The 57,671-nt window shown below is 62.6% G+C and carries 43 protein-coding genes and 2 tRNA genes (1 of these 45 running past the window's edge); 28 read left to right on the plus strand and 17 right to left on the minus strand.

Going from position 1 to position 57,671, the window contains the following annotated elements; all coding sequences use genetic code 11:
• Positions 1 to 89: 89 nt before the first annotated feature.
• Positions 90 to 533 carry a type II 3-dehydroquinate dehydratase gene (gene aroQ, locus L338_RS07200; RefSeq protein WP_022697696.1) on the minus strand — a complete coding sequence of 148 codons (444 nt, stop codon included), beginning with the start codon at positions 531 to 533 and terminating at the stop codon, positions 90 to 92.
• A 74-nt stretch (positions 534 to 607) separates the two neighbouring features.
• Here aroQ and thiS point away from each other — a divergent pair, with 74 nt between their 5' ends.
• Positions 608 to 808 carry a sulfur carrier protein ThiS gene (thiS, locus tag L338_RS07205; protein WP_022697697.1) on the plus strand — a complete coding sequence of 67 codons (201 nt, stop codon included), beginning with the start codon at positions 608 to 610 and terminating at the stop codon, positions 806 to 808.
• Positions 809 to 811: 3 nt separating this feature from the next.
• Positions 812 to 1,609, plus strand: a complete 798-nt coding sequence (locus tag L338_RS07210; RefSeq protein WP_022697698.1) for a thiazole synthase — start codon at positions 812 to 814, stop codon at positions 1,607 to 1,609.
• On the opposite strand, the gene L338_RS07215 is transcribed toward L338_RS07210, so the two are convergent.
• The 3 genes from L338_RS07215 to L338_RS07225 all read right to left on the minus strand — a co-directional run bounded on the left by L338_RS07215 (position 1,610) and on the right by L338_RS07225 (position 6,361).
• Entirely contained in the window at positions 1,610 to 2,353 is a 744-nt protein-coding gene (locus tag L338_RS07215) for a DsbA family protein (RefSeq protein WP_022697699.1), read from the minus strand.
• A 66-nt stretch (positions 2,354 to 2,419) separates the two neighbouring features.
• Complete coding sequence (locus L338_RS07220) at positions 2,420 to 3,769, minus strand: M48 family metalloprotease (protein WP_022697700.1); 1,350 nt, start codon at positions 3,767 to 3,769, stop codon at positions 2,420 to 2,422.
• An 81-nt stretch (positions 3,770 to 3,850) separates the two neighbouring features.
• Positions 3,851 to 6,361, minus strand: coding sequence for an Rne/Rng family ribonuclease (locus tag L338_RS07225; protein WP_022697701.1), 2,511 nt, complete (start codon positions 6,359 to 6,361; stop codon positions 3,851 to 3,853).
• A 444-nt stretch (positions 6,362 to 6,805) separates the two neighbouring features.
• Here L338_RS07225 and L338_RS07230 point away from each other — a divergent pair, with 444 nt between their 5' ends.
• The 3 genes from L338_RS07230 to prfB all read left to right on the plus strand — a co-directional run bounded on the left by L338_RS07230 (position 6,806) and on the right by prfB (position 11,846).
• Positions 6,806 to 8,017, plus strand: coding sequence for an N-acetylmuramoyl-L-alanine amidase (locus L338_RS07230; protein WP_022697702.1), 1,212 nt, complete (start codon positions 6,806 to 6,808; stop codon positions 8,015 to 8,017).
• Positions 8,018 to 8,115: 98 nt separating this feature from the next.
• On the plus strand, positions 8,116 to 10,644 hold the full coding sequence (locus tag L338_RS07235; RefSeq protein ID WP_022697703.1) for a penicillin-binding protein 1A: 2,529 nt from the start codon (positions 8,116 to 8,118) through the stop codon (positions 10,642 to 10,644).
• A 73-nt stretch (positions 10,645 to 10,717) separates the two neighbouring features.
• Positions 10,718 to 11,846, plus strand: a protein-coding gene (prfB, locus tag L338_RS07240) for a peptide chain release factor 2 (RefSeq protein ID WP_152485842.1) whose coding sequence is annotated in 2 segments (ribosomal slippage) — positions 10,718 to 10,786 and positions 10,788 to 11,846 — 1,128 coding nt in all. Because the reading frame shifts where the segments join, the coding sequence is not laid out codon by codon here.
• Positions 11,847 to 11,888: 42 nt separating this feature from the next.
• Here prfB and L338_RS07245 read toward each other — a convergent pair.
• The 3 genes from L338_RS07245 to bcp all read right to left on the minus strand — a co-directional run bounded on the left by L338_RS07245 (position 11,889) and on the right by bcp (position 14,301).
• Positions 11,889 to 12,464 carry a bactofilin family protein gene (locus tag L338_RS07245; protein ID WP_022697705.1) on the minus strand — a complete coding sequence of 192 codons (576 nt, stop codon included), beginning with the start codon at positions 12,462 to 12,464 and terminating at the stop codon, positions 11,889 to 11,891.
• Entirely contained in the window at positions 12,448 to 13,662 is a 1,215-nt protein-coding gene (locus tag L338_RS07250) for a M23 family metallopeptidase (RefSeq protein ID WP_022697706.1), read from the minus strand. Before L338_RS07250 ends, L338_RS07245 begins: the two co-directional genes overlap by 17 nt.
• Positions 13,663 to 13,827: 165 nt before the next feature.
• Positions 13,828 to 14,301, minus strand: coding sequence for a thioredoxin-dependent thiol peroxidase (bcp, locus tag L338_RS07255; RefSeq protein WP_022697707.1), 474 nt, complete (start codon positions 14,299 to 14,301; stop codon positions 13,828 to 13,830).
• Positions 14,302 to 14,372: 71 nt separating this feature from the next.
• Here bcp and L338_RS07260 point away from each other — a divergent pair, with 71 nt between their 5' ends.
• Entirely contained in the window at positions 14,373 to 17,777 is a 3,405-nt protein-coding gene (locus tag L338_RS07260; RefSeq protein WP_081639524.1) for a DUF3971 domain-containing protein, read from the plus strand.
• On the opposite strand, the gene tyrS is transcribed toward L338_RS07260, so the two are convergent.
• Positions 17,774 to 19,009, minus strand: a complete 1,236-nt coding sequence (gene tyrS / locus L338_RS07265; RefSeq protein ID WP_022697709.1) for a tyrosine--tRNA ligase — start codon at positions 19,007 to 19,009, stop codon at positions 17,774 to 17,776. The genes L338_RS07260 and tyrS overlap by 4 nt on opposite strands.
• Before the next feature lie 44 nt (positions 19,010 to 19,053).
• Between tyrS and L338_RS07270 the strand changes: the two genes are divergently transcribed.
• Complete coding sequence (locus L338_RS07270) at positions 19,054 to 20,184, plus strand: anhydro-N-acetylmuramic acid kinase (protein WP_022697710.1); 1,131 nt, start codon at positions 19,054 to 19,056, stop codon at positions 20,182 to 20,184.
• Here the strand turns inward: L338_RS07270 and L338_RS07275 are convergent.
• Positions 20,181 to 20,867 carry an alpha/beta hydrolase gene (locus L338_RS07275; protein ID WP_022697711.1) on the minus strand — a complete coding sequence of 229 codons (687 nt, stop codon included), beginning with the start codon at positions 20,865 to 20,867 and terminating at the stop codon, positions 20,181 to 20,183. The two genes, L338_RS07270 and L338_RS07275, sit on opposite strands and share 4 nt — an antisense overlap.
• Positions 20,868 to 21,024: 157 nt before the next feature.
• On the opposite strand from L338_RS07275, the gene L338_RS07280 reads away from it, so the two are divergent.
• From L338_RS07280 to L338_RS07320, 9 genes are read left to right on the plus strand one after another with little or no spacing between them, the layout of a single operon-like run.
• Positions 21,025 to 21,459, plus strand: coding sequence for an Rrf2 family transcriptional regulator (locus L338_RS07280; protein WP_022697712.1), 435 nt, complete (start codon positions 21,025 to 21,027; stop codon positions 21,457 to 21,459).
• Positions 21,456 to 22,586 (plus strand): cysteine desulfurase family protein, encoded by a 1,131-nt coding sequence (locus tag L338_RS07285; RefSeq protein WP_022697713.1) that lies wholly within the window; start codon positions 21,456 to 21,458, stop codon positions 22,584 to 22,586. Before L338_RS07280 ends, L338_RS07285 begins: the two co-directional genes overlap by 4 nt.
• Positions 22,587 to 22,611: 25 nt before the next feature.
• Positions 22,612 to 24,084, plus strand: a complete 1,473-nt coding sequence (sufB, locus tag L338_RS07290; RefSeq protein ID WP_022697714.1) for a Fe-S cluster assembly protein SufB — start codon at positions 22,612 to 22,614, stop codon at positions 24,082 to 24,084.
• 39 nt (positions 24,085 to 24,123) lie between these two features.
• On the plus strand, positions 24,124 to 24,873 hold the full coding sequence (gene sufC, locus L338_RS07295; protein ID WP_027068363.1) for a Fe-S cluster assembly ATPase SufC: 750 nt from the start codon (positions 24,124 to 24,126) through the stop codon (positions 24,871 to 24,873).
• On the plus strand, positions 24,870 to 26,096 hold the full coding sequence (gene sufD / locus L338_RS07300) for a Fe-S cluster assembly protein SufD (RefSeq protein ID WP_022697716.1): 1,227 nt from the start codon (positions 24,870 to 24,872) through the stop codon (positions 26,094 to 26,096). Before sufC ends, sufD begins: the two co-directional genes overlap by 4 nt.
• Before the next feature lie 5 nt (positions 26,097 to 26,101).
• Positions 26,102 to 27,337 carry a cysteine desulfurase gene (locus L338_RS07305; RefSeq protein WP_033310834.1) on the plus strand — a complete coding sequence of 412 codons (1,236 nt, stop codon included), beginning with the start codon at positions 26,102 to 26,104 and terminating at the stop codon, positions 27,335 to 27,337.
• A gap of 5 nt (positions 27,338 to 27,342) precedes the next feature.
• Positions 27,343 to 27,774 (plus strand): SUF system Fe-S cluster assembly protein, encoded by a 432-nt coding sequence (locus tag L338_RS07310; RefSeq protein ID WP_022697718.1) that lies wholly within the window; start codon positions 27,343 to 27,345, stop codon positions 27,772 to 27,774.
• Between the two features lie 2 nt (positions 27,775 to 27,776).
• Positions 27,777 to 28,127, plus strand: coding sequence for a HesB/IscA family protein (locus L338_RS07315; RefSeq protein ID WP_022697719.1), 351 nt, complete (start codon positions 27,777 to 27,779; stop codon positions 28,125 to 28,127).
• A 19-nt stretch (positions 28,128 to 28,146) separates the two neighbouring features.
• Entirely contained in the window at positions 28,147 to 28,755 is a 609-nt protein-coding gene (locus L338_RS07320; protein ID WP_022697720.1) for a glutathione S-transferase N-terminal domain-containing protein, read from the plus strand.
• A 23-nt stretch (positions 28,756 to 28,778) separates the two neighbouring features.
• Here the strand turns inward: L338_RS07320 and L338_RS07325 are convergent, their stop codons facing one another.
• From L338_RS07325 to L338_RS07360, 8 genes are all read right to left on the minus strand, one after another.
• Positions 28,779 to 29,831 (minus strand): GGDEF domain-containing protein, encoded by a 1,053-nt coding sequence (locus L338_RS07325; RefSeq protein ID WP_027068365.1) that lies wholly within the window; start codon positions 29,829 to 29,831, stop codon positions 28,779 to 28,781.
• An 82-nt stretch (positions 29,832 to 29,913) separates the two neighbouring features.
• On the minus strand, positions 29,914 to 31,395 hold the full coding sequence (locus L338_RS07330) for a DEAD/DEAH box helicase (protein WP_022697722.1): 1,482 nt from the start codon (positions 31,393 to 31,395) through the stop codon (positions 29,914 to 29,916).
• Between the two features lie 138 nt (positions 31,396 to 31,533).
• Positions 31,534 to 32,808, minus strand: coding sequence for an amidohydrolase family protein (locus tag L338_RS07335; protein WP_022697723.1), 1,275 nt, complete (start codon positions 32,806 to 32,808; stop codon positions 31,534 to 31,536).
• Entirely contained in the window at positions 32,808 to 34,364 is a 1,557-nt protein-coding gene (locus L338_RS07340; protein ID WP_022697724.1) for an amidohydrolase, read from the minus strand. The genes L338_RS07335 and L338_RS07340 overlap by 1 nt, the downstream gene beginning before the upstream one ends.
• Positions 34,365 to 34,433: 69 nt before the next feature.
• On the minus strand, positions 34,434 to 36,425 hold the full coding sequence (gene parE / locus L338_RS07345) for a DNA topoisomerase IV subunit B (protein ID WP_022697725.1): 1,992 nt from the start codon (positions 36,423 to 36,425) through the stop codon (positions 34,434 to 34,436).
• A 67-nt stretch (positions 36,426 to 36,492) separates the two neighbouring features.
• Entirely contained in the window at positions 36,493 to 39,675 is a 3,183-nt protein-coding gene (locus L338_RS07350; RefSeq protein WP_022697726.1) for an autotransporter outer membrane beta-barrel domain-containing protein, read from the minus strand.
• A gap of 69 nt (positions 39,676 to 39,744) precedes the next feature.
• A complete protein-coding gene (gene glnA, locus L338_RS07355) occupies positions 39,745 to 41,148 on the minus strand; it encodes a type I glutamate--ammonia ligase (RefSeq protein WP_022697727.1) in 1,404 nt (467 codons plus the stop codon).
• 140 nt (positions 41,149 to 41,288) lie between these two features.
• Positions 41,289 to 41,627, minus strand: a complete 339-nt coding sequence (locus L338_RS07360; protein ID WP_022697728.1) for a P-II family nitrogen regulator — start codon at positions 41,625 to 41,627, stop codon at positions 41,289 to 41,291.
• 14 nt (positions 41,628 to 41,641) lie between these two features.
• Between L338_RS07360 and L338_RS07365 the strand changes: the two genes are divergently transcribed.
• From L338_RS07365 to L338_RS07420, 12 genes are all read left to right on the plus strand, one after another.
• Positions 41,642 to 43,114 carry a bifunctional ADP-dependent NAD(P)H-hydrate dehydratase/NAD(P)H-hydrate epimerase gene (locus L338_RS07365; RefSeq protein ID WP_022697729.1) on the plus strand — a complete coding sequence of 491 codons (1,473 nt, stop codon included), beginning with the start codon at positions 41,642 to 41,644 and terminating at the stop codon, positions 43,112 to 43,114.
• Positions 43,115 to 43,223: 109 nt separating this feature from the next.
• Positions 43,224 to 45,500, plus strand: a complete 2,277-nt coding sequence (locus tag L338_RS07370; RefSeq protein ID WP_022697730.1) for an NADP-dependent malic enzyme — start codon at positions 43,224 to 43,226, stop codon at positions 45,498 to 45,500.
• Positions 45,497 to 46,891 (plus strand): MATE family efflux transporter, encoded by a 1,395-nt coding sequence (locus L338_RS07375; protein WP_022697731.1) that lies wholly within the window; start codon positions 45,497 to 45,499, stop codon positions 46,889 to 46,891. The genes L338_RS07370 and L338_RS07375 overlap by 4 nt, the downstream gene beginning before the upstream one ends.
• A 55-nt stretch (positions 46,892 to 46,946) precedes the next feature.
• Positions 46,947 to 47,031, plus strand: a tRNA-Leu gene (locus L338_RS07380).
• Between the two features lie 110 nt (positions 47,032 to 47,141).
• Complete coding sequence (gene tig / locus L338_RS07385; RefSeq protein WP_027068368.1) at positions 47,142 to 48,701, plus strand: trigger factor; 1,560 nt, start codon at positions 47,142 to 47,144, stop codon at positions 48,699 to 48,701.
• 97 nt (positions 48,702 to 48,798) lie between these two features.
• Entirely contained in the window at positions 48,799 to 49,425 is a 627-nt protein-coding gene (locus tag L338_RS07390) for an ATP-dependent Clp protease proteolytic subunit (RefSeq protein WP_022697732.1), read from the plus strand.
• Between the two features lie 192 nt (positions 49,426 to 49,617).
• A complete protein-coding gene (clpX, locus tag L338_RS07395) occupies positions 49,618 to 50,916 on the plus strand; it encodes an ATP-dependent Clp protease ATP-binding subunit ClpX (protein WP_022697733.1) in 1,299 nt (432 codons plus the stop codon).
• A gap of 20 nt (positions 50,917 to 50,936) precedes the next feature.
• Positions 50,937 to 52,424, plus strand: coding sequence for a methyltransferase domain-containing protein (locus L338_RS16470; RefSeq protein WP_022697734.1), 1,488 nt, complete (start codon positions 50,937 to 50,939; stop codon positions 52,422 to 52,424).
• 180 nt (positions 52,425 to 52,604) lie between these two features.
• Entirely contained in the window at positions 52,605 to 55,010 is a 2,406-nt protein-coding gene (gene lon, locus L338_RS07405; RefSeq protein WP_027068369.1) for an endopeptidase La, read from the plus strand.
• Between the two features lie 177 nt (positions 55,011 to 55,187).
• Positions 55,188 to 56,369, plus strand: a complete 1,182-nt coding sequence (gene pheA / locus L338_RS07410) for a prephenate dehydratase (RefSeq protein WP_022697736.1) — start codon at positions 55,188 to 55,190, stop codon at positions 56,367 to 56,369.
• A gap of 12 nt (positions 56,370 to 56,381) precedes the next feature.
• Positions 56,382 to 56,457 (plus strand) — tRNA-Val (locus tag L338_RS07415).
• Between the two features lie 81 nt (positions 56,458 to 56,538).
• On the plus strand, positions 56,539 to 57,671 hold the 5' portion of the coding sequence (locus L338_RS07420; RefSeq protein ID WP_241762243.1) for a M28 family metallopeptidase. Its footprint extends 187 nt past the window's final position; the window shows 1,133 of its 1,320 coding nt (coding positions 1–1,133); it begins with the start codon at positions 56,539 to 56,541; its stop codon lies off the right edge, out of view.

Raw genomic sequence — 57,671 nt, forward strand, 5'->3', positions numbered from 1 at the left:
AGGATTTCAGCCAGTTCACGCACGATTTGCGGATCGATCGGCTTTTTGGCGGTATCGTCAGAAGACATCGATAATCCCGTTATTGCGGGTCAAGTTTTTGCCGCTTCTGCAAGCGCGGCGTCTAACCCTAACAAATAGCTTAGCTGTCCAAAGCCGCTAATTGTTCCCTTCGCGGCGCTGGAAACGTAACTGTGAGCCCGGAACGCCTCACGGGCGGCGGGTTGTGAAAGATGAACTTCGATGACCGGCGCGTCTATAGCCTTCACCGCATCATGAAGCGCCACGGAGGTATGGCCCAGACCTGCGGGATTTAAAACCACCGCGTCGGCGCGTTCGCCAGCCTCTTGCAGCCAGTCTATCAGTTCGCCTTCATGATTGGTCTGGCGGAATTCCAGTGTCGCGCCCATGTCCTTTACATGCGTTTCGCAAGCGGAGCGCAGATCATCCAGCGTGCCGGAGCCGTAAAACTCCGGTTCGCGCTGCCCCAGCAGGTTCAAATTGGGGCCATTGAGGATGTAGACAAGAACGGTCATCGGGCCGCCTTACAATGTGACTCGCACCGCTTTTATCCGGGGCGGGCCGCGGCGCCAACACGGAGCGGGATGTAATGCAGATCATGCTGAACGGCGACAGCTCTGACGTGCCGGACGGGCTTAACGTTGAGGGACTCCTTGCGCACTTGGAAATTCCGCTGCGCAAGGTAGCGGTTGAACGCAATCTGGAGATCGTTCCGAAGTCGCGTTACGCTGATACGTTGCTCCAGGCGGAGGACCGTATCGAGATTGTTCACTTCATCGGCGGAGGCTGAGCCATGCCTGACGACGGCAAATCCATTTCGGAAGCGGATACGCTGCGTGTTGCAGGGCGGGAGTTCAATTCGCGCCTGATCATCGGAACCGGGAAGTATGAAAGCTACGCCCAGAACGCCGACGCGCTGCGCGCATCGGGCGCGGAGATCATCACGGTCGCCGTGCGCCGGGTAAACCTGACCAATCCGGACGAGCCGATGCTGGTCGATCATATCAGCCCGGACGATTACACATTCCTGCCCAACACGGCCGGTTGCTTCACGGGCGAGGACGCGGTGCGCACGCTGCGCCTGGCGCGCGAAGCCGGCGGCTGGGATTTGGTGAAGCTGGAAGTGCTTTCCGACCCCAAGCACCTCTACCCGGACATGGCGGAAACGTTGCGCGCGGCTGAGATGCTGATCAAGGACGGCTTCCAGGTGATGGTCTATTGTTCCGACGACCCGGTTTACGCGAAGAAGCTCGAAGAGATTGGCTGTTGCGCGATCATGCCACTGGGCGCGCCGATCGGATCGGGGCTCGGCATCCAGAACCCGGTCAATATCAGGCTGATCGTGGAAGAGGCGAAGGTGCCTGTAATCGTGGATGCGGGCGTGGGCACGGCCTCCGACGCGGCCATCGCCATGGAACTGGGCTGTGACGGCGTTCTGATGAACACCGCCATCGCCGAGGCGAAAGAGCCCGTGCGCATGGCGCGCGCCATGAAGCACGCGGTCATTGCGGGGCGGGAAGCCTATCTGGCCGGACGCATGCCCAAAAAGAAATACGCGGATCCGTCCAGCCCGCTGGCCGGCCTGATCTGATCAGCTGCCGGACAGCTGGGATTCCAGCGCGTCTTCCAGCATCTCGATATTGGCGCCCGGGACCACCTGATCACCGATGACATAGAAGGGCGTGCCTTCAACGCCGATCTCGGCGGCCAGCACCATCGTGTCATTGATCAGATCGTCGACGTCCATGGACTCCATGTCGGCGCGCATCTGCTCGACATTGACGCCAACGGATTCGGCGATTTCATCGATCCGCTCACTGGTCAGGCGGTCGGTCGCGCCCATGAGCGCGAAATGGAAAGCGGCGTATTTGTCCTGTTCGCGGGCGGCGTGGCTGGCCTTCATCGCCTCGACGGAGGTGCCGGTGGAGGATTCGCGAACCGGGAAATCACGAAAGACCACTTTGACGCGGTCATCATGGGCCTCCAGCGTTTCCTGAACCCAGCCGGCGGACAGGCGGCAGTAGGAGCAGTTATAATCGAAGAACTCGACGATCGTGACTTCCGGCGTTTCGGCGCCAAGCGTCGGGGCGCGGTCATCCAGCAGCCGGTCCTTGTTGGCCACGGCGGCCTTGCGAACGTCTTCCATCGCCTTGGCGTTCTCGCGGCGCTGAAGCTCGATTAGCGCGTCGCGAATGATTTCCGGATTTTCGAGGATATATTGCCGGACAACTTCCTGAACTTCGTCCTTGCTGGCCGGCGCGGATTGCTCGGCCTGTGAGCCGCAGGCGGCCACGAACCAGGCCGAAACGGCGAGTACGGCGATACGCTTCATCATTGCAGTAGCTTTCCGGGTATCTGTTTTCATTGGGACGCCGCAATCAAAGCGGCGGATAGTGACGGCTCAGCGCCGGCGTTGTTCAGCCGCCGCGCGCAGCATCGGTTCGCTGACCGACAGGATATCGCTGGCCCGGCGCCAGTCCAGCGTGCCAGTTTCCAGCCCTTCCTTGGCGCGGTGAGCAAACATGGCGGCGCGGCGCAAATCGCCCGAGGCAAAGGATTGCTCGGCGACCGCCAGCTGCGCCAGACTGGTCTTTCCCTGCGCGTTATAGGCCAGCGAAAGCTGGTACCAGGCGTAGCTGTTATCGTGTTCGGCGCGCAGCGACTTCTTGAGCAGGCCGATGGCTTCCTCGATCTCGTCATCTTCGCCGTGCCGGATAAGCGACTGCGCCAGTCCGACCTCGAGAAGCGGCTGATCTGGCTCCAGCTCCACGGATTTACGGTAGGGCTCAATGGCCAGATCCGCCTTTCCGCTCTCGAAATACATTTGCCCCTTCAGCTCGTGAAAGTAGGGATAGTCGGGATCAGACTGGATCAGGGAATCGACTTCCTCCACAGCCTTGTCCAGCGCGCCTGAGCGGTAGAGCGCAACAGCCCGGGCATAGCGCGCGGGCATGGAGTCATCATCGCGCTTATAGACGCGGAAAACGCGCTGCGGCGTTTCAAGAAACCCGTAAATCTTGCCCTGAACCAGTTGCAGTCGCGCGATCTCTTCCGGGCTGTCGCGATAGTCGCGGAAGTCGGATTCGCTGATCTTCTTGCGCAGCGCCGCGATCCGCGCGGAGGAGAGGGGATGAGTGCGGAAATAGGGGGACTGCTGGCGTTCGGCCAGCACTTCCTCATGACGGAACCGCTCGAAAAACCCGACTATGCCTTCCGGTGAGATGCCGGCGGTTTCCATGAACTCAATGGCGGCCTGGTCGGCGTTTGATTCCTGCACCCTTGTATGAGTCATGAAATTGAGGGCGGCGAATTGCTGGCTGGAGGCCATCACCGCGGCGCCCGCGTCAGGCGCGCCCGCCAGAACGGCCAGCAACCCGACCCCCATGGTCAGGAACATGGTGGTCATCGCCTGGCTCTGGGCCTCGCCCATGCGCAGCAGGTGACCGCCGGAAATATGGCCGGTTTCATGCGCCATCACGCCCTGAAGCTGATTAGGCGTATCGGCTTCCAGAATGATCCCGGTATTCAGAAATACGTTCTGACCGCGCGTGACAAAGGCGTTCATCGAGTTATCGGCGACGATATAGATGCCGATATCTTCGCTACGCAGACCGGCGGCCCGGAACAGCGGGTCGCCATAGTCGTACAGCATCGCCTCGATTTCCGCGTCGCGGATCAGCGATTGCGCGTGCGCCGGCGCGGCGACCATCACAACAAGACAGGAAATCAGGGCTATTGAAGCGCGTATCATAAGCGTCCCAAGTCTTAAGTCCCCCGACACCATTATCGTAGCGAAGCGCCGATCACACGCCAATCACGGTTTCAGGCGCGCTCAGCGTTGCCACCAGCCCCGGCGGCGCGGCTTGCTCTCGGCCTCATCGCCGCCAACGGATTCCGTTTCCTTCTTGTCGTCCTTTGCGGACGCCTTGCCGGAAGACGCATCTGTTGAAGCTTTTTCCGTTTCCGGTTCGGCCTTCGGCTTGCGGCGCGAGCGCGGCTTGGGTTTGGGCTTCTCCGTCTGTTCCTGCTTGGGTTCCGGGAAGTCTATAACCTCGGCCTCGGTCGCAGCGGCTTCTGGTGGCTCCCCGCCGGATTTGCCCAGCTCTTCCGGCGAAACCGGTTCGGCCGGGGCATCCCCTGAAATCGGCTCGACAATTTCCAGCCCGCTCGGCTTGTCCGCCGGTTCGGTCTTTTTGGCGCGGCTCCGGCGCGGCCGTTTGGGCTTCTCGTTTTGCGCCGCATCGTCGGATTTTTCAGGTTCGGACGATTTGTCGTCGTCTGACTTGCGGGCCGCGACCTCTTCGGACTTTTCGTCGTCCTTCTGCGCGCCATCCTCTCCCGATTGCTCGGAATTCTGGTTCGAACCACCCCGGCGTCCGCGGCCGCCCCGGCGTCCGCGACGGCGGCGGCGCTTGGGCTTGTCCGATTTATCTTCACCGGAATCATCCGCAGATGCATCCGACTCGTCGGAATCCTCTTCGGAGGATTCGTCATCCGATTTCGGCGTGTCATTGGCTGCATCAGACTGTCTGGATGAATCACCGGAAGAGGATGATCCGCCGCGTCCGCCGCGACGGCGGCGCTTGCGGCGCGGCTTGTCGCTTTGCTCTTCCTGTTCTTCCTCCGCTTCCGGCTCGTCTTCCTCGGCGGTTTCAGGATCGGGCGCTTCCGCCTCGATGGCTTTTTCAGCCTGTACGCGCGCCTGACCGACTTCCGCCTTCTCTTTCGCCGTCAGCTCTTCAAGCTGTTCGATATTCATCTCGGGCGGGGTGAGGGACGGATCGACCTCGATAACGACGCTCATGCCGAAGCGATCTTCCAGCGCCTGAAGCTGATTGCGTTTCTCGTTCAGCAGATACATGGCGACTTCGGACGGCGCGCTGACGCGGACCCGGCGCGAACGTTCGCGCACGGCCTCTTCCTCCAGCTGACGCAGAGCGTGCAGGGCGGCGGACCGGATCGAGCGGGTGAAGCCCAGCCCGTTACAGGTCGGGCAGGCGCGGGTGGAGCCTTCCAGAAGGCTGGCTCGGCGGCGCTGACGCGACATTTCCAGCAGGCCGAATTGCGAGATTCGTCCCACCTGCACGCGGGCGCGATCGGCTTTCAGCGCGTCCTTGAGGCGTTTTTCGACGGCCCGGTTGTTCTTGTTCTCCTCCATATCGATGAAGTCGATCACGATGAGGCCGGCGAGGTCGCGCATCCGCATCTGGCGGCAGGCTTCTTCGGCCGCTTCCAGATTGGTCTTGAGGGCCGTCGCCTCGATATTCCGCTCCTTGGTGGCGCGGCCCGAGTTCACGTCGACGGCGACCAGCGCCTCGGTCGTGTTGATAACCAGGTATCCGCCCGATTTCAGCTGGACGACCGGATTATAGATCTGGTCGATCTGCGTCTCCATCTGGTGACGCTGGAACAGCGGAATCTTGTCGCGATAGGGCTGAACCTTCTTGGCGTGAGAGGGCATCAGCACGCGCATGAAATCTTTGGCCTGCTTATAGGCCTCGTCGCCCTCGACCAGGACATCCTCGATATCCTTGTCATAGAGGTCGCGGATGGAGCGTTTCACGAGATTGCCTTCCTCGTGAACCAGCACAGGCGCGGTGGATTTCAGCGTCTGTTCGCGGATTTTTTCCCACAGCCGCAACAGATAATCATAGTCGCGCTTGATCTCCGCCTTGGTGCGCTTGGCGCCGGCGGTGCGGATGATCAGGCCCATGCCGTTCGGCACGTTGAGGTCGGAAATGATGCCTTTCAGACGCTTGCGGTCCGTCGCGCTGGCGATCTTGCGGGAAATCCCGCCGCCGCGGCTGGTATTGGGCATCAGCACGCAATAGCGACCGGCCAGCGACAGATAGGTCGTCAACGCCGCGCCTTTATTGCCGCGCTCTTCCTTGACCACCTGCACCAGCATGATCTGGCGGCGCTTGATGACTTCCTGGATCTTGTAGCGGCGCATGGCGCGCTTGCGGCGGCGCTCGAGCTGCTCTTCGACGATTTCCTCGTCGTCGTCCTCGGCGTCCTCGGACGCAGCGGCGTCGACCTCGTCCGCCTCGTCGTTGTCGGCGGCCTCTTCCTCGATCAGTTTCTGCCGATCCTCATAGGGGATCTGGTAGTAATCGGGGTGAATTTCGTTGAAGGCGAGGAAGCCGTGCCGGTTTCCGCCATAATCGACAAACGCCGCCTGCAGCGAGGGTTCAACCCTCGTCACCTTGGCGAGATAGATATTTCCGCGAAGTTGTCGTTTAGCGTCCGATTCGTAGTCAAATTCCTCGAGGCGGTTCCCATCCGACACCGCGACCCGGGTTTCCTCCGGGTGCGCTGCGTCGATCAGCATTTTCTTGGCCATGTAGCGGATCTCCTGGTCCGCCGGCGCGAGACATAACAAGCGCGGGCGAACGGTGTGCAATCGCGCCCGGGCCGGGAGCATCCCTGCGATTAAGCATTTCGATGTTCAAAGCGGCGGGGCGCATGAGTGATTCCTAAAAGTCTGACCGCAGCGGGCTGCGGCCGGTGCGAGAAGCTCTTGAAAACTCTGGGCGCGCGAATAGGCATGCGGCGCTCATCAGAGCCAGGAGCCGGTATCTCTGGCGAGGAGGTCAAAGACGGGCGTCTGGTCGGATAAACCGGCTCGACGCGACGCCGTTGAAAAGCTCCCTCACACGTCGCAATCTGCATCAAATTCACAGAAATGCAAAGCTGCGCGTCTGTTGGAGTTCATCAACCTCGCGTTCAGCATATGGGTATAAACTCTGGCGTTTCATGCTTCTGAAGATCCGGGTTCGTGCTGCAAATGATGCCAACGGCCAAAAAATGCCTTGCCGCGCTGATGTTCTGCCTGCTGGCGGTAACGGGCGCCAGCGCAGGCCAGATCACCGATATCCGTTATGGCGACTTCGACGGCTATACGCGGATCGTCATCGAATCGGACTCTGCGCTGGACTACAGCATTTTCACACTGGCGGAGCAGGGGATGCGGGTTGTCGTGGACCTGCCGCATGTAAAATGGGCGGGGCCGGCGCAACAGATTGGTGAAAACCAGTTGCGCATCGCCGGCCACGGTCCGATTCGGCAGGCGCGCTTTGGCCACTACACCGCCGACACGTCCCGGGTCGTCTTCGATCTGGATCAGCCGCTGACCGTGGAGCAGCATTTCTACATGGCGCCGGCCGCTGCGGGCGGATCACATCGCCTGGTGTTCGATCTGCGCCAGACCAATTTTCAGGTTTTTGCTGAAGCGGCGGGCTTCCCCGAAGACGGAGAGGTTGCGCAGGGCAGCCGCGGGGAAATCGCGCAGAACGCGGTGTTCCGGGAATCCTCCACCCGCCGGATTGTTGTGGACGCCGGGCACGGCGGCAAGGACCCCGGCGCGATCGGCATTACCGGAAAGCGCGAGAAAGACGTCAATTTCGCCGCATCGCTGGCCCTGAAAGAGGCGCTCGAGGCGCTGGGCGATTACGAGGTGATCCTCACCCGCTCCACCGATATCTATCTGGACCATGATCTTCGCGTTCAGGTGGCCCGTGAGGGGGGCGCAGACCTGTTTATCTCCCTGCACGCCGATTCGATTGGCAAGCCGGACGTCCGCGGAGCGTCGGTCTATACGCTGTCCAAACGCGGCACCGCGCGCGCCAAGCAGAAAGTGCTCGATAATAACTGGGTCATGGACGTCACGCTGGCCGGGCGCGATCCCGATGTCAGCGGCATTCTGGTGGACCTGGCCCAGCGTGAGACGAAGAACCAGTCGGCCGCATTCGCCGAAATTCTGACCGGAAGGCTGCCCGAGGCCGGCCCGGTTCTGCGCAATACGCACCGGGAAGCGAATCTGTACGTTCTGCTGGCTCCTGACGTGCCGGCGGTGCTGCTGGAAATGGGCTTCATGTCCAATCGCGGCGATGAAGCCAATCTCAGCACTCCGTCCTATCGCGAAGGGCTGGCCCGGACCGTCGCCAGCGCGATCGACGACTATTTCGAACAGCGCGAAAGACTCTTCGCCGCCCGTTGATTTTGGCTGTCTGTAACTGACCGCCAGACGTATCAATTGACCGCCCGACTCCTTATTATCGCCTCAAAATGCGGCGACATGCGCTTGCGGAGCGGGATATGAGCGTAACGAAAATTCTTTTGCGCATCGGTTTGATCGGCGGGATTGCTGCGGTCGTCCTGGGGCTGGTGGTGCTGGCCGCGGCCGGAATCTATGTGATCCGGGTTACGGACGATCTGCCGGACTATGCGCAGCTGGCCGATTACGAGCCCCCGGTGATGAGCCGCGTGCACGCCGCGGACGGTACGCTGATCGCCGAATATGCGCGCGAACATCGCGCCTTCGTTCCCATCGACGCGGTGCCGCCGAAAGTGATCGAGGCGTTCATTTCGGCCGAGGACAAGAATTTCTACCGTCATGGCGGGCTGGACTATGCCGGCATCATCCGCGCCGCGATGGCGAACGTGCAAAACGTCATGGACGACGACCGGCTGGAGGGCGCGTCCACGATCACACAACAGGTCGCCAAGAACTTCCTGCTGACCAATGACCAGCGGGTATCCCGCAAGGTGCGCGAGATGGTTCTGGCCCGGCGCATGGAGCGCGCCTTCGGCAAGGACAAGATCCTCGAGCTTTACCTGAACGAGATTTATCTGGGGAACCGGTCCTATGGCGTGGCCGCGGCGGCGCTGAACTATTACGGCAAGCCGCTGGACGAATTGACGCTGGCCGAAACCGCCTATCTGGCGGCGTTGCCCAAGGCCCCCAGCAACTACCATCCGCAGCGCCACACCGAACGCGCGATTGCCCGCCGCAACTGGGTGATCGACCGCATGCGCGCGAATAATTATGTCAGCCGCTCCGAAGCGCAGACGGCGAAGAAGGAACCGCTTGAGGTCGCGCCGGGCCGCTTTGGCGTCATTGACGATGACGCGCAATATTTCGCGGAGGAAGTGCGCCGCTCCCTGATCAGCATGTATGACGAGGACCGTCTTTATGATGGCGGTCTTTCGGTTCGTACGACCCTGAATATGGACCTGCAGCGCGCCGCGCGGGACGCCCTGCGCAAGGGGCTTATTTCCTATGACCGCCGGCATGGCTATCGCGGCGCGTTCGCGACGCTGGACCTTGACGCTGTCGACTGGCGCGAGGCCCTGCCGGAGGTCGAGGCGCTGCCGGATCTGGGCGACTGGGTCGCCGCGGTGGTGCTCGGCGTGGAAAGCCGCAGCGCGGAAATCGGCTTTGTTGACGGTTCGACCGGCAGCCTGGACTTCGAGGCTTCCCGCTGGGCGCGCCCGGCGCGCGATAACGCCCGCGTCGGCGCCGCGCCATCAAACATGGGCGACATCGTTTCCGCCGGCGACGTGATTTATGTCGCGCCGATGGAGGAAGGGGACAGCTACGCCCTGCAACAGGTTCCGGAGGTGAACGGCGCCTTTATGGCGATGGACCCGCATACCGGACGGGTGCGCGCTCTCGTGGGCGGTTTCAGTTTCGCCCATAACGAATTCAACCGGGCGACGCAGGCCTCCCGCCAGCCCGGATCGTCCTTCAAGCCGATCGTCTATGCGACGGCGCTGGATAATGGCTTCACCCCCTCGACAGTGGTGCTGGACGCGCCATTCGTGGCGCGCGGGGGCGACGGGAAAATCTACCGGCCGTCCAACTATTCCGGCCGCTCCTACGGCCCCAGCACGCTCCGGCGCGGCATCGAGATGTCGCGGAACCAGATGACCGTGCGCCTGGCCAACAAGGTCAGCATGGATCCGATTGTCCGGTACGCGGAGAATTTCGGCGTGGCGGAGGAGGGGCAATATGTCCCCACGCTGGCGATCTCGCTGGGCGCGGGGGAGACGACGCTCTGGCGCATGATTGGCGCTTACGGCGTGTTCGCCAATGGCGGGCAGAAAGTTGTCCCGACCGTGATCGACCGAATTCAGGACCGCTACGGAAACACCATTTACCGTCACGATCCGCGCGTCTGCGAGGGCTGTGAGGCGCAGGAATGGGACGGACAGGACGAACCGGAATTGCTGGATCCGCGTGAGCAGGTGATTGACCCGGTTGTGGCCTATCAGATCACCTCCATGCTGGAAGGCGTGGTGGAGCGCGGCACGGCGGCGCGGGCGGTCGGCGCGAAGGTGGACTTCACCCTGGCCGGCAAGACGGGCACGACCAATGATTTCAAGGACGCCTGGTTTGTCGGCTTCGCGCCGGATCTGGTCGCCGGCGTCTATGTCGGCTTCGATCAGCCGCAGACACTGGGCTATGGCGAGGCGGGCGGCGTTGTCGCCGCGCCGATCTTTGCCGACTTCATGGCCGAGGCCCTGAAAGGGGAAACCAGCGTTCCGTTCCGCGTGCCGTCCGGCGCGCGTCTGGTGCCGATCAACCCGCGCAGCGGCGCCCGCATGGCGTTCAATGCGCCGGGATCTATTCTGGAGCCCTTCAAACCGGGCACGGAACCGCGTCAGCGTCAGGCGACCCGCAGCAATATCCGCCTGCCGGGCATGAACGATTTCGGATCCTCCGGCATCGGCATTGCCGGCGCGGACGGACAGTCCTCGGTCGCGGTGGACGGGGTTATCGGCGCGGATGAGGAAGAGTCGGAAGACGACGAATCCGAGGATACGCTGGGCGGCGTCTATTGACGCGCCGGAGCCGTTGCGTAACCAGATAACAAGCTGATCATCCCGTATTTCATGCAGTAAGGGAGCGTCGTTCGTGCGCGCCGATATCGAATCCGCATCTGAAGAAATCCAGCAGTCGGTTGAACTGCTGAGGAGGCGTCTTTGACTGGGAGAAATCCCTGCGCCAACTGGACGAGCTGAACGCCCGGTCCGAAGACCCTGATATCTGGAACAAGCCGGACGAAGCCCAGAAGCTGATGCGCGAGCGCAACCGGCTGGATTCCGCGGTCAGTGCGGTCCGCAGTATTTCGGAAGAGCTGGAAGCCACGCTGGAAATTGCAGAACTGGCGGACGCCGAAGGCGATTCCGACATGCTGGACGAGGCGGCGGAGGCGTTGGCGAAGCTCTCCAAACGCGCCGCCGACGCGGAGCTGGAGGCGCTGCTATCGGGCGAGGCTGACGCCAATAACGCCTTTGTGGAAATTCATGCGGGCGCCGGCGGCACGGAAAGCCAGGACTGGGCCAACATGTTGCTGCGCATGTATTTGCGCTGGGCCCAGTCGCGCGGGTTCTCGACGGAGCTGATCGAGGAGAATTCCGGCGAGGAGGCGGGCATCAAGTCCGCGACCGTACTGGTCAAGGGCGAGAACGCCTATGGCTGGCTGAAGACCGAATCCGGGGTGCATCGGCTGGTGCGGATTTCGCCCTTCGATTCCAGCGCGCGGCGGCACACCAGTTTCGCCAGTGTCTGGATCTATCCAAAAATCGACGAAACGATCGAGATCGAAATTGAAGACAAGGATGTCCGCACGGACACCTATCGCGCGTCAGGCGCGGGCGGACAGCACGTCAACAAGACCGATTCCGCGGTTCGTCTGACCCATACTCCGACAGGCATCGTTGTGCAGTGCCAGAATGACCGGTCACAGCACAAGAACCGCGCAACGGCGTGGGACATGCTGCGCGCCCGGCTCTACGAACTGGAATTGCAGAAGCGCGAGGAAGAAGCCGAAGCCGAGGCTGCGTCCAAGACGGAGATCGGCTGGGGCCGGCAGATCCGCTCTTATGTTCTGCAGCCTTATCAGATGGTGAAGGATCTGCGGACGGGCGTGGAAACGTCCGACACGCAAAAAGTTCTGGATGGCGGCCTGGACGAGTTCATGGCCGCCTCCCTGGCCGAGCGCGTGGCCAAGGACACCGAAGAAGAAACGGGGGCCGCGTAACCGCGACCCCCGTAATTCAGAAATTTTATTTTCTGCCGCTTCCTAGCTACCCGTTTTCAGGCCTTCCTGCGAGGAAGAGCTGGAAGATCCGGAGCTGCTGGACGGCGCATTCGCCGGCCGCGGCTGCTGCTGCGACGCGCCGTTAGACGATGACGGCGAAGCCGAGGACGAAGACTGGGATTGCGAAGCGGCGGGCTTGCCGGCCTTGCCGCCAATCGGATCTTCGGCGCGGCGGCAATTGCCTTCGAAATAGGCGCCGCTTTCGATCGCCAGCGTCGAATGGATGATGTCGCCTTCAATGCGCGCGGTGGAGGCCAGTTGTACATGGCGCGCGCGGACGCTGCCGGAAACATGGCCGCGGATCAGGGCGGTTTCGGCTTCAACTTCGCCTTTCACGGCGGCGTGTTCGCCAACGGTCAGCGAACCGGCGCGGACATCGCCCTCGACGGCGCCGTCCAGTTGAATTTCGCCTTCTGATTGAATTGAGCCATTGATCGCGATGTCAGGGCCCAGAATGGACGGACCCACGGATTTCGCGCTGCGGCGTTGCTGGGGGGCTGCGCTCGTGACGGCGTCCATTTCGAATTCCTCGTCTTTGTCTTTAGCTTTGCTGAACATACTCACCCGCTTTCAGGAACTTGCTCGGATCGTAGACCTTGCCCTTGAACCATACCTCATAATGGAGGTGGGTGCCCGAACTTCTGCCAGTTGATCCCATCAGGCCGATCGAGTCGCCGGTGACGACTTTCGCGCCCTTTTTAACCGTGATTTGCGACAGGTGAGCATAACGAGTCTTGAAGCCGTGGCCGTGATCCACTTCCACGACGCGGCCATATCCGCCTTTCCATCCGGCAAAACTGACCGTGCCCGCCGCGGTGGAAACGACCGGCGCGCGGTAATAGGCGGCCATGTCCAGGCCGGTGTGATACGCCGCGTGACGGGTGAACGGATCAACGCGGGAGCCGAAGCTGCTGGTCCGGCGCGTCTTGGCGCCCACCGGGTTGCCGATCGGGGCGGAGGCGAGCGTCAGCTCCATCTCTTCCGCTTCGGCAATGCGCGCGGCAACACGCGCCACGCGGTCATTGAACATGGAGTCTGTTGAGCCGAAGAGACCCTCATTGGCCATTTCAATATAAGGCCCGCCCAGTTCCAGTTCTTCGCCGCCATTGAGGTCCGACAGGCGCAGACCGGTCAGGCGCACAGCTTCGCGCACGGTTTCAATGCGGGCTTCTGCCTTGGTCTCGGCGACCGCCATCAGGCGGTCCTGTTCAGCTTCCAGAGCGGTCAGGCGCGCATTGACGCCATTGGAAGCAAAGTCGCGCGCGGGCGCCTCGCCGGCTTCCGAAAGCACGCGCGACTGGCGCGGCGTCGCATCGCCCGCGACGGAAGCCATCATGACGCGTCCGCTATTGGCGTCCGCGATTGCGGTTTCGCTGGTGTGATCCAGGAGCTGTTTCAGCGTGGAGTGACGGCGCTCCAGATTGGCCGCTAGCTGTTGAAACTCGACTGTGCGGGTTTGCAGCAGATTGCGCGCTGAAACTTCACGCGAACGCGCTTCCTGCAGAAGCCGTTCATAGTGAGCCACCTTGTAGGCGTTCGCGCGATCATGCGCGCTGATCACATAACCCCGCAGAAAGACCGATGCGGTTCCATATAGAAGCCACATCGCCACGATGAGCACGCTTGCCGCGGCGGCAAGCTGAAGCTTCGTGCCGATGGAGATATATGAAACCCGCCCCTCGGTGCGGTGATAGATCTGCCGTTCTGGAAAAATACGCGCGATTGTCTCGCGCAGCTGCTGCCAGAGACGCATCATCTCAAGTCTGTCCCGCCTAGTTAACCCCTTCGCGGGCGCATAACACCTGATCACGTCCAGCAATTCAAGTGCATGCGCGTATTAGGCGATGAGATTGTAATCTAGCCGTTAACCAAAGGTGTGTTTTGCCGCGATTATAGCAGTAAAGACGGGCGCTTCTCCGCTTTAACCGGTCGCCTTGGCCGCTTCCAGGACAGCTTCGACATGTCCGGGAACGCGCACCTTGCGCCAGGATTCGATGATTTTTCCGTCAGGACCGATCAGGAAGGTGGAGCGTTCGACGCCCATGAATTTGCGTCCGTACATGTTTTTTTCTTTCCAGACGCCATAGGCCTCGCAAACTGCTGTGTCTTCGTCGGCCAGCAAAGTCACGCTCAGCTCATGCTTGGCCTTGAACTTGTCATGCTTGGCGGCTGTGTCGGGCGAAACGCCAAGAATGACAGCTCCGGCTTTGCGGAACTGGTCGAGATGTTCTGAAAAGGCGATGGCCTCTTTCGTGCAGCCCGGCGTATCGTCTTTCGGATAGAAATACAGAACGACGGTCTGTCCGGAATAATCCTTCAGCGAAACTTCGCCGGATCCGTCACTTGGAAGCGTGAAATCAGGAGCCTTGTCGCCGGTTTGCAGAGCTTGAGTCATGATATTGTCCCTGTGTCCGAGTTCGGGCTGAACATGGTTTGTGACGCCGCGTCCGTCCAGCCGGGGATTTCATGACGCGCCAGGCGACACGATTGGCGCTGGAGATGGCGGCGCTGGTTTTCATGCTCGCAATTTTCGTTGTGGGCTTTGCGGTTTACCGGCTGTCCGGGGGGCCTGTGGACCTGGAAGTCCTTCGCCCCAACGCGGAAGAAATCTTCGCTGAGGCATTTGACGGCGAAACGGTCGAGCTGGGTGAAATCCGGTCCGAATGGCGGCCGGAATCCCGCGCCATCGTTGTCACGGCCAGGAATGTCACAATCCGGGACGAAACGGGGGAGGTGGTGTCGGTCGCGTCCCGCATCGCCACCGCCTTGCCGGCCGCCTCACTGGCGCAAGGGCGGTTTGCCCCGCTCTGGGTCGAGGCGGAAGGCGGCGCGTTTGCAGTTGTCCGCCGCCGCGACGGATCCTTTGCATTCGGTCTGGGAACGGCGCGCCGCGCCGTGAGGGAAGAGGAAGAAACGACGGAGGGCGCGCCCTCGCTCGACTGGCGCGAATTCGAACTTCCGGATGGCGCCGCCAATCTGCGGCGGCTGGCGCTCAGCGATGTTGTCCTGTTTGTTCAGCTTCGCGATATCGGTCTGAACTGGCGCATCCGGCATGCGTCCCTGGACGCCGACCTGTCGGGCCAGACCCTGTCCGCGGACCTGGCGGGCGAGCTGCTGCAGGAAAATGGGTACGCGACAATTTCAGCGCTGGTCAGCGCCGACCTCGGCGTGAAACGCATTGCGGCGGAAGGAGTCGTCTCAGGCTTCAACCCATCGCAATCGGCGCCGCAACGATTGGCCGGCTGGGCCCGTAGCATCGATGCGCCTCTGGATCTCAACTGGCGTCTGGCGACGGCGCGCGAGGGACGCCTGACGGGCGGGCGGCTGACAGCGCGTCTGGGCGCCGGAGAGGTCGCCATCGCGAGGCAGCGGCGCCCGATAAGCGGCGCGGACCTGCGCATGCGATACGAGGCCGGCCGGCAGGCAATGGTTCTGGAGGCGCTGCAACTGGAATCCGATGTGCTCAGTCTTCGCGGCGAGGGCGCGGTCACGAACCTCTTTTCTGACGGAGACGCGTCTCCGGAAATCGAGCTTTCGCTCGGCGAGTTCGGCCTGGATATGCCGGGTCTGTTCGAAGAGCCGCTTTCATTGACGGCCATAGAATTTGAGGGCGGTCTGTTTCAAGACGATGTCAGCGGTCTGACCATCGACAGACTCTCTGCGGATCTGGGCGGGTTCTCGCTCGGGCTTCAAGGCAGCGTGGCCTTCGTTCGGAACGCGGGAGAGTGGGCTTTCTCTAGGCTTTCGCTGGAAGGCGGCACGGAAGGATATGCGTCGCCGCAGGACTTGTTGCGCTACTGGCCTCTGGATTTTGCCGATGGCGGGCGCGTCTGGATCGCTGAGCACGTCGATGCCGGGCGCATCCATGACGCCGAATTTGAACTGACCATGACCGATGAGGACGTGGCGCGCGGGCGTCTGAACGAGGACGACATGCGTCTGGCCTTCGCGATGGATCGGGGCGAAGTCAGATATGTCTCGACCATGAGCCCGGTGACGCAGGCGAGCGGCAGCGCCGTACTGCGCGGAAATTCCTTTTCCCTGGAAATGGATGAAGGACGCATCGGCGAGATGGTGCTGACCGAGGGGCGCGTTGAGATTCCAAGACTCAAACCCAAAGGCGCGCCAGCCGTTATCGCGGGCGCCGGCCGGGCCACGGCCTCCGATGTTCTGAAATTGCTCGACGAGGAGCCGCTGGGCTTTCCGTCCGCCTTCGGCATTGATCCGGACTCTGTTCAGGGCGAAGGGGAAATCCGGTTTGAACTGACACGTCCGATGCGCAGCGAGGTGCCGATCGAACGTATCGGTTTCGATGTGGAGGCCGATTTTGAGAATGTCTCCGCCCCGACCGGCATTGGCGGGCTTCAGATAACCGACGGCAAAGTTCACCTGGAAGGCACGCCCTTTGGCCTGATCGCGCGCGGTCCGGGGCGTATCGGGCCGGTCGAGGCCCTGATCTCCTGGGAAGAGCGGTTTGGGGAGCCTGAAGAAATCCCTTCCACGATCTTCAATGTCGAGGCCGTACTGGATCAGGAGGATTTCGACGCGCTGGGCGTGCCGCTCAGGCAGTTCCTCAATGGGCCGGTCCTGTTTTCCGCGCGGACCGAGGGCGACGGCCTCGCCATTGAGAAGGGCGCCGCTTCGGTCGATCTTACAAGCGCGGCCATCGGCTCTGCGGGCGATTTCTGGAACAAGCCTCAGAACAGCCCGGCCGGGGGACGGTTCGAATTCACCAGGAATGATGACGGGTTCCAGATCAGCTCGGCCCGGCTGACCGGCCCCGGCCTGGAAGCCGCAGGCGCGGCGCGATTTTCCGGCCAGGGCCAGTTGGACAATATCCGTCTGGAAACCGTGCGGCTGGACCAGTTCGCTGACTTTTCCCTCAATCTTTCCCGGAATGACGCGGTATTCGAACTGGATGTCGAGGGCGATTATCTGGACGCGCGATGGCTGGTTGATCAAATCCTGTCCGATGCCGGCGCCGGGAAACTCGGGATTCCAGTTTCCGCGGATATCGTTCTCGACCAGGCCGTGATCTCCGACGCCCTGACCGCGGAACAGGTCACGGTTGCGTTTGATCACTCCGGAGAACGGATCGAAACGGCCAGCGTTGACGCGCGCGCGGCCGGCGAACCGGTTGCCATCCGGCTTGCGCCGGGGGCGGGCGAGGCCCGAACCCTGTCGGCTTCGGCCCAGGACGCGGGACTGCTGTTTGAGGCGCTGTTCGGGATTGATCAGGTTCGCGGAGGGCGCTTTACGCTCGATGGGCGGTCCGAGGCCGCCGACGCGCCGTGGAATTTTGAAGCGCGCGTTGAAGAATTCGATCTGGTTCGCGCGCCGATTCTGGCGCGATTGTTTGCGCTGGCCTCGCTTCAGGGGCTGGCCGACGTTCTGGGCGGCAGCGGTCTCAGCTTCAATGAAATGATCGCCGAAGCGTCGCTGGACCAGGGGCGCATCCGGATCGAGCAGGCGCGTGCGTCCGGTCAGGCGCTGGGAATCACCACTTCAGGCGAAATCGATATGCCGCGCAGCGAACTGGCGCTGAACGGCGTTCTGGTGCCGTCTTATGGCGTAAACGCCTCCGTTGGCGCTTTGCCGGTTATCGGCGATCTCCTGACGTCCCGTGAAGGCGAGGGGCTATTCGCTTTGACCTACTCGGTCAGCGGACCGTTCGATCAGACACAGGTGGTGGTGAATCCGCTTTCCGCGCTGGCGCCGGGCATATTCCGCCGGATATTTGAGGGCGGCGTGTCTCTGGAGGAGGCCCAGGCCGAAGCCGCCCGGCAATCTGCGGAAACGCCGGATGAGGAACCCGCTGCCGAACAACAGCTTGAATCCGGGGGCGAGCCGGGCGAGGAGCCGCCCGGCTAGACGATTTTCAGAAGCGCGTGGCGTTTCTTGCCGACGGACAGTTTTATAGCGCCGTCGCGGATATCCTCGTCCGTGAGGGTTGCGAACGGATCCTCGACCTTCTCGTCATTCACTTTCAAAGCGCCGCCCTTGATGTGACGGCGCGCCTCGCCGCGGGACTCTACCAGCTCGGCGCGTTCGAACGCTTCCAGAATTCCAAGTCCGCTTTGCAACTCCGCCGCCGGAATTTCGACCGAAGGCAGGTCCGCGCTCGCGCCGCCCTGCTCGAAGGTCTCGCGCGCGGCGGCCTCCGCCTTACGGGCTTCGTCCGCGCCGTGCAGCATCGCGGTGGCTTCATTAGCAAGCCTGATCTTGGCGTCGTTGATGTCCGCGCCTTCCAGCGATTCCAGCCGTTCGACCTCGTCCAGCGGCAGGTCGGTGAACAGGCGCAGGAAGCGGCCGACATCGGCGTCTTCGGTGTTCCGCCAGAATTGCCAGTACTGATAGGGGCCAAGACGGTCCGGATTCAGCCAGACAGCGCCATCGGCCGTCTTGCCCATTTTCACGCCGGACGCGGTGGTGATCAGCGGCGTCGTGAAGCCGTAGGCTTCCGCGCCGTCGACGCGACGGCAGAGCTCCACGCCATTGACGATATTGCCCCACTGGTCCGCGCCGCCCAGTTGCAACTGGCAGCCGCTCGCGCGGTTCAATTCCAGGAAATCGACCGCCTGCAGCAACATGTAATTGAATTCGAGGAAGGTCAGCGGCTGTTCGCGGTCGAGGCGGCTTTTCACCGAGTCGAAGGTCAGCATCCGGTTGATGGTGAAATGCCGTCCGAACTCGCGCAGGAATTCCAGATAGGAATATTCGGACAGCCAGGCGTCGTTATCGACGACAATGGCTTTGTCCATGTCCAGCAGCGCATGGAAGGGCTTCAGAATGCCTTCCTTGTTCGCTGCGATGTCCTCCGGGGTGAGAACCGGGCGCTGGCTGTCCTTGCCGGACGGATCGCCGATCTTCGTCGTCCCGCCGCCCAGCAGGACGATCGCGGTGTGGCCGGCCTGTTGCAGGCGGCGCAGCATCATGATCTGAACTAGGCTGCCGACGTGAAGGCTGGAAGCGGTCGCGTCGAAACCGATATAGCCGGTCACGGTCTGGCGGGCGGCCAGCGCGTCCAGGCCCTCGATATCAGTCGCCTGATAGAGATAGCCGCGTCCGGCCAGGGTCTTTATGAGATCGGATTTGTATTGCATAGGCCGCGCCTTCTATCACGGCGCGGACGAGAGGGAAGGGCTTAATGGCGGCGAAGCTATACCGCGCAATCGGTTTCATGACCGGCACGTCGATGGACGGCCTCGACGGCGCGATTCTGGAAACTGACGGCGAAAGTCTGATCCGGCCGCGCGCGTGCCTTTCGCTTCCCTTCGATGATGGCGTGCGCGGGCATATTCTGGCCGCGGTGAAAGCGGCGCGCGCGTGGGGTTTTGAGGGGGACGAGCCCGCGGAAGCTTTCGCGCTGGCAGAAGACGCGCTGACTGAATTGCATGCGGAAGCGACGGCCCAGCTTCTGGAAATGGAAGGCCTGACCGAAGCGAATATTGATGTCATCGGATTTCACGGTCAGACCGTTCTCCACCGGGCGCCCTCGGCGCGCGCGGCCGGGCGGACCCGCCAGCTCGGCCGGGGCGCCGCGCTGGCGCGTCTGACAGGCATCAACGTGGTCAATGATTTCCGCGCGGCCGATGTCGCCGCCGGCGGGCAGGGCGCGCCGTTCGCGCCGCTCTATCACGCGGCTCTGGCCAAACGGGACGGGCTGGAACGGCCGCTGGGCGTGGTCAATCTGGGCGGCGTGGGCAACATCACCCTGATTGATGCGGATGGCGGGATACTGGCTTTTGACACCGGCCCGGCAAACGGTCCGATTGACGACTGGGTCGGCGGAGAAGGCGACCGGCTGTTCGATGAGGGCGGCGCGCTGGCGCAAGCCGGAAATCTTGATGAGGCCCGCCTGCAGGGGCTGCTGAACCATCCCTATTTCGAGACGCAGCCGCCGAAGTCGCTGGACCGTCAGGACTTCACCAGCGCCATGGCGGAAGGGCTGTCCATAGAAGACGGCGCGGCCCTGCTGACCGAATTTGCCGCCGCCTCGGTCGTCCGTGGTCTGGAGTGGGCGGCGGAACGGCCGCGGCGGCTGATCGTCACCGGCGGCGGGCGCAACAATCCCGTGTTGATGGATGCGTTGCGCCGTCGCGCCGGCGTGCCTGTTGATCCTGTCGAGGCCGTGGGCTGGCGCGGCGACGTGCTGGAAGCGGAGCTGTTTGCCTGGCTTGCGGTCAGGTCGCTGCGCGGCTGGCCGCTGTCGGTTCCCGCCACCACCGGCGTGCAGGAACCCATGACAGGCGGCGTTTTGAGCCGCGCGGCGGTCTAGCCTTCGTCCTTGTCCGGATCAGGCACGAAATTGCCGCCCCAGGCCGGGGGCAGCCGCGTGTCGAGATAGGCGTTGACCGCCTTCTCCATCTCTTCGGCCTTGTTCTGGAAGAAGTGGCCGGCGCCGGGGATCGTCTCGTGCGTGATCACGCGGCCCTTCTGGACGCGGATCTTCGGCACCACGCGCTGAACATCGTCCGGCGGCACGATCTTGTCTTCCGAACCATTCAGGATCAGGCCGGATGACGGGCAGGGCGCCAGGAAGGAGAAATCATACATATTGGTCGGCGGCGCGACGGAGATGAATCCGTCAATCTCCGGCCGGCGCATCAGGAGCTGCATGGCGATATAGGCGCCGAAGGAATGTCCCCCGACCCAGCTGAGCGGCGCGTTCGGGTTCAGCGCCTGGAACCAGTCCAGCGCCGTGGCCGCGTCGGACAGTTCGCCAAGCCCCTGATCCCAGCTGCCCTGGCTGCGGCCGACGCCGCGGAAATTGAAGCGGAGGACCGAGAAGCCGCGATCCTTGAACAGGTCGAACAGCGACAGCGTCAGCTGGGTGTTCATATTGCCGCCCCCGTTCGGGTGCGGGTGCAGGATCAGCGCGACTGGGGCGTTTTCGGAGCGGCCGGGACGGTAGCGTCCCTCGAGGCGGCCGGCGGGGCCCGGAATAATGACGTCAGGCATGGGTCTCCAGAGGTTTCGCGGATAGCGGTTGGAATACTTGACTAATTCAGTCGGAAAACATAGCTCCCGCATGAACCGCCGCTTCAAGAGCGCGCGCTTTTAGCAAACGGCTTCTTGAATTGCGAGAGTCCGTTCAGTCCTTGAAGGATATAGAGACGTGCAACTGACCGCGAAAGGGCGATACGCCGTGACCGCGCTGGCCGATCTTGCGGCCCGTGACGGCGCGCCGGCCTCGCTCGCCGACATCGCCGAGGCGCAGTCACTGTCCCGGCCTTTCCTTGAGCAGTTGTTTTCCAAGCTGCGTCAGGCGGGGCTGGTCGAAAGCGTGCGCGGACCGGGCGGCGGATACCGGATGGCGCGGGACATGGACGATATCGCCATTGCGGACATCCTGACCGCGGTGGGCGAAACGGTGCGCTCCACAGGCTGTTCGTCGAAGAAGGTCGAGGCCTGCACCGGCGCATCGGGCCGTTGCCTCTCGCACCCGCTGTGGTCGGCGCTGGATACCCATATCGAAGATTTTCTGGGCTCGGTCACGCTGGCTCATGTCGTTTCGCAGGACTTCCCGCAAACTGTGGAGGTCCGCCCGTGAGCCGCGAACTTGTCTATCTCGATCACAACGCCACCTCGCTGCTTCGTCCCGAGGCGCGGGAGGCGATGCTGGCCGCCATGGATGCGGGCGGCAATCCGTCCTCCACCCATGCCGCCGGCCGCGCGGCGCGCAGCATGATCGAGGATGCGCGTGAAGCCATCGCGGGCCGTTCCGGGGCGTGCGCCGAAGACCTGATTTTTACATCCGGGGGCACAGAGGCGATCAATCTGGCCCTGGCCAGCGCCATCAGCGCCGGGGCCGGGCGTCTGATCGTTTCGGCCATTGAACATGATGCGGTGATTGATTTCGCGAAAGCATCCGGCGTGGAAACGCAATTCGTTCCCGTTACGCCGCAGGGCGTTCTGGATCTGGATGCGTTGAAGGATTTGCTGGGCGAGGACGGTTCTGACGCCCTTGTCGCGGTCATGCTGGTCAATAACGAAACCGGCGTGATCCAGCCTGTCGCGGAGGCGGCGGAGCTGGCGCATCAGGTTGGCGCGCGCATCCATGTCGACGCCGTTCAGGCGCTTGGCAAGATCGAGATGTCGATGACCGAGCTTGACGCCGATTATCTCTCCCTGACCGCGCACAAGCTTGGCGGACCTCAGGGCGCGGGCGCGCTGGCGATTGGCGAAGGCGCGCCGCTGGTCCGGCGCCAGCATGGCGGCGGGCAGGAGCGGGGCCGCCGCTCGGGCACCGAGAACGTGGCGGCCATCGCCGGGTTCGGCGCCGCGGCCGCCGCGGCTGAACCGGCTGATTACGCGAAGCTGGCCGGCATCCGCGACGCCATGGAGGCGCGCCTGAAAGCCGCCGCGCTGGAAATTGTCATTCTCGGCGAGGACGTGGCGCGCGCGCCGAACACGCTTTGTTTCTACGCCCCGGGCTTCAGCTCCGAGACGCAGGTCATGTCGATGGACCTTGCCGGGTTCGCGATCAGCGCGGGCGCGGCCTGTTCATCCGGCAAGGTGGCGCGCAGCCATGTGTTGAGCGCCATGGGCCTTAGCGATGAACTGGCGGCCTCGGCGATCCGGGTCAGCCTGGGATGGAATACAGAGGCCGGGCAGGGCGAGGCTTTCGCCGACGCCTGGCTAGACGCCTATGCCCGCGTGAAAACGCGCGCGGCCTGAAACTAAAGGAAAGACAGAGGCTTATATGCCTGCGGTTAAAGAAACAGTCGAAGACGTCAAAGGTCTGGAATCCGACAAGTACAAGTATGGCTTCTCGACCGAGATCGAGCAGGAGTTCGCGCCCAAGGGGCTGGATGAAGAGACGATCCGCTTCATCTCGGCCAAGAAGGGCGAGCCGGACTGGATGCTGGAATACCGGCTGAACGCCTATCAGCGCTGGCTGACCATGGAGGAGCCGCACTGGGCGCTCGTGAACTTCCCGCCCATCGACTATCAGGACGCCTATTATTACGCCGAGCCGAAATCCGGCGCGAAGTACGAGAGCATCGACGATGTCCCGCAGGAGCTGCTGGACACCTACGAAAAGCTCGGCATTCCGCTGAAGGAGCAGGAAGTGCTGGCGGGCGTTAAAGGCTCGGCGAAAGTCGCTGTCGATGCGGTGTTCGACTCCGTTTCCGTCGCCACGACCTTCAAGAAGGAGCTTGAGAAGGCCGGCGTGATTTTCATGTCGATCTCCGAGGCGCTGCGCGAGCATCCCGAGCTTGTGCGCAAGTATCTCGGCACCGTGGTGCCGACCTCGGACCATTTCTTCGCCGCGCTCAATTCGGCGGTGTTCTCCGACGGCACGTTTGTCTATGTGCCCGAGGGCGTGCGCTGCCCGATGGAGCTTTCGACCTATTTCCGCATGAACGCGGAAGGCACCGGGCAATTCGAGCGCACGCTGATCGTCGCCGCCAAGGGGGCCTATGTCTCCTATCTGGAGGGCTGCACCGCCCCGATGCGCGACGAGAACCAGCTTCACGCCGCCATCGTCGAACTGGTCGCCGAAGAGGATGCGGAGATCAAATACTCCACCGTCCAGAACTGGTGGCCGGGCGATGCCGACGGCAAGGGCGGGGTGTATAATTTCGTCACCAAGCGCGGCGAATGCCGTGGCGACCGTTCCAAGATTTCATGGACGCAGGTGGAGACCGGCTCCGCCATCACCTGGAAATATCCCTCCTGCATCCTCAAGGGGAAGGAGAGCCAGGGCGAATTCTATTCGGTGGCCATCACGAACGGCCATCAGCAGGCCGATACCGGCACCAAGATGATCCATCTGGGCGAGAACACGCGCTCGCGTATCATCTCCAAGGGCATTTCCGCGGGTAAATCGTCCAACGCCTATCGCGGCCTGGTGCGCGCCAATCCGACCGCGAAAGGCGCGCGCAACTTTACCCAGTGCGACTCCCTGCTGATCGGGGACGAGTGCGCCGCGCACACCGTGCCGTATGTCGAGGCCCGCACGCCGCACGCTACGTTCGAACATGAGGCGACGACGTCCAAGCTCTCCGAGGACCAGCTCCACTATGTCCGCCAGCGCGGCCTGTCGGAGGAGGACGCCGTGGCGCTGCTGGTCAATGGCTTCTGCAAGGACGTGCTTCAGCACCTGCCCATGGAGTTCGCCGTGGAGGCGCAGGCGCTGGTGAAAGTCAGCCTTGAGGGCAGCGTCGGCTGATCGACGCGCGCCTCACGCTTGTATTTAAAGGGATTGATGATGTTGAAGATCGATAATCTGCACGTGTCCGTCGAGGACAAGGAAATCCTCAAAGGGCTGAGCCTTGAGGTTCCAGCCGGCGAGGTGCACGCCATCATGGGGCCGAACGGCGCGGGCAAGTCCACGCTGGCCCATGTCGCGACGGGTCGCGATGGCTACGAAATTACGGACGGCTCGATCACCTTGAAAGGCGAAGAGCTGACGGAAATGGAGCCGGAGGAGCGCGCCGCCAAGGGCCTGTTCCTGTCTTTCCAGTATCCGCTGGAGTTGGCCGGCGTTCCGACGCTGACCTTTCTGCGCACGGCCCTTAACGCCCAGCGCAAGGCGCGCGGCGAGGAGGAAATCTCCGCGCCGGACTTCATGAAAAAAGCGCGCGCGGCGGCCGAGACGCTCAAGATGCCGATGGACATGCTGAAACGCTCTCTCAATGCCGGCTTCTCCGGCGGCGAGAAGAAGCGCATGGAGATTTTCCAGGCGCTGATCCTGGAGCCGGATTTCCTGATTCTGGACGAGACCGATTCCGGGCTGGACATTGATGCGCTGAAGGTCGTGGCCGAGGGCGTGGACAATCTGCGCAACGCGGATCGGGGCATGCTGGTCATCACCCACTATCAGCGGCTTCTGGATTACCTGGCGCCGGACAAAGTCCACGTCATGGCGCAGGGGCGCATTATGGACAGCGGCGGGCCGGAGCTTGCCCGTGCGCTGGAGAGCGAAGGCTATGACCGCTATCTGGAGGATGCGGCGTGAGCCTGACCCAGCATAAGCCAACCCCGGCCGAAACCGCTTTTCGCGAGGCCTATGAGGCGCTGGACGCCTCGGGCGGCCGCGCGCAGTCCTGGGCGGCCTTTGCCGAGCAAGGTCTGCCGCACAAGCGGGTCGAAGAATGGAAGTGGTCCGATGTCCGCCAGACCCTGCGCCAGCCGCGCAGCCAGTCCGGCGCTGTTGAATCGGACATTTCGCCCGCGCAGGCATTTGGAACCGCCGGGGCCGCCGAGATTGTCTTTGCCAATGGCCGTCTGATTGGCGAGCCCGAGCTTCCCGAGGGCGCGGTCCTGCACCGTCAGGACGAGGCGAACCCGCCGGGCGAACGCGAATCCTATCCGTTGGCCGCTCTGGCTGGCGCTCTGACGCTGGAAACCGGGGCTTATGTCCTCGAGATCAATGGCGAAGTGTCCAGGCCGATCCGGTTGCGCCTGATCTCGGAAGGCGAGGGGGCGCACCATTTGCGTCTGTCCGTCGTAGTCCGTGAAAACGCCAGCGCCACGATTCTGGAAAGCCATGAAGGCGAAGGCGCGCCCTACGCCAATACGCTGGTCGAGCTGGACCTGCAGCGGAACGCGCGCCTGAAGCGCTACATCATCCATCAGGGCTCTGCGGACGTGGTGAACACCACGACGACTTTGGGCCATGTTGCCGAAAGGGCCGGCTATCATCAGGCCATCCTGACTTTCGGCGGCGCCCTGACGCGTTTTGACGCGCGCCTGACATGTGAAGGCGACGAAACCGATATCCGGCTCGACGGCGCCTATCTCCTGGACGGGCAGCGTCACGCGGACCTGACCTCGGTGGTGGATCACCGGGGCGAGGGCTCGGTGACACAGCAGGTCGTGAAGGGCGTGGTCGATGATCGCGGACGCGGCGCGTTTCAGGGCCGCTTCGATGTGGCGCGCGGCGCACAGAAGACCGATGCTCAGATGCAGCACCATGCGCTGCTGCTAAGCGAGCGCGCGCAGTCGAACGCCAAGCCTGAGCTGATGATCTTTGCCGATGATGTGCAATGCGCGCATGGCAACACGGTCGGGGCGCTGGATGAAAATGCGCTGTTCTATATGCGCTCGCGCGGCATCGACGCCGCATCCGCCCGCGCTTTGCTGATCGAGGCCTTTATCTCCGAGGCGTTCGCGCATATTCCTGACGATGTTCAGGAAGAATTTATTGCGCGTTCGCGTGAATGGTTGGAGAAAAAGTGATGAGCATGACGTCCGGCAAAGAAAAGAATTTCGATCCGCTCGCGTTCAAGAGCGAATTTCCGATCTTTGAACGGACCATCCGCGACAAGCCTCTGGTCTATCTGGACAGCGCCGCGTCCGCCCAGAAACCGCGCGCGGTGATCGACGCCGTGACGCAGGCGATGGAGCATTCTTTCGCCAACGTGCATCGCGGCCTGCACACCATGGCCAATGAGACGACCGAGGCCTTCGAAGGCGCCCGCGCGGAAGTCGCGCGGTTCCTGAACGCGCCGTCTGCCGACAATATCGTTTTCACGCGCGGCACGACCGAGGCGATCAACCTGGTCGCGTCGAGCTTCGGGGCGGAGCTGGAGGCGGGGGACGAGATCATCCTCTCCCAGATGGAGCATCACTCCAATATTGTCCCGTGGCACTTCCTGCGCGAGCGTCAGGGCGTGGTGCTGAAATGGGTTCCGGTGACCGAGGATGGCCGCATCGACATGGACGCCTATGCGGAGGCTTTCAGCGACCGCACGAAGCTGGTGACCATGACCCACATGTCGAACGTCACCGGCACCCGCACCGATGGCGAAAAGATCGTCAGCATGGCGCATGACAAGGGCGTGCCGGTCCTGCTGGACGGGTCCCAGTCCGCCGTTCACGGCCATGTGGACGTGCAGGCGCTGGACGTCGATTTCTTCGCCATAACCGGTCACAAGATTTACGGCCCGACCGGCATTGGGGCGCTTTACGCGAAATCCGAACAGCTGAATCGCATCCGTCCCTATCAGGGGGGCGGCGAAATGATCGCCGAAGTGTTCGAGGACCGTGTGGTCTATGCCGACGCGCCGGCGAAGTTCGAGGCGGGCACCCCGCCGATCATCGACGCCATTGGCCTGGGCGCGGCCCTGAAATGGCTGGACACTCAGGACCGCGACGGCATGGAGGCGCATGAGCGCGCGCTTCTGGACAAGACCATGACGGGCCTTGCGGAGTTCGAAGATCTGCGGGTGATCGGCACGGCGCAGAACAAGGCCTCGATCATCACCTTCGTGATGGGCAAGGCGCACGCCCATGACGCGGCCCAGCTTCTGGACCGCTATGGCGTGGCGGTGCGCGCCGGTCATCACTGCGCCCAGCCGCTGATGCGCCGGTTCGACGCCAGCTCCAGCGTGCGGGCCAGCTATGCGGCCTATAATACGATGGACGATGTGGAAACTTTCCTGGACGCCTTGCGAAGCGTCCGCGGCATCCTGATGTAGGAACCATGACCGAGACTGTTGAACGCGATATCATCGACCTTACGGCCCGTCCGGGCCAGCAGGCCGAACCGGCGGCGGAGCCCGCGCCGGAAGCCGATTCCGGAGGTGAATCCAGTATTCCGCCGGAGGAGCTGGAACGCCTGACGGACGATATCGTGACAGCCCTGAAAAGCGTTTATGACCCGGAAATTCCGGTCGATATCTATGAGCTGGGCCTGATCTACAAGGTCGATATCTCCGATGATCGCGACGCTACCATCACCATGACGCTCACCGCGCCGGGCTGCCCGGTTGCGGGCGAGATGCCGGGCTGGGTGGAACAGGCCGTCGAATCCGCGCCGGGCGTGCGCGGCGCGCGCGTTGAAATGGTGTTCGATCCGCCCTGGACGCCGGAGCGGATGAGCGATGAAGCCAAGCTCGAACTGGGGATGTTCTGATCATGCTGGCCGCTGGAAATATCGTCAGTCTTACCGATGCCGCCGCTGACCGCGTGAAGGAATTGATGGCGGCGAAGGACAAAGGCTTTCTGCGCGTCGGCGTGAAGAATGGCGGCTGCGCGGGCATGGAATACACGATGGATTTCGTGGCCGAGCCGGAAAAGCTGGACGAACGCGTGGAAGACAAGGGCGTGGAGATCGTTGTCGATTCAAAGGCCGTGCTGTTCCTGCTCGGCGCGACCATCGATTTCGAGACAACAAAGCTCCATTCCAAGTTCGTATTCAGCAATCCGAACCAGACGGACGCCTGCGGTTGCGGCGAAAGCGTCACCATCGTGCCCGCCGCGCGATAGGAAGGCTGAGGAAGCGCCAATGACCGGTCTGACGCTTCTTTACACAGATACCTCGCCCTATGCCCGCAAGGTGCGGATCGTCGCTCTCGAAAAAGGGCTCGATCTGAAGCTCCAGGCGACCCCGCCGCTCGGCGACCCTTCGGATTTGCAGCAGGCCAACCCGCTGGGCAAAGTTCCCACGCTGGTTGCGGACGGGGAGACTTTCTATGACTCCCCGGTCATTTGCGAATATCTCGACACGCTGGCTCCGCCGCGTTTGATACCGGCGGAAGGGCGGGCGCGGTTTCGCGTCCTCCGCATGCAGGCCTTGGCGGATGGCGTTCTGGACGCCGCTGTCGCCATGCGGATTGAGCGCATGCGCGAAGAGTCGCTGCATTGGGATGTCTGGTTCGACCGTTATCGACGCGCGATTATGCGCAGCCTCGACGAAATGGAGCGCCGCGCTTCGGACGAAATCGCGGGCCGCGTGGACCTTGGCGCAATCGCGGCCGCGGTGGCTACGGGTTATCTGGATTTTCGCTGGCCGGACATTGAATGGCGGCGTGGCCGTCCCGCCTTGTCGGCAGCCATAGAGGCGCTCTCGACACGCGACTCTTTCAAAGCAACGCTGCCGCCTGAAGACGCCTAGGCCTCAGTTTCCTGGAGATGGTTTTAAGCGGCCGCGCTTGATGAGCTTTGCGCGGTTTCGCCGGTGACGCGGTTGCGCCCGGCGCGCTTGGATTCATAAAGCCGGTTATCGGCCCGTTCGATCACTGAATGCGGGTGCGCGCCGGTGTCGTGCCGCGCCACGCCGATGGAAATGGTGATGGTGCCGAGGTCCTCATTCGTTGACCGGCGCAGCAGGCGTTTGGATTCCACCATCGTGCGAACCTGTTCGGCGACATCCACGGCCGCGTCCATGTCCGTTTCCGGCATCAACATCACGAATTCCTCGCCGCCATATCGCGCCACCAGCGCGCGATTGCCGATGCAGCGGGTCATGCAACTGGCGACGAACCGGATGATCTGATCGCCGGTCTGATGGCCCCAGGTGTCGTTGAAGCGTTTGAAGTGGTCGATGTCACAAACCGCGACGGTCAGGGGCGCGCCTGTCTGGTCGGCTTCAGCCGCCAGCTTGTTCAGAACGTCGTCCATGCGTTTGCGGTTGGCGACGCCGGTCAGGGCGTCGGTCATGGATTCTTCGCGCACGATTTCCAGATTCGTCCGCAGCTGCGAAACTTCCTGCTTGGTCTCGGCCAGACGGCTTTCCAGCGTCGCACTGTGGCGCTGCATGGTGTGGGTGGCGTCCATGAGGGCGGAAACCATCGCTTTCAGCGTCTCGGCGTCGGTTTCGGAATCGATGCGGTCGCTGGCGCCGGCCAGGGCCTCGCCATAGGCCGCGGTGTCGCGGCCGGCTTCTTCCAGCCGCCGCATGACGGTCGCCAGCTCGGCGGACATGGCGCCGCCGATTTTCTGAACCTCGTCGCTGAGCTTCTTTTTGTTGAAATGGCGGTCGTGAAGCTCCACCAGATCCGCTTCCTGCGGGGTCTGGCCCTGACCGATTATCGCCGAGATGTCGCTGGTCAGCGTGTCATTTTCGCCCAGAATATGGGTTATGCCGACCTCATAATTCTGCGCCGTAAGGGGAATCCCCCATTCGGACAGCAAATCAATGGCTTTACGGGCGAGAGCTTCGCCCTCCGCCCCAATGAGTCGACCACTCATCTATCGGCCCCACAAGGTTTTCTACCAATGGCGGAACCCTACGGGGCAAAGCGAAACAAGCTGTAAACAAACGCGAAAAAATCTAGGAAGCGCTGATGTGCTGGCGGACCGATTGCTCGAAAAACGCCGGGACATGATCGCCGAAACCTTCGCCCTTTGAGCTCGACTGGGACTTGCCGCCGGAGGATGAACGCGTGTTTTCCCGTTTCTGGGGCGTTTTCGATTGCGCGGATTTCTTTGGCGCGCCGCCAGATTTTTCGGACTTCTCCGCAGGGGTCTTCTCGGCCTCTGATTTCTTTGTTGCGGCCGGCTTTTCGGCCTGATCCCCCTTGGAGGCGGCTGCGCCGGCTTTCCGGCCGCCGCCGCGCGAGCGCTTGGGCTTGGCCGGCTTTTCAGTCTCGGACTCGCTTTCGGCGGCCTTGCCGCCCTGGTCGGCCGTCCCGGCGCTGTCCAGCGCGGGGATCGGTCCTCCGAGCATCTGCTCGATGGAGGCCAGACGCTTGCTGTCCTCGGAGGTCGCGATGGTGATCGCTTCGCCCGATTTGCCCGCGCGGCCCGTACGGCCAATGCGGTGGACGTAATCGTCCGAAGAGTGCGGCGGATCGTAGTTCAGCACATGGCTGACTTCCGGAATGTCCAGACCGCGGGCGGCGACATCACTGCCGACCAGCAGTTTCAGCTCGCCGGAACGGAACTGGTCCAGCGTCTTCATGCGCTGGCTCTGCGGCAGGTCGCCGTGGATCGGCGCTGCGGAATAGCCGTGGCGCTGCAGCGACCGCGCGACCGTGTCCACGTCGCGCTTGCGGTTGCAGAACACGATAGCGTTCTTGACGTTGCGCTTGTCGATCGCCTCGCGCAGCGCGGCGCGTTTGGCTTTCGGCTCGCGCGAATTCAGCTTTATCAGATATTGCGCCACATTCTCCGCCGTCGTTGCGGCTTTCGCCACTTCCACACGAACGGCGCCCTGCAGGAACTGGTCCACAAGGTGCTGGATCTCCTTCGGCATGGTGGCGGAGAAGAACAGCGTCTGGCGCGTGAACGGCGTCAGTTTGAAGATGCGCTCGACATCAGGAATGAAGCCCATGTCCAGCATCCGGTCGGCTTCATCGACGACCATGATCTCGACGCCGGCCGGCATGACCTTGCCGCGCTCGAACAAGTCCAGCAGACGTCCGGGCGTGGCGATAATCACGTCCGCGCCGCTGTTCAGCACGCGCTCCTGCTCGCCAAACGCCACGCCGCCGATCAGCAGCGCCATCGTCAGCTTGGTGTTCTTGGAATAGGCCTTGAAATTCTCGGCCACCTGGGCGGCAAGTTCCCGCGTCGGCGCCAGGACCAGCGAACGGGGCATGCGGGCGCGGGCGCGGCCCTTGGACAGACGTTCGATCATCGGCAGGGTGAACGCGGCGGTCTTGCCCGTTCCCGTCTGCGCGATACCCAGGACGTCACGCCCTTCGAGGGCTGGCGGAATAGCCTGTGCCTGAATCGGCGTCGGCTCCGTATAGCCAGCTTCCTTTAGGGCGCTCAGCAGTTTTTCGCCGAGCCCGAGTTCATCAAAGGTCATGCAGTAGCAACCCGTTCATCGCGTCAATTCATTCGCAGGGGAAAAGTGGCGCAGCACTCGCCGCTTGCGCCGACTTACAAGAAGTCTGCCCGCAAAATATGAACCGGCTACGTCAAGTCAATGAATATCAACCGTCGCCTAGCGATAAGCGAAAGGCTCATCCCGGTTCTCGATATCCATGTAGCGGTCGCGAAGCACGGTCTGACGCGAAGTCAGCGGCAGGCGTTCGCCGTCAATGAAGACCGCCGTGGGGGATGTCGTGACTTCCAGCGGATCGCCGTCCCAGACCACCAGATTGGCGGTCTGACCGGTCGCCAAAGCGCCCAGACGCCCGCCAAGACCGTAAATATCGGCCGGTTCGCGGGTGATCGCGGCGAAGGCCGCGTCCCATGAAAGGCCATTGGCCACGGCGTTCCCGGCCTGTTGTAGCAGCAGGCGCACCTGGTGCGTGTCGTCATTGCCCGCGCCCGTGGTCAGGGCGAACTGCACGCCGGCGTCGGCCAGCAGCTTGGCCGCGTCCAGCCGTGCGCCAACGGATTCCAGCGCGAAGGGTAGATTCTCCATCGGGTCGAGAATCACGGGAATTTCCGCTTCCGCCAGTTCCTCCGCGACCATCCAGCTTTCCGCGCCGCTAAGAATGATGACGTCCAGCTTCTTGTGATCTTCTTTCAGCGCAATCACCCGCATGATGTCGGATGCGCGGTCCACCTCGATCACGAACGGCATGTCGCCATTCACCGCAGTTTTCAGCGCCTGCGCGTCATGGATGTTGAGCAGACCTTCGTCAGTCGGTTTCGAGAAGAAGCGATTGGCCCGCTGGGCTTCCTTCAGGGCTGCGCGAAGATAGGCCCAGGACGCGGAGCGTGAGCCGCCGGCCAGGCCCGCGCCGCGTTCGCCCATTTGCAGATACAGGAAGGCGTTTTCCTTCACCGTGGAGTCGAAATCGCCGGACAAGTCCACGATCGCGCCAACGCCGCCGAACAGGGTCCGGCCTGTCCCGGGTGAGATCGCGGCGTGCGTCACGCCTTCGATCCGCGTGATCGGAATCGAGGTGGCCTTCGGATTGTAGGAGTCCAGCGCATTGAGCGAGATGTTCAATTCGCTCTCATCCGCGCTGATATCGTTGGAGCCTTCCGTCGCGCCGATTTCAACCATGCCGACATGACCGAACGGGGCAAACACGCCCGGTGTCACCCACTGGCCTTCGGCGTCCAGCACCTCGGCGCCTTCGGGAACGGCCGCGTCAGCGCCCATGGCGGAGATCGCGCCGTCCTCAATCACGATGACGCCGCTTTCGATAACGCCGGCGTCTTCATTGGTGACGATGCGGGCATTGGTAACGGCGACAGTCTGGGCCATCGCAACGCCTGCGGAGATCAGGGCGGCGGCCGCGCCCAACAGAACCTGTTTCATTATTTCATCCCCCGGGAAGCTTGCCCGATTTCGAAATCGGATACCGGCATGCGGTTGTCCTGACGGTCATACATAAGGGCGCCGTCGATATAGACCTTGTCGGCCTTGGCGTAGGTCGAGAATGGATCGGCGCTCCACAGAACCACGTCCGCAGCCTTGCCTTCCTCCAGAGACCCTGTCTCGTCCTCAATGCCCAGCGATCTGGCGGGATTATAGGACAGCCACAACCCGGCCTCTTCCTTGGGGATCTCGATGCCGGCCTTGCGGCCGTCTGACCATGCCTTCGCGGCTTCCTGGTTCAGGTGCTGGATCCCGATATCGTCGTCGGAATGGACGATGGCGCAAGCGCTGGCCTTGTGGACCATGGGAATATTCTCCCGAACGCCGTCATAGGCTTCCAGCTTGAAGCCCCACCAGTCCGCCCACATGGCCGAGCAGATATCCTCGTCCGCCAGAAGATCGGCGACCTTGTAGGACTCGACCGCGTGCTGGAACGAGGCGAGCTGGTATCCGAACTCCTTGGACATATCGATGACCTGCGCCATCTGGTCGGCGCGGTAGCAATGCATGTGGACCAGAATGTCGCCGCGCAGCGCGCCGGCCAGGGTTTCCAGCTCCAGATCGCGCTTGGGCGGATCCGTATCGGCGTCATCTTCCGCCTTTTGCTGGTCTTCCATGTATTTTTTAGCGTCAATCCAGGCCGCCCGGTAACCGGCGAAATTCCCCATATTGGTGGAGGGCGCCTGGTTGCGGCTGCCATAGACGCGCTTGGGGTTTTCGCCGCAGGCCATCTTCATGCCGTAGGGCGCGTCCGGAAATTTCATGCCCTGGACCGTACGGGACGGCACGTTCTTCAGAACGACAGAACGGCCGCCAAACAGATTGGCCGAGCCGGGAAGGATTTGTAGGGACGTCACGCCGCCGGCCAGCGCGCGCGAAAAACCGGGGTCCTGCGGCCAGACCGAATGTTCGGCCCAGACTTCCGCGGTATTGGGCGAGGTCGCCTCGTTCCCGTCTGACGTGGCGCGGATGCTGGGCGTGGGATAGACGCCAAGATGTGAATGAACGTCGATAATGCCCGGCGTGACCCAGCGGCCTTCACCGTCAATCACCTGCGCGCCGCCCGGCGCGGTTAGATCCGCGCCGACAGCGGCGATGCGGCCGTCTTCCAGCAAGACATCGCCGTCTTCAATCAGGCCGCCGCGGCCATCGAGAACAGTGGCGTTTTCAATAAATACGGTTTCGGAGGGCAGGGCGGCGTAAGTCGACGGGAAGGGCCCGCCATCGGCCTCGTCTTCTTCAGCTTCGGCGCTTTGATTCTCTTCAGCCGCACTGGCGCCGGTCTCATCCGAATCTTCCTGCGCGGGGGCGGTCTCGGTTTCCTCAGTATCAGGTTCAACCGGGGCGGCGTCCTGCGTTTCGGTCGTCGTCTCGCCCATGTCGTCCTGCGTCGTTTCAGCCTGTTCTTCAGGCGCTTGCTGATGCGCGACAGCGACGGCGCTGAGGCTGATTGCGGCGGCCGCGGCCCCGCCCAGAAGCATGTAGGAAAATTTCATCGAGCCCCTCCGGAAAATGATATGGGGCGAGCCTAATCGGCCATGCGCGCATGACAAGCCGGGTAAGGATTAAATATCGATCGCCTCGATGAAGTCGGCATGGTCCTGGATAAATTTGAACCGAAGCTCGGATTTCCGGCCCATCAGCGTCTCCACCAGGGACTCCGCTTCGCCGGCCAGCGCATCGTCCAGACTGACGCGGGCAAGCGTGCGGGTTTCCGGATCCATCGTGGTTTCCTTCAACTGCCGCGGCATCATTTCGCCAAGACCCTTGAAGCGGCTGATTTCGACCTTCTTGCCGTTGGAAAACTCCCCGGCCATCAGCGCATCCTTGTGTGCGTCGTCGCGCGCATACTCGATCTTGTCGCCCTGGCTGAGGCGGTAGAGCGGCGGCAGGGCCAGATAGAGCCGGCCGCTGCGAATCAGGTCCGGCATCGCCTGATAGAAGAAGGTGATCAGCAGCGACGCGATATGCGCGCCATCGACATCGGCGTCGGTCATGATGATCACGCGCTCATAGCGCAGGTCATCCGGATTGAATTTCGACCCCGTGGCCGCGCCCAGCGCCAGCGTCAGATCAGAAATCTCCTGATTTTTCATGATCTTGTCCGCGCCCGCGCTGGCGACGTTCAGGATCTTGCCGCGAAGCGGCAGCACGGCCTGCGTCTTGCGATTGCGGGCCTGTTTGGCCGATCCGCCGGCCGAGTCGCCCTCGACCAGGAACAGCTCGGTCCCCTCCGATCCGCCGCGAGAGCAATCGGCCAGCTTGCCGGGCAGGCGAAGCTTGCGGGAGGCTGTCTGGCGTTTGACCTCTTTGTCGCGGCGGCGTTTCAGGCGTTCCTCCGCCCGTTCAACGACAAACTCCAGAAGTTGCTCGGCCTCCTTGGGGGAGGCGGCCAGCCAGTGATCGAAGGGATCGCGCACCGATTGTTCGACCAGCCGCGCGGCTTCGCTATTGGCGAGACGGTCTTTCGTCTGACCCTGGAATTCCGGCTCCGCAATGAAGACGGACACGATGCCGCCGGCGCCGGCCATCACATCGTCCGGCGTGATGATCCCGGCTTTCTTGCCCTGACCGGCGATTTCCGCATAGGCGCGCAACCCCTTGGTCAGGGCCGCCCGCAAACCCTGTTCGTGGGTGCCGCCATCGGGCGTGGGCACGGTATTACAATAGGAGCGAACGAAGCCGTCCGCTTCGCCAAATCCGGCGCCGGACCAGGCGACGGCCCATTCCACGCGGCCAGCGCCCTCATCGCCGCCCGCTCGGCCGCTGAACATCTCACTGGTGACGGTGCGCTTTTCACCGATCAGCTCTTTCAGGAAGTCCGCCAGGCCGCCCGGGAAATGGAAGACGGCTTCCGGTTCGACGCCGGCGGGTTCGGCCAGCGCCGCGTCGCATTTCCAGCGAATCTGGACGCCGCGATGCAGATACGCCTTGGACCGGGCCATGGCGAACAGACGCTTGGGTTTGAGATGCGCCCGGTCGCCAAAGATTTCCGGGTCGGGCGAAAAGCGTATCGTGGTGCCGCGCCGGTTGGGCGCCGCGCCGATTTCCTTCAACGGCGCCAGGGCGCGCCCGCGCTCGAAGGACTGCGCATAAAGCTTTCGGTCGCGCGCCACTTCCGCGTCCAGGCGCTGGGACAACGCATTCACCACCGACACGCCAACGCCGTGCAGGCCGCCGGAGGTCTTGTAGGCCTTGCCGGAGAATTTCCCGCCCGCGTGCAGCGTGGTCATGATGACCTCCAACGCGGACTTGTCCTTGAACTTGGGGTGCGGATCGATGGGAATTCCGCGCCCGTTATCGGACACGGCGACAGAGCCGTCCTCGTGCATCACGATATCGATGCGGTCGGCGTGACCGGCCACGGCCTCGTCCATCGAGTTGTCGAGAACTTCGGAGAACAGGTGATGCAGCGCGCGGTCGTCCGTGCCGCCGATATACATGCCCGGCCGTTTGCGCACCGGTTCGAGGCCTTCAAGGACCTCGATATCCTGAGCGGTATAGCCGTCTTTGTCCGGCGCTTTGGCCGATGAAAAAAGGTCGTTCGAATCTGTCATCGCGATATCACCGGCGATGCTGCACGAGTCGCCCGGAAGGAGCTAGGCGGATTTCCGTAAGCCTGCGCTAGAAGGCGAGGCGAACCACGATTCTGGCGGAGTGCCGGATGAACCCGTCGCGTATATCAGCGTCATAGTTGAAGCCGAAGGACGAGTATTGCGAACCGCCCGTGATCAGGAAGCCGATGATGGCACTGGTCGAGGGAAGCTCCGGCGCGGCCAGCAGGAACGGATCGTTGAAGTCCACGAACGAGGCCTGAGTGACAGCAAGGCTGCCGCCGAACTCGTTGCGAACGCCGACGCGCAATTGCGGCGCCCACCAGCTGTCATCGGTGCCGAACCGCCGGGCCAGCGCAAGGCTGGCGGTGGCCGAGGCCATATCCGAGTCGCGCTCCTCGACGGTCAGGTTCACGTCTGAAAGCCCGGACTCCGTATACCCTTCCTCGCTCAGCGAGAGGTAATCCAGAGAGACGAGCGGACGCAGCATCGCCCAGCCCAGATCCCAGTCATAGCCAAGACGGGCGGAGCCGGAATAGTGATAGCCGGTCCAGTCGGCGCGCGCCGTCTGGTCGAACGCGCCGATCAGGATACGGCGTTCGCTCTCAAAACGGCTGACGCCGCCGCCCATATAGACATCATAGGTCAGGCCGCCGCGGGCGCCGCCCGCATACAGGCCAAAGCCCAGCGTCTGCACGTCCAGCGGTTCGTCAACGCCATTGATCTGCTCGATTTCGTTGGTCGAAATCACCATGTTCGCGCCGGCCGCGTAGAACGGACCGAACGGACGGTCCACGCCGGCGGCAAAGCCGAATCCATGGCCGCGATAACCGCCGCCGATATTCGTGGACTCGCGGTCAGAGAACGTGCCGAATTCCTGCGCCCACACGCCCGTGGTCCGGGCTTCGCGGGAAAGGCGCGCCACGTCCAGGCGGTTGCCCACCGCCCCGGTCGCGCCGTTCACGTTGTTCATCACGAACTGCAGCGTGGCCGAACTGAAATCGGGCAGCAGCTGCTCGTATGCGTCAAAGAAGCCTTCTTCGGTCGTGATCCCGGCAAATGCGCCGTTGATCCCGCCGCCTGCGCTCAGCGCGTCGAACGCCGCATCATACGCTTTGGCTTCGTTGGCGTTCAGGCCCAGCTCCTGAGCCGTCTTGCGGTTCAGCGTCAGGACCAGGGAATTGGGGTTGTTTTCCGAAACCTGCAGGCTGGAATTATAGAGATAGGGCGTCTCGGTCTGCGAGAGTTGCTCCAGGCTGCCTTCGATCTGCAAATCACTGGCGCTGACAATCTCGAACGAACCGCCGTCACCGACCAGCGAGGCGAGGGAGGCTGCAATGGCCGCGCCGTCCTCGAACCGCACAACGCCCTGGGCTTCCAGCCGCGCCACGGACTCACCGTCGAGCAGCAGGCGCAGCGTGCCTTCTTCGCCGAAGGTGGCGTCACGGACCGTCACGACGCTCGGGTTTTCCAGCTGTAGCAGACCGTCATTGACCTGGATGACCAGATCTCCGTCCGTGTCCGACAGCGACCCCAGAACCGAAGCGCCGCCATCGACGGTCAGCTGGTCCGCGCCATCGCCGAAATCAATGTCGCCGTCCAGCGTGCCGGCCTGGATATTCACCAGATCGTCGCCGGACCCGAGGCGGACATCGCCAACAATAGCCGGGGTTGGCGCGACGAAGTCCGGATCGGGTTCCTCCGTGTCTCCGTCATCGTCATTGTCGCCGGAATCGGGCGGCGCCACCTGAAGCTCCTGATTGATCGTCACGCCATCGGTGGCGTTGGAAAGATCAATCGCGACAGTTTCGAACTCGCCGGGAGGAATTTCTTCGTCATTGGAATCGTCGGCGCTGCTGGTGAAGCGCGCCACGATGCTGCTGGTATTGTTGATCTCGGTCAGGGAGCCGGATTCGTCCATGATGGCGATGGCCGTGCCGTCCTCGCCGATGACTTCGGCAAGAATGGCGCTGTCATTATTGATCGTGTTGACGTTGCCGCCGGCGCCAATCGTAATCGCCTGCGCCCGGCCGCCATTCTCGGTGGTCGAAGTGGCGCGGATCAGGCCGCCATTATCGTTGAAAATCAGCGGAAGAGAGACATTGCCGTCCATGATGATCGCATGAGCGTCACCTTCGGAGGCGCTCGCGAAAATCCGGTTGGCGTTGTACAGGCCCTTTTCGATGTCGACCATCAGGGTCTCGCCGCCCGACAATTGCAGGGCAATCGCGTCATAACCCTCATAGACGCCGTCGCCGGTAATATCGCCGAAATTGATCAGTCCAAATCCGTTGGCGTCGCTTTCGTCGATCTCGTCATCGTCATCGTCGCCATCAACACCCGGAAATCCGCCGATCACGACATCGCCGGACGCGCCTTCAGTGGTGATCAGGAAGGCCGGGCTTGAAGACTGGCTGATCACGCCGGCGCCCGCGTTCGCGACGCGAATCCCGTCCGCGATGCCCGCGGAAACGGTCAGCGCGCTGCCGCCGTTCAGAAGATCGTCTTCATCCAGCTGGTTCAGGGCGTCGCCAAACGCGTTCACGGTGCGGAAGCCGGTCGTGGAAATCACGCCGGAAACCGTCAAGGCGCCGCCGATGTCGCCGGACACGTTCATGCCCTGCGTGTTCTCGCCCACCCCGCGCACGGTGCCGCCCACCAGCACATCGCCGGAAACCGGACCTTCAAACGCCACCGCGGTCGAATCGGTGCCGATTATGGAAAGATTGCTGACCAGATTGATGTCGCCATCAACGCCGGACGCCACGCGAACGCCATAGGATTCATTGCCCTCGACGCGGATATTGGCGCCGCCCGTGACCACGATATCGCCTTCGAACGCTTCGGGGCCCTCAACCAGGATGCCCGTGCGGTTGCTGCCCTGTGCGAAGGGGCCGTCCAGATCGAAATCGTCATCGGGATTGTCGGGCTCGTAATTCTCGCTGACCTCGATATCGCCGGTCAGCGTGAACGTGCCGGTATTGCCGCCCTGCAGCAGTACGCCGACAGCGCCGTCCGCATCCTCGATCAGGACCGCGCCGCTGATTTCAAGATCATTGTCGGAATCAAGCGTTACGCCCGTCCCGCTATCGACCTCGACCGTGCCGGTAACTTCGACATCGTCCGGCTGGCCATTATTGGCCGTGGACGTGCGAACCGGCTGGTTCGTATCCTCAATGACGGTTTGAGCGTGCGCGGCGGCTGAAAGCAGCAGCGGCGCGGCGGCGGCGGAAAAAAGAAGACCCTTGCGCATGGGCGTGATCTTTAAGGAGAGCGGGCGCTTGGGTCCAGCCCCAAACGCCCGCTTCTCAGCAGTCGGTCTCTAGACCTTGTAGTACATATCGAATTCGACCGGGTGAGGGTGCGTTTCAAAGCGCAGAACCTCTTCCATCTTCAGGTCGATATAGGAATCGATCTGATCGTCGCTCATCACGCCGCCCTTCTTGAGGAATTCACGGTCGTCGCTGAGCGCTTCCAGCGCCTCGCGCAGGCTGCGGCAGACGGTCGGAACGCCTTCCAGCTCTTCCGGCGGCAGGTCGTACAGATTCTTGTCCAGGGCGCTGCCCGGATCGATCTTGTTCTCGATGCCGTCCAGGCCCGCCATCAGCAGGGCCGTGAAGATCAGGTACGGGTTGCCGGCCGCGTCCGGGAACCGCGCCTCGATCCGCTTGCCCTTGGGCGAGGGGCTGTGAGGCACCCGGATGGATGCCGAGCGGTTGCGCGCCGAATAGGCCAGCAGGACCGGGGCCTCGAAGCCCGGCACCAGACGCTTGTAGCTGTTGGTCGAGGCGTTGGAGAAGGCGTTGATCGCCCGGGCGTGCTTGATGATCCCGCCGATATAATGCAGGCAGGTTTCCGACAGGTCGGCATAGCGGTCGCCGGCGAACAGCGGCTTGCCGTCCTTCCAGATCGACTGGTGAACATGCATGCCGGAGCCGTTGTCGTTCCACATCGGCTTGGGCATGAAGGTCGCCGTTTTGCCGAACGCCGCCGAGACGTTGTGGACGATGTATTTGTAGAGCTGCATGCGGTCGGCCATCTCGGTGAGCGAGGAAAATTTCATCCCCAGCTCATGCTGCGCCGGCGCCACTTCATGGTGGTGTTTTTCCGGCTCAAGACCCAGCTCGGTCATCACCGCCAGCATTTCGGAGCGCAGATCCTGCGCCGAGTCGATCGGCGGGACCGGGAAATAGCCGCCCTTGGGTCCCGGGCGGTGGCCCATATTGCCGCCTTCATAATGCGAGCCCGAATTGGCCGGAAGCTCGGTCGAATCCAGCGCATAGCCGGTCTCGTCCTGGCTGGTGTTCCAGCGGACATCGTCGAAGACAAAAAATTCGGCCTCGGGTCCGAAGAAGGCGGAATCGCCGATGCCTGCCTGCTGCAGATAGCTTTCCGCGCGCTTCGCGGTGGAACGCGGGCAGCGCTCATAGGGCTGGCCCGTATTGGGCTCCAGCACGTCGCAGAACACCGAAAGGGTCGGCTGCTGGTAGAACGGGTCCAGCTGATAGACCGACGTGTCGGGCATCAGCGTCATGTCGGACTCGTTGATCGCTTTCCAGCCCTCGATGGAGGAGCCGTCGAACATGGCGCCGTCCTCGAAGAAATCCTCGTCCACCATCGAGATGTCGAAGGTCACGTGATGCATCTTGCCCCGCGGATCGGTGAACCGCAGATCGACGAAGTCGATGTCTTCGTCCTTGATCGTTTTGAGGATTTCCTCGGCCATGTGTCTAAGCGCTCCTGTTTCGGATCAGCTCGTTGATGATGGATGACTGTGCAGCGATTCCGCAGGTGCGAAAACTCCGCGCCGCCGGGCGGCGTCAATAACCATAACGATTTCTGTAAGCGCTTAAAGGCCCAAGCGTTCTAAAGCGCGGCGTGGCCGCGTTCGCCTGTGCGGATGCGAAGAGCATCCTCGACCGGGGAGACAAAAATCTTCCCGTCGCCGATCTTGCCGGAGCGCGCGGCGGCCGCAATCGCGTCCACGACCCGCTCGGCCATGTCGTCATCCACCACGACCTCCAGCTTGATCTTTGGCAGGAAGTCGATGACGTATTCGGCGCCGCGGTAAAGCTCGGTATGGCCCTTCTGGCGGCCATATCCCTTCGCCTCGGTGACGGTCATGCCCTGGACGCCGATCTCCTGAAGGGCCTCTTTGACCTCGTCGAGTTTGAAAGGCTTGATGACCGCCTCGATTTTTTTCATCGGAAATTGCCCTCATGCATGAAGTGCTAACCGTCAAGGAAATGTACGCCGCCGACAAGGCTGCAAACGAATCCGGAATTGAAACTTATGACCTGATGGAGGCGGCGGGAAGGGGCGTTGCCGACGCAGTCATCCGTTTGATGCCCGCCACGCCTGTTACGGTTCTTTGCGGTCCGGGCAATAATGGCGGGGACGGTTTTGTTGCAGCGCGGCGCCTCCGAGAGCTGGGACGCAACGTCACGGTCTGCCTGCTGGGCGATATTGATGCGCTTGAAGGCGACGCGGCCCGCGCGGCAAAGGAATGGGACGGCCCGGTTTCCCCGCTCGGCGAAGACAGTCTTGATGGCGCCGGCGTGGTGATCGACGCCTTGTTCGGGGCCGGCCTCTCGCGTCCGCTGGAGGGCGCGCCCGCAGCTCTGGCCGAGACGGCGGTCAGCCGCCAGATTCCGGTTGTCGCGGTTGATGTTCCCTCGGGTCTGGATGGCGACCGCGCTTGCCCGAAGGGGGACGGACCGGCCTTCCGTGCGGCGTTGACGATCACCTTCTTTCGCAAGAAACCCGCTCACGTCCTGATGCCGGGGGCCGCATATTGCGGCGAGATCATTGTCCACGACATCGGCATTCCGGCTTCGGTCCTGCCCGCGATCAATCCGGCGGCGCGGGAGAATACGCCCGATTTCTGGAAGGACGGCGTCCCGAAGCCTGACGCCATGGGGCACAAGCATTCCCGCGGCCGCCTGGCGGTCATTTCGGGCGGTGAGTTCATGACCGGGGCAGCGCGGCTCTCCGCCCGCGCCGGTCAGCGCGTGGGCGCCGGATTTGTCACGCTCTATGGCGATGAGGCCGCGACACGCATCAATGCCGCGCATGAAACGTCCATTGTTCTGAAGGCGGCGGTGCGCGGCGACGCAATGGTCCAGGCCGTGAAGGAGTTTCATCCCGCCGCCACAATTATCGGTCCCGGCGCGGGGCGCGACGACCGGACGAAAGACATGGTCTTGGAACTTCTGGAGGTGGGTTCGCCAGTCGTCCTGGATGCGGATGCGCTCAGCATCTTCGAGGACGATGAGGACGTCTTCTACAAGGCGCTTCACGACAAGGCCGTTCTGACGCCGCATGACGGCGAATTCGCGCGCGTCTTCCCGAAAGAGGCCGGGGCGAAGGCATCGAAAATTGAAAAGGCGCGCAGCGCCGCCCAACGCTCCGGCGCGGTGGTGCTGTGCAAGGGGCCCGATACCGTTATCGCCCGCCCGGACGGGCTGGTTCTGGTCAATACGGTGTCCAGCCCGTTCCTGGCCAGCGCCGGCACCGGGGATGTCCTGTCCGGCATGATTGGCGGCCTGCTGGCGCAGGGCGTGGAGCCGTTTGCCGCGGCCTGCATGGGGGCATGGATTCACGGCCGGGCCGGGCAGGGGATTGGCCCGGGCCTGATCGCCGAGGACCTTATCCGCGCGACCCCGCGCCTTATGCAGGCAATGCTCTCCTGACAGGAGGCGCTGACAGTTTGATGCCGGGGCGCTTCTCTCCGCGCGCCCGGCTCTCTACAACGGACTCGTACAAACAAGCGATTCCAGACCAAGGGATAGTTCGCCGCCTATGACCGACGGCAAGTCCAAACGCCCCAGCGTTTCCGACGAGGAAGCACTCGTCTTCCACAATAAGCCCACCCCGGGAAAGCTTGGCGTTTCGGCGACCAAGCCGATGGCTACCCAGCGCGATCTCAGCCTGGCCTATTCGCCCGGCGTCGCCGCGCCGGTCAAAGCCATCGCGGAAGACCCGGACCGGGTCTATGACTACACGTCGAAGGGCAACATGGTGGCCGTGGTGTCCAACGGCACCGCCATTCTGGGCCTTGGCGATCTGGGTCCCGCCGCGTCCAAGCCGGTGATGGAGGGCAAGTCGGTGCTGTTCAAGCGCTTCGCCGACATCGATTCCATTGATCTCGAGATCACCTACAAAGACGTGGACCGCTTCGTGGAATGCGTGGCTGGGTTCGGCGACACGTTCGGCGGCATCAATCTTGAGGATATCCGCTCTCCCGAGTGTTTCGAGATCGAGCGCCAGCTTCGTGAAAAGCTGGATATTCCGGTCTTCCATGACGACCAGCACGGCACGGCGATCATCGCGACGGCGGCGCTTCTGAACGCCTGCGATATTTCCGGCCGCAAGCTCAGCGACCTGAAAGTCTGCCTGGTGGGGGCCGGCGCCGCGGGATTGTCGGTTCTGGAGCTGATCAAGAGCGTCGGCGTGTCGGACGACAATGTCATTGTCGTCGACAAGGACGGCGTGGTCCACAAGCGCCGCAACGACCTGCACGAGCGTCTGGCGAAACATGCCTGCAACACGGACAAACGCACGCTGGCGGAAGCAGTGGATGGCGCGGACTGCCTGATCGGTCTGTCCGCCGCCGGCGTCATTTCCAAGGAAATGGTCGCGTCCATGGCGAAGGACCCGATCATTTTCGCCATGGCGAATCCTGAGCCGGAGATCACTCCTGAACAGGTGGCGGAGGTGCGCGATGATGCGATCATGGCGACTGGGCGTTCGGATTATCCCAATCAGGTCAATAATGTACTGGGCTTTCCTTATATTTTCCGGGGGGCGCTGGACGTTCGCGCCACCACCATTAATGAGGAAATGAAGCTGGCCGCGGCACACGCTCTGGCCGACCTGGCGCGGCAGGACGTTCCCGATGAAGTGGCCGAGGCCTATAGCGGCGCGCGCCCGCAATATGGCCGGGACTATCTGATCCCCACGCCCTTCGATCCGCGCCTGATCTCCTTCGTGCCGCCCTATGTCGCCAGAGCGGCGGAAGAATCCGGCGTGGCCCGGAAACCGATGGAGAAAACGGAAACCTATTCGCACACGCTGGCGCGCAGGCTGGACCCGACCGCCTCGCTGCAGCAGCGGATCACCGCCTCGGTTCGCGCCAATCCCAAGACCATCGTTTTCGCCGAAGGGGAGGAGCCATCCGTCATCCGCGCGGCCCACGCTTTCCAGACCCAGGGCATGGGCAAGGCGATCCTGGTGGCGCGTGAAGGTCCGGCCCGGGACAATATGCGTAACCTGGGCCTTCCCGATGACGAACTTGAGATCTGGAATGCCCGGCTTTCGGACCGGAACCCTGAGTTCACGGACCTGCTCTATGAGCGGCTTAAGCGCAAAGGCTATCTCCGCCGCGACGTTCAGCGTCTGGTCAATACGGACCGCAACGTGTTTTCCGCCCTGATGGTCAAGACGGGCGAGGCGGACGGCATGGTCACGGGCTATACGCGCCACACCAATGTCGCCCTGAATGACGTGTCCTTGGTGCTGGACCCGGCGCCGGGCGAACAGATTCTTGGCCTCTCGGTGGCGGTCTCCAAAGGCCATACGCTGGTTGTCGCTGATACGCTGATCACCGAATTCCCGACGGCTGAGGAACTGGCCGACATCACAATCGGCGCCGCCAAGGCGGCGCGGCGGCTGGGTCTGGTCCCGCACGCAGCGCTTCTGTCCTATTCGACATTCGGGAATCCGGGCGGCGAGCGGTCGGAAAAGATCGCCCGCGCGGTCGAAATCCTCGATGAACGCGCCACCGATTTTGAATATGAGGGCGACATGGCGCCCGATATCGCGCTGGATCCCGCCCATCGCGACATCTATCCGTTCTCCCGCCTGACCGAAGAGGCCAATGTTCTGGTCATGCCGGCCGTGCATTCCGCCTCTATCGCCACGCGCCTGTTGAAATCGGCGGGCGGAGCGACCGTTTTCGGGCCGGTTCTGACCGGGCTGGAGCTGCCCGTGCAGATATGCCGGCTCTCCGCGCCGGTGTCTGAAATCACGTCACTGGCGGCGATGGCGGCGTTCGACCTGTCGAAAACCAGCGCATGACGGATGCCGCGAAGCCGAAATCCCGCGCTTCGCGCGACCTGACAGAGGGCCCGGTCGCCGGTCATTTGCGGCGAATCCTGCTTCCCATGATCGTCGGCGTTACCGCGGTAATGTCGGTTTCGGTGGTCGATACCTATTTCGTGGGACAGCTGGGCGCGCTGCAACTGGCCGCGATTTCCTTCTGTTTTCCGGTGGTTATCACCGTCACTTCCATCGCCATTGGCCTCGGCGCGGGCGCTTCGTCCTGCGTGGCGCGCGCGGCGGGGCGTAAAGATGAAGACCGGGTCCAAAGACTGGTCACGGACGCGCTGATTCTGACCACTGTGGTGATCGGAATCGTGTCGCTGGCGGGCTGGTTTCTGACTGAACCGCTATTCCGCGCGCTAGGCGCGGAAGACAATCTGATCCCGTATATCGTCGATTACATGCACACTTGGTTCGCGGGCGTGATCTTTATCGCCATGCCAATCGTCGCAAACGGGGTGCTGCGGTCACTGGGCGACGCCCGCGCGCCGGCCGCTTTCATGGTGCTGATCGCAGTCGTGAACGTCATTCTGGATCCGATTTTCATTTTCGGATGGGGACCTGTGCCGGCGTTCGGGGTGCAGGGCGCGGCCATCGTGAGCATACTGGCGAACCTTGTCGGGGTCGCCGCGGCGCTGTGGCTGCTCATTTTTCATGAGAAAATTGTCGCTTTTCGCCCTGTGCCGGTCGCAAAACTCATCGATTCCTGGTCGGAAATCGCCCGTATCGGCATCCCCGCGGCGCTGTCCAACGCCATCAACCCGTTCGGAATCACGCTTGCCACGGCCGGGTTCGCCCGTTTCGGGGCCGAAGCGGTGGCCGGTTTCGGCGTGGCCTCGCGCATTGAGGTCTTTGCGGCGATCCCGCTTCTGGCGCTTTCCGCCTCCATCGGGCCGGTTACGGGGCAGAATGGCGGAGCCGGGCATCCGGAAAGAAGCCGCCGCGCCTTCCAGATTTCCTTCGCCTTTGCGCTGTTCTGGAGCCTGTTCACCGCGATTTTGCTGGCGGTTTTCGCCGTTCCCATCACGAACCTGTTCACGGACTCGGCCCGAACCCTCGACGTTGCGCAGCTCTATTTGTGGATCGCGCCGGTCACAGTGGCCGGTTACGGCGTCGTGATCGCCGCCAGCGCGGGCTTCAATGCGCTGGGAAGACCGCTTCAGGGCATGGTCATGACCTTCTCCCGATCGCTCATTTTCTACGCGCCGGGCGTGTGGATCGGCGGAACACTGGCCGGAATCCCCGGCGCGATAGCCGGAATTGCGCTGGCTAATGTCGTGTCCGGCCTCGCAACAGCGGCCTGGACGCTGCTCTACGCCCCGATGACGGCCAAAGGCGCGCGGGTAAAACCCGCTGTTTCAGGCTGATATCCCGCTTGATTTTCACCGCTTGGTGGGGAGACTGCGCGCCTTCCACCGGACTGCGGATGTGGCGGAACTGGTAGACGCGCTGGATTTAGGTTCCAGTGGGGCAACCCGTGGAGGTTCGAGTCCTCTCATCCGCACCACCGCTTTGCGCCGTTGCGCCCGAACCGGCGATTTGACATAAGGCGCGCTTTCCAAGCTCTGAGCGGCGCGCGCTGTGCGCGCTTAACCCTTTTTACCCAAAGACATGTCCATGCAAGTCACTGAAAAATCGTCCGAAGGCCTCTCCCGCACCTATGAAGTGGTGATTCCCGCCACCGAACTGGCCGACCGCCTGGGTCAGAAGATCAAGGAAATCCAGCCGCAAGTGCGTCTGAAAGGTTTCCGTCCGGGCAAGGTTCCGGCGAGCCATATCCGCAAGGTTTTCGGCTCCTCCCTGATGGGCGATGTCGTTCAGGAAACGGTCAACGAGACCAGCCAGAAGGCGCTGCAGGACAATGAAGTCACGCCGGCTTCCGAGCCGCACATCCATATGGAAAGTGACACGGACAAGGTGATCGCGGGCGACGCGGACCTTGCCTATCACATCCATCTGGACGTCATGCCGACCTTCGACGCCGCCAATCCGGCCGACCTGAAACTGGTTCGTCCGGTCACCGAGGCCGGCGACAAGGAGCTTCAGGACGCCCTGGAAGAACTTGCCAAGAACAATCAGAGCTTTGAGGACAAGGGCAAGAAGGCGGCCGCCGAGGGCGACCAGGTGACCATGGATTTCGTGGGCCGCGTGGACGGCGAGGAATTCGAGGGCGGCAAGGCGGAAGACGCCAAGCTGGTCTTGGGCTCCGGCCAGTTCATTCCGGGTTTCGAGGACGGTCTGGTCGGCGCGAAAGCCGGCGAGGAGAAAGTGGTCGAGGCCAATTTCCCGGACCCGTACCAGCGCGAAGACCTGGCCGGCAAAACGGCCGAATTCACCGTTCAGGTGAAGGAAGTCGCCGCGCCGAAACCGGCCGAGGTTGATGACGAGCTGGCCAAGGCGTTCGGCCTTGAGTCGCTGGACGCCCTGAAAGAAGCGGTGAAATCCAATCTCCAGCGCGAGTTGGACAGCCAGTCCCGCGCCCGTGTGAAGCGCCGCCTGCTGGACGCGCTGGACGAGCGCCACGACTTCGAGCTGCCCAAGCGCATGGTCGACGCCGAGTTCGAGCAGATCTGGAACCAGGTCAAATCCGACATGGACGCCGGTAATCTCGACGAGGAAGACGCCGAAAAGTCCGAGGACGAGCTGAAGGAAGAATATCGCGGCATCGCCGAGCGCCGCGTGCGCCTTGGGCTGGTGCTGGCCGAGATCGGCCGCGAAGGCAAAGTCGAGATCAAGGACGAAGACGTTTCGCGCGCCGTGAACCAGCAGGCCTCGCAATATCCGGGTCAGGAACGCCAGATCATCGAGTTCTATCAGCAGAACCCGCAGGCGCTGGCCCAGATCCGCGCGCCGCTCTATGAGGAAAAAGTCGTCGACTACATCCTGGAGCTGGCCGACATCAAAGACGAAAAAGTGAGCCGCGAAGAGCTGTTCACAGACGACGAGGCCCCGGGCGCCGCGCCGGCCAAGAAGAAGCCGGCCGCCAAGAAAAAGGCGCCGGCCAAGAAGGCCGCCGCGAAGAAGTCCGAGTCTTCAAAGTCTGACGAAGCCGAGGCCAAACCCGCCAAGAAACCGGCGGCCAAAAAAGCTCCGGCCAAGAAAGCGGCGGCCGCCAAGAAGGCTCCGGCGAAGAAGCCGGCGGCCAAGAAGACTGCCAAAAAAGCTGACAGCGACTGATATCCCCGCCTTGCGGGCAGCGCCTCACGCTTCAATATAGTTGGTCCAGCCGACTCGGCGCGATTTCGCGCGCCGCCCAGCGATGAGGGAGCTTTCCATGCAGGACCCGCAAGAGGTAATGATGAATCTCGTGCCGATGGTGGTCGAACAGACCAGCCGGGGCGAGCGCGCCTATGACATATTCTCGCGGCTCCTGAAGGAGCGGATCATCTTCCTGACCGGCCCGGTCGAGGACGGAATGTCCAGCCTGATCACGGCGCAGTTGCTGTTTCTTGAGTCGGAAAATCCCAAAAAAGAAATCGCGATGTACATCAACTCGCCCGGCGGGGTGGTGACGTCCGGTCTCGCGATCTACGACACGATGAAATACATCAAGTCGCCGGTCTCAACCGTTTGCATCGGCCAGGCGGCGTCCATGGGATCGCTGCTGCTGACGGGCGGTCATCCGGGGATGCGCATCGCGTTGCCCAACGCCCGTATCATGGTGCACCAGCCGTCCGGCGGTTTCCGGGGGCAGGCGTCCGATATCGAGCGCCACGCGGAAGATATCGTCAAAATCAAACGCCGTCTGAACGAGATCTATGTCGAACATACCGGCCAGGATTACGAGACGATCGAGCGCACGCTGGACCGCGATTTCTTCATGACGGCCGAGGAGGCCAATGATTTTGGCATCGTCGACCATGTCTATGAGGCGCGCGAGGCGGCCGAGAAGGACAGCTAGATTTCGAAACGGCCCGGCGCTTGCACCGCCGTTTCATGTGCTTGATCCGGCCTGCGCTAGATGGTCGAATGACAGTACTTGGAAACGAAATCACAACGCTCTGTGTGAGAGCGTGACAGAATCATTGCGGCGGGGACCGCACAGAATCGGGCGCGGGAGCCTGAGGAACACACTGGGCGAGCAGGAGCAATCATGACGACAAAGTCGACGAAAGACGGCGGCGCCGGCGGCGGAGATTCGAAGAACACGCTCTATTGCTCGTTCTGCGGGAAGAGCCAGCACGAGGTCCGCAAGCTGATCGCCGGACCGACCGTTTTCATCTGCGATGAATGTGTCGAACTGTGCATGGACATCATCCGGGAGGAGAACAAATCCTCGCTGGTGAAGTCTCGCGAGGGCGTTCCGACGCCGCGTGAAATCTGTGATGTTCTGGACGATTACGTGATCGGTCAGGGCGCCGCAAAACGGGTTCTGTCCGTGGCGGTGCACAACCATTACAAGCGTCTGAACCACGCCTCGCAGGGCAGCGATGTCGAGCTTTCGAAGTCGAATATCCTGCTGGTCGGGCCGACGGGTTGCGGCAAGACGCTGCTGGCCCAGACGCTGGCCCGTATCCTGGATGTTCCTTTCACGATGGCCGACGCCACGACCCTGACCGAAGCCGGTTATGTGGGCGAGGATGTCGAGAACATCGTCCTGAAGCTGCTGCAGTCGGCCGACTATAATGTCGAGCGGGCGCAGCGCGGCATCGTCTACATCGACGAAATCGACAAGATTTCCCGCAAGTCGGACAACCCGTCCATCACGCGCGACGTGTCGGGCGAGGGCGTCCAGCAGGCGCTTCTGAAAATCATGGAAGGCACGGTCGCCTCCGTTCCGCCGCAGGGCGGCCGGAAACATCCGCAGCAGGAATTCCTGCAGGTGGATACGACCAATATCCTGTTCATCGTCGGCGGCGCCTTTGCCGGTCTGGAAAAGATCATTTCCCAGCGCGGGCGCGGTTCTGCCATGGGCTTTGGCGCGGACGTTCAGGAAGTGGACGAAAAGCGCACCGGCGAGATTTTCCAGCAAGTTGAGCCGGAAGACCTTCTGAAGTTCGGCCTGATCCCGGAATTTGTCGGCCGTCTGCCGGTTATCGCGACCCTGGAGGACCTCGACGAGGATGCTCTGGTCCAGATCCTGTGCGAGCCGAAAAACGCGCTGGTTAAACAGTATCAGCGCCTGTTCGAGATGGAGTCGGTCAGCCTGACCTTCGCCGAAGACGCGCTGAAGGCGATCGCCAAGAAAGCCATCGCTCGCAAGACCGGCGCGCGGGGCCTGCGCTCCATCATGGAAGACATCCTGCTGGACACGATGTTCGAGCTTCCGGCCATGGAAGGCGTCGAGGAAGTCGTGGTCAATGCAGAGGTCGTCGAAGGCAAGGCGCAGCCGCTCTACATCTATTCCGAGCGCAAGGACTCGTCGGCGAAATCCCAGCCGGCCGCTTCGTAACATGACCGCGCAGGCCTGACGTGAACCAGCGCCTGCGCGGCTACATCGGCGATCAGCCCTTCATCCTCAATTACGAGGATGAGCAGTCGCCTTCGACCATTGCATTCCGGGCCCGGGCGGGCGGCGCAGAGGCGCCGGATCCGTCCGGGTCTTTTACTTATTGCGATATCGGGTGCGGGCGGGGCGTGACGATCACCACGCTGGCCGCAGCCAATCCGCAGGCCGAGTTTATCGGCATCGACCCGAACCCGGAGCATATCCGCGAAGCGCGCGCCTGGGCCGAAGCGGCGGGCCTGACCAATATCCGTTTCATCGAGAATTTTATCGGAAAGCTGGGGCCGGATGATCTGCCGGCCCTCGATTTCATCACGGCGAACGGCGTCTATTCCTGTATCGATGTGGAGGAACATGCCCGGCTGCGGAAACAGGCGGCGCGCTTCCTGGCGCCCGGCGGGCTGTTCCAGGTGTCCTACAACATGGCGGCGGGCTGCACCCAGATGGAGCCCTTGCGCCGGATGATGTTGCGCCTGGCGGAAAGGGCTGAAGGCAATCTGGCCGAAAAGCGCGGCGCAGCCGTCCAGACCATCCAGAACATGGCGCAGGCCGGCCACCCGTTTTTCGAAATCAATCCCAAAGCCCGGGAAATAGTCGGGGACTGGGCGCGGCGCGATATCAAGCTGCTGGCCCATACCTATTTCCACGCCGACTGGCACCTGCACGACCCCGCCGAGATTATCGAGCTGTTCGACGAGGAGGGGCTGGGCTTCTGCGGACCGTGGGATCTGGACCTGATGCCGGTTTCGCAGCGCCGGTCGTTCGCGGCGGGGCACGACCCGGTCCTGCGGGAAGCGCTGGCCGCCACCATGCGGGCCGACACCTATCGAGCAGACGTCTTCCGCAAGGGCGCGCCCTTGACGGGCGCGGAGCCCCCGGCGCTGGACGATGGCATGCTGTTCGGCCCCGCAACGGCGCCGGCATTGGTCGGCAACCCGAAAGAAGCGGGGGCGGATGAAATCGCCGCCTTTATCCTTGAACAGGGTGTCGCGACCTATGGTGAAATCCGCGACCGGTTTTCGAACCACGACGCCGATGAACGCCACATTGCAGGGCGGATCGGCCGCCTGATACGGAGCGCCTGGATACGCCGTTATCTCAGCCGGCCGGAATCCGGGGCGAAGGAAGAGCCTGTAAAACCCGCCCTGACTTTGATCAGCGTGCTGGGCGAAAACCCGGAATTTGTCTCCAATGGCGCTTTCGTTCCTGCGCCCGCCGTCGGGGGCGGAGTGTTTGTCCCGGCGATGATGCTGGTGCTTCTGACGACGGCCGACGGGCCGGAGGCGCAATGGAGCCGCCGCGCGGTGGAGCGGATATGCGCCATCAACCGCAAGGCGGGCCGCGCGGAGGGCGACCGCAACGCCCTGGCGGGCCGGGTGACGGACGGGATTGCGCGGTTCAAGCGAAACTGGGCGCCATTCCTGACCGGCGTCGGCGCGGCGCGGAAAGTCTGAAAATTCTGTCACGTGCGGCGGTTGCCGCAGCACAGCGCTTGAACGCGGGGCGCGGCGCCTCCATCTGAACCATCAACAGGCAATCATGAAGCTGTCGCCTATTCGCCGCGCGAATCCATTAGGCTGCATTACAGGCTTCGATCCAACGGCGCGCCTCAAGGCGTGATAAAAGACGAAATTATGAGCGATACCGAAAAACTCCCCGTTCTGCCCCTGCGCGATATTGTGGTTTTCCCGCATATGATCGTGCCGCTGTTCGTCGGCCGCGATAAGTCGGTCAACGCGCTGGAAGAAGTGATGAAACAGGATCGCCGCATCCTGCTTCTGACCCAGAAAGACCCGGCCGAAGACGATCCGGAATATGAGGATCTGTATGAGGTCGGCTGCGTCGCCAATGTCATGCAGCTTCTGAAACTGCCCGACGGCACCGTGAAAGTGCTGGTCGAGGGCCAGACGCGCGCCCGTGTTTCCAAGTTTGACGCCTCCGGCGAGTATCACGAAGCCGAGGCCGAAGTGCTTGAGGAAGAGGCCGGCGAGCCGTCCGAAACCGAGGCGCTGGTCCGCACGACGGTCGAGCAGTTCGAACAATATGTGAAGCTGAACAAGAAGGTGCCGCCGGAAGTCGTCGCCTCGGTCACGCAGATCGAGGATGCGGGCAAGCTGGCCGACACCATCGCCGCGCATCTGGCAGTGAAGATTTCCGACAAGCAGAAGCTGCTGGAGCTGGACGATCTTCACAAGCGGCTGGAAGAGGTCTTCTCCCTGATGGAGGGCGAGATCAGCGTCCTTCAGGTGGAGCGCAAGATCCGCTCGCGCGTGAAGCGCCAGATGGAGAAAACCCAGCGCGAATATTATCTGAACGAGCAGATGAAGGCGATCCAGCGCGAGCTGGGCGATGCCGATGACGGCAATGACGAAGTCGCCGAGCTGGCCGAGCGCATCAAGAAAACCAATCTGTCCAAGGAAGCGCGCACCAAGGCCGAGGCGGAGCTGAAAAAGCTGCGTCAGATGAGCCCGATGTCGGCCGAGTCGACCGTGGTCCGGAATTATCTGGACTGGCTGCTGTCGATCCCGTGGGACAAGAAAAAGGACATTTCCACCGATCTGGAAAAGGCTGAAGCGATCCTGGACGAGGATCACTACGGGCTGGAGAAGGTGAAGGAGCGGATTCTCGAATATCTCGCGGTCCAGTCCCGCACCAACAAGCTGAAAGGCCCGATCCTGTGCCTGGTCGGTCCGCCGGGCGTCGGCAAGACGTCTCTTGGCAAATCCATCGCCCGCGCCACGAACCGCGACTTTGTCCGCGTTTCTCTGGGCGGCGTGCGTGACGAGGCCGAAATCCGCGGCCACCGCCGGACCTATATCGGCTCCATGCCGGGCCGGGTGATCCAGTCCATGAAAAAGGCGGAACACGTGAACCCGATGTTCCTGCTGGACGAGATCGACAAAATGGGCGCCGATTTCCGCGGCGACCCGTCTGCGGCGCTTCTCGAAGTGCTGGATCCCGAGCAGAACGAGCATTTCAACGACCACTATCTGGAGATCGATTACGATCTCTCGGACGTCATGTTCATCACGACGGCGAACAGCCTGAACATGCCCCAGCCCTTGATGGACCGGATGGAGATCATCCGCATCGCTGGCTATACGGAAGACGAGAAGGTCGAGATCGCGCGCCGACACCTCATTCCCAAACAGCTCGAAAATCACGGGCTGAAGGAAGAGGAAATCGAGATTACCGAGGACGCGCTGCGCGACCTCATCCGCTATTACACCCGCGAGGCGGGCGTGCGGAATCTCGAGCGCGAAATCGCCAATGTCTGCCGCAAGGTCGTGCGCAAGATCGTTTCCGATGAAGAGACGGCCTACAAGGTCACGCCGGAATCGCTGGCGGATCTGGCGGGCGTGCGCAAGCACAAGTTCGGCATCACCGACGAGGACGACCAGCGCGGCGTCGTGACGGGTCTGGCCTGGACCGAGACGGGTGGCGACCTGCTGACCATCGAGGCGGTGAAGATGCGCGGCCGCGGCAAGATGACCGTGACAGGCAATCTGCGCGACGTGATGAAGGAATCCATCTCTGCGGCGAATTCCTACGTACAGGCGCGGGCGACCGCGTTCGGCATCGAGCCACCGACCTTCCGCAATTCCGACATTCACGTCCACGTGCCCGAAGGCGCAACGCCGAAGGACGGCCCGTCCGCCGGCGTGGCGATGATCACGGCCATGGTTTCCGTGCTTTCCGGCGTGCCGGTGCGCAAGGATGTCGCCATGACCGGCGAGATCACGCTGCGCGGCCGCGTTCTGGGCATTGGCGGCCTGAAGGAGAAGCTTCTGGCCGCGCTGCGCGGCGGCGTGAAAACGGTGCTGATCCCGCAGGATAACGAGAAGGACCTGGTCGAGATTCCGGACAATGTGAAGGAAGGTCTGGAGATCATCCCCGTCGAGTCCGTCGACGAGGTTCTCAAGATCGCGCTGGCAGGACCGCTGACGCCGATCGAATGGACCGAGGAGGATGATCGCGCGGCGTCCGTTCCGCCCGCGGGAAGCGATGATCCGGAGGATGGCAACGTTCTTCGCCATTGACCGGGCGCGATTGGCGCGCACATAGTAGCGCCATGAATTTCGGCGCGACCTATTACGGCTATTTTATCAAGGCTCCATCGGAGGCCTTGGGCTAGCCGCGCGCCGCGGAAAGACCATGGAAAAGGGCCTCTGGAAATCCAGGGGCCCTTTCTTTTTGCCTTGAGGAGGGCGGGGATCATGAGTGACGGGGCAGGGCAGCCGGGAAGTCTGCGCGAGACCATCGACCGGATTGACGGCGATATTCTGGATCTGGCCGGGCAGCGCAAAAAGCTGGGCACGGAGCTGGCGCAACTGAAGAAAGAGCGCGGGGACCCCGTGCGGGACGCCACGCGGGAGCGGGAAGTGCTGGCGCGGTTTATTCGCGATGGCCGGGCGCACGGGCTGAGTGACAGCTTTGCCCAGCGGCTGGGCGAGCTGCTGATCGAAGAGTCGCTGCGCAGCCAGCGCGGCAAGCTGGACGCCAAGGCCAAGCGCACCACCCACAGCGAGGCGACAGTCGCCTATCTGGGCGGACCCGGCACATACAGCCATGTCGCCGCGGAAAACCATTTCACGGACCGCTATGACGGCGTCCTGCCCGCGCCATGCCGCGACTTCCCCTCCATCATCCGTATGGTGGAGGACGGCCGTGCCGATTACGGCTTCCTGCCCATCGAGAACACCACGACCGGCGGCATCAGCGAGGTCTATGACCTGCTTCTGGAATCCAGGCTGACCATCGTCGGAGAGCATCATCTGAAGGTGGAGCATTGCCTGGTCGGCCGTGCGGCGTCTCCGGGCTCGGTGCGCACGGTCTACGGGCATCCGCAAGCGCTGGGGCAATGCCAGCGTTACCTGAAGAAACGGGCGGATATCACGACGCATTTCACCTCCAGCTCCACGCGCGCTCTGGAGAAGGCGATGGAAGGCGACGAAACCGTGGCGGCCGTCGCCGGCGCCAGCGCGGCGGAGCTGTTCGGCCTGAACGTCATCGAACGCGGCATTTCCGATCACGCTGAAAATTACACGCGCTTCGTGGCCGTGGCGCTGGACGCCGCCCTGCCGCCGGAGGCGCTGCCCTGCAAGACCACCGTGGTGTTTGAAACGGCCGATACGCCGGGCGCGCTTGTGAAGGTTCTGAACGCGTTTGCAGACGAGGGCATCAACCTCACCAAGCTCGAATCCCGGCCTATTCCGGGCAATCCCTGGAACGAGATGTTCTTCATCGATTTCGAGGGGCACAGCGAGTCAGAGGGGTCAAAGCGGGCGCTGGAGGTGTTGAACAATACGTCCGGCACGGCGCGCGTTCTGGGGTGCTACGGCGCCGACAGGCTGGCCCCGACGGCGCTGGAGCTTGATGCGGCGAAGGCGAGCGCCTAGACGGAGAGGGAAGGGCGGTTAGCTCAGCTGGGAGAGCAACTGGTTTACACCCAGTAGGTCGGCGGTTCGAACCCGTCACCGCCCACCATCTTTCAAGCGGACATGGGGATATGACATGCGGATACCGGCTCTTCTCGGGATCTTGACGCTTGGCGCGTCAGGCGCGGCTATGGCGCAGGAACAGGCGGCGCAGCAGAACCCCGTGCTGCTGCATGAACTGGCGGGCGATGTCTCCGCCGAGCGTATCGAGAGCGATATCGAGACGCTGGTGGGGTTCGGAACCCGGCATACTTTGTCTGAAACCGAATCCGACACACGCGGCATCGGCGCGGCGCGGCGCTGGATCAAGGCGGAATTCGACAGGATTTCCGCCGAGTGCGGCGGGTGTCTGGAAGTTTTCTATGTCAGCGACTTTGTCGAGGGCGAGGAGCGTATCCCCGAACGCACCGAGGTGGTCAGCGTCGTGGCCTTGCAGCGCGGGACGCTGGACCCGGACCGCATGGTCTTCATGGCGGGCGACATCGATTCGCGCGTCAGCGATCCCATGAACGCCACCGACGATTCCCCGGGCGCCAATGACAATGCCAGCGGCGTGGCGGGCGTGATCGAGGCGGCGCGCGTGCTGTCAAAGCACGAGTTTGCCGGCACGATCGGCTATCTGGCGTTGTCGGGCGAAGAGCAGGGTCTGTTCGGCGGCAAGATCGTCGCCCAGCACGCGCTGGATAATAACTGGCGCGTGAAGGCTGTTCTGAACAACGACATGATCGGCAATATCGAGGGCGTGGATGGCGTCATCGATAATTCGACGGCGCGCGTCTTCTCGGAAGGCACGCGCGCGGTGGAAACCGAAGAAGAGGCGCGGACCCGGCGATTCACGGGCGGAGAAGTCGATTCGCCGTCACGAAACCTGGCCCGTTATATCGACCGCATGGCGGACGATTATATTCCCAACCTGGATATCATGATGATCTACCGCCTCGACCGGTTCGGGCGCGGCGGCCATCACCGCCCGTTCAACGCGGTCGGCATTCCCGGCGTGCGAATCATGGAAACGCACGAGAACTATAATCGCCAGCATCAGGACCTTCGGACGGAAGACGGCATTGAATATGGCGATGTTCTGGAGGGCGTGGACTTCGATTATGCGCGCAAGCTGACATCCCTGAACGTGGTCACGCTTGCCGGCATGGCCGGCGCGCCGCCCATCCCGTCCGGGGTCGAGCTGGAAGGCGCGGTCCAGCCCTCAACCACGATCAGCTGGACCCGGCCGGAGGGACGGCAGGCGGCGAACCTGGCCGGATA

The sequence above is a fragment of the Euryhalocaulis caribicus genome (assembly GCF_000412185.1).
GTDB classification, from domain to species: domain Bacteria; phylum Pseudomonadota; class Alphaproteobacteria; order Caulobacterales; family Maricaulaceae; genus Euryhalocaulis; species Euryhalocaulis caribicus.

Coding starts and splice junctions, on each gene's coding strand:
- aroQ (WP_022697696.1), bottom strand. CDS start 533: ATGACCGTTCTTGTCTACATCCTCAATGGCCCCAATTTGAACCTGCTG.
- thiS (WP_022697697.1), top strand. CDS start 608: ATGCAGATCATGCTGAACGGCGACAGCTCTGACGTGCCGGACGGGCTT.
- L338_RS07210 (WP_022697698.1), top strand. CDS start 812: ATGCCTGACGACGGCAAATCCATTTCGGAAGCGGATACGCTGCGTGTT.
- L338_RS07215 (WP_022697699.1), bottom strand. CDS start 2,353: ATGATGAAGCGTATCGCCGTACTCGCCGTTTCGGCCTGGTTCGTGGCC.
- L338_RS07220 (WP_022697700.1), bottom strand. CDS start 3,769: ATGATACGCGCTTCAATAGCCCTGATTTCCTGTCTTGTTGTGATGGTC.
- L338_RS07225 (WP_022697701.1), bottom strand. CDS start 6,361: ATGGCCAAGAAAATGCTGATCGACGCAGCGCACCCGGAGGAAACCCGG.
- L338_RS07230 (WP_022697702.1), top strand. CDS start 6,806: ATGATGCCAACGGCCAAAAAATGCCTTGCCGCGCTGATGTTCTGCCTG.
- L338_RS07235 (WP_022697703.1), top strand. CDS start 8,116: ATGAGCGTAACGAAAATTCTTTTGCGCATCGGTTTGATCGGCGGGATT.
- L338_RS07245 (WP_022697705.1), bottom strand. CDS start 12,464: ATGTTCAGCAAAGCTAAAGACAAAGACGAGGAATTCGAAATGGACGCC.
- L338_RS07250 (WP_022697706.1), bottom strand. CDS start 13,662: ATGATGCGTCTCTGGCAGCAGCTGCGCGAGACAATCGCGCGTATTTTT.
- bcp (WP_022697707.1), bottom strand. CDS start 14,301: ATGACTCAAGCTCTGCAAACCGGCGACAAGGCTCCTGATTTCACGCTT.
- L338_RS07260 (WP_081639524.1), top strand. CDS start 14,373: ATGACGCGCCAGGCGACACGATTGGCGCTGGAGATGGCGGCGCTGGTT.
- tyrS (WP_022697709.1), bottom strand. CDS start 19,009: ATGCAATACAAATCCGATCTCATAAAGACCCTGGCCGGACGCGGCTAT.
- L338_RS07270 (WP_022697710.1), top strand. CDS start 19,054: ATGGCGGCGAAGCTATACCGCGCAATCGGTTTCATGACCGGCACGTCG.
- L338_RS07275 (WP_022697711.1), bottom strand. CDS start 20,867: ATGCCTGACGTCATTATTCCGGGCCCCGCCGGCCGCCTCGAGGGACGC.
- sufB (WP_022697714.1), top strand. CDS start 22,612: ATGCCTGCGGTTAAAGAAACAGTCGAAGACGTCAAAGGTCTGGAATCC.
- sufC (WP_027068363.1), top strand. CDS start 24,124: ATGTTGAAGATCGATAATCTGCACGTGTCCGTCGAGGACAAGGAAATC.
- L338_RS07305 (WP_033310834.1), top strand. CDS start 26,102: ATGACGTCCGGCAAAGAAAAGAATTTCGATCCGCTCGCGTTCAAGAGC.
- L338_RS07310 (WP_022697718.1), top strand. CDS start 27,343: ATGACCGAGACTGTTGAACGCGATATCATCGACCTTACGGCCCGTCCG.
- L338_RS07315 (WP_022697719.1), top strand. CDS start 27,777: ATGCTGGCCGCTGGAAATATCGTCAGTCTTACCGATGCCGCCGCTGAC.
- L338_RS07320 (WP_022697720.1), top strand. CDS start 28,147: ATGACCGGTCTGACGCTTCTTTACACAGATACCTCGCCCTATGCCCGC.
- L338_RS07325 (WP_027068365.1), bottom strand. CDS start 29,831: ATGAGTGGTCGACTCATTGGGGCGGAGGGCGAAGCTCTCGCCCGTAAA.
- L338_RS07330 (WP_022697722.1), bottom strand. CDS start 31,395: ATGACCTTTGATGAACTCGGGCTCGGCGAAAAACTGCTGAGCGCCCTA.
- L338_RS07335 (WP_022697723.1), bottom strand. CDS start 32,808: ATGAAACAGGTTCTGTTGGGCGCGGCCGCCGCCCTGATCTCCGCAGGC.
- L338_RS07340 (WP_022697724.1), bottom strand. CDS start 34,364: ATGAAATTTTCCTACATGCTTCTGGGCGGGGCCGCGGCCGCCGCAATC.
- parE (WP_022697725.1), bottom strand. CDS start 36,425: ATGACAGATTCGAACGACCTTTTTTCATCGGCCAAAGCGCCGGACAAA.
- L338_RS07350 (WP_022697726.1), bottom strand. CDS start 39,675: ATGCGCAAGGGTCTTCTTTTTTCCGCCGCCGCCGCGCCGCTGCTGCTT.
- glnA (WP_022697727.1), bottom strand. CDS start 41,148: ATGGCCGAGGAAATCCTCAAAACGATCAAGGACGAAGACATCGACTTC.
- L338_RS07360 (WP_022697728.1), bottom strand. CDS start 41,627: ATGAAAAAAATCGAGGCGGTCATCAAGCCTTTCAAACTCGACGAGGTC.
- L338_RS07365 (WP_022697729.1), top strand. CDS start 41,642: ATGCATGAAGTGCTAACCGTCAAGGAAATGTACGCCGCCGACAAGGCT.
- L338_RS07370 (WP_022697730.1), top strand. CDS start 43,224: ATGACCGACGGCAAGTCCAAACGCCCCAGCGTTTCCGACGAGGAAGCA.
- L338_RS07375 (WP_022697731.1), top strand. CDS start 45,497: ATGACGGATGCCGCGAAGCCGAAATCCCGCGCTTCGCGCGACCTGACA.
- tig (WP_027068368.1), top strand. CDS start 47,142: ATGCAAGTCACTGAAAAATCGTCCGAAGGCCTCTCCCGCACCTATGAA.
- L338_RS07390 (WP_022697732.1), top strand. CDS start 48,799: ATGCAGGACCCGCAAGAGGTAATGATGAATCTCGTGCCGATGGTGGTC.
- clpX (WP_022697733.1), top strand. CDS start 49,618: ATGACGACAAAGTCGACGAAAGACGGCGGCGCCGGCGGCGGAGATTCG.
- lon (WP_027068369.1), top strand. CDS start 52,605: ATGAGCGATACCGAAAAACTCCCCGTTCTGCCCCTGCGCGATATTGTG.
- pheA (WP_022697736.1), top strand. CDS start 55,188: ATGAGTGACGGGGCAGGGCAGCCGGGAAGTCTGCGCGAGACCATCGAC.